The sequence below is a fragment of the Halonatronum saccharophilum DSM 13868 genome (assembly GCF_000517025.1).
Lineage (GTDB): Bacteria > Bacillota > Halanaerobiia > Halobacteroidales > Halobacteroidaceae > Halonatronum > Halonatronum saccharophilum.
Genome location: NZ_KI912094.1, coordinates 614,141 through 671,811 on the forward strand (window position 1 = coordinate 614,141; position 57,671 = coordinate 671,811).

Genomic DNA, 57,671 nt, shown 5'->3' on the forward strand with positions numbered 1-57,671 from the left:
TCCCTAAGCCCTTCCCCTTATCTAAGGAGAAGCTGATCTTGGCACGAAGAGTCTTGTTCTTTAGACTCTGAGGGGGGAACTACTTTCCCCCTCTCTTCAGAGGAGGAGAGGCTGGTTTTGCACGGAGTGGTCGATAGACCCGAAGGGGGGGTAGGGGGGTGAGGTGTGAGTTCTTGACCTTACTCATTACTAGTGGCACGAAAGTGCCACTATATTACTATATACTTTCGCTTTAAATCTAGTATAATAAAGATATAAAGATGATTTAAGGGAGGAATTGACCTTGTTAATTATAACTAATGATCAGATTGCTGGTAAGGAGATTAAAGAAACATTGGGTTTGGTTAGAGGGAATACAATCAGGGCCAAACATATTGGAAATGATATAATGGCAGGATTAAAGAATTTAGTCGGAGGGGAAGTTAAAGCTTATACGAAAATGATTACCGATGCAAGAGAAGAAGCAATAAAAAGAATGGAAAGAGAAGCAGTAGACCTAGGAGCAGATGCAATCATCAATGTTAGATTTACCACCTCTCAAGTTATGCAAGGAGCAGCCGAAATTCTAGCCTACGGAACAGCAGTGAAATTAGGTTAAGAATATAGTGTCAGTGTCTGTGTCTGTGTCTGTGCCAGTTCAGACCTAAGTTTTTGACTTTACTGACACAGATTACTGACACTGACACTATTAATAAAGCTTTGCTTTATTAATACTATCCTTCAATCTGTATGAATACATCAAGTCTGTCATCTCTAAGTTCACCAGCCACATTCCACCCTGTGATTCTATAGATCCCTGGTGGAACCTGCTGACCATCATCATCACTTTGATCCCAAATCTCTCTAAAGACCTGAGACTGAGCTGGTTCTAAAGTAACAACTCTTGTGACTTGAGAAAACACCCTAGCTGCTGACCAGATCCATAGGCGCTCGCCTTCTCTAAAGGCTCTAAAATCAACCCTTTGACCTGTAGCATAACTTAATTGAATATCTGTATTGCTGATATTAGTCTTGACTATATTCAACCTAATTCTCTCACCTTGACTATAGACATCCTTGTCAGTAAAAAAGACTATTAACAGCCCATCTACTACTCGATAATCGAAGTTTTGTACCCTAACCTCTACCCGATCAGGAATACCTGGTATATCTGGAAGGTCAGTCGGTATGAGCAGAGTTTGACCCACCTCTATCAGATTTGGATCCTCTATCCTATTAAGCTGAACTATCAAATCTACACTAACACCAAAACGCTGGGCAATCTCAAAGAGAGTATCACCCGGTCTTACCCTATATAACATTAAAAAAACCTCCTTCCTTAATTCCATTATAGTAACTCTTATACCTATAATATTCTTAAGAAAGGATTATAGGTACATTTTTATTTTTTACTGTCAGTGTCAGTACCAGTAAAGTCACAACTTAATTAAATAGCCTCTACTCTCAGTACTCTACCCCACTTTGGTGGAATATCCTTCACATTTACTCCTTGCTTAGTAGATTGGAATTTGTCAGAAGGATTCAATAAATCCTTCAATATATAACCTTCTTCTAACTCTACATCCAGTTCCAGATCAACCTTCTCTTCAGAAGCATTGACTACTACCAACACCTTCTCTCCATCAAGCTCTCTTAAGAAAGCAAACTGTTGATGATCAACAAATACCTCTTTGTAACTACCTCGTTTTAAGGCATTAGAACCTTCTCTTACTCTAGCCAACTTTCCAATAACCTTCTTTAAATCTTGGCTAATCTCTTTGTCTTTCATCTCTTCAATATCCAACATAGGTCGTACAGGACTATCATCTCCCCGCTTCTTCTTACCTTCTATTCCCCACTCACTACCATAATAAATAGATGGAGCGCCTGGAATGGTAAATAAGAGGATATGTAAAGGGTATAGATGTGCAGAATCCTTTAACCTACTTGCTATTCTGTGTACATCATGGTTATCCACAAAAGAATACAAGAATAGATTCTTATATATTCCCTCCTCACCAAATTGACGATTTAAAGAATATGCAATCTCATAATAATTCTTATCATTATGGCTTGAATATAGCCCCTTGTAACATTCATAATTGGTTACTGAATCCATCAAATCTTCTCCTGCCCACTTTCTATAATCACCATGGATAATCTCTCCTAATATCCAGAAATCATCTCTAAGGTTGTTGCAATATGATTTTAAATCTCTTACAAAATCAAGGTCTAAACAATCTGCTGCATCTAAACGTAACCCATCAATATTAAATTTATTCACCCACTCCTTCACAGCAGAAAAGATGTACTCTTTTACTTCTGGATTCTTTAAATTTAGATTAACCAGACTATAATGTCCTTCCCAAGCATTATAAGTAAAGGGATCTCCATAGGGACTTTCATATTTAAAATTAATATCTTCAAACCAATCACGATAAGGTGATTCTTTCCCTTTCTCTAATAGATCCTTAAATGCCCAAAAATCTCTCCCCACATGATTAAATACTCCATCTAATACTACCTTAATATCATTACCATGAAGAAAATCTACTAATTTAGCAAAGCTTTCATTATCCCCTAACCTATGATCTACATTATAGTAATCCTTAGTATCATAGCCATGACTGGTAGATTCAAAGATTGGTCCTAGATATATAGCACTTACACCCATCTCCTTTAAGTTATCTACCCATCCGTAAAGTTTATCCATTCGATAATTTACTGGTGAAGAAAAATCATTCTCCTTTGGTGCACCACATAACCCTAAAGGATAAATATGATAAAATACAGATTCATAAACCCAATTACTCATAATAAAAACCTCCTATTTGATTTAATATTTTTCTATACCGTAAGATATAGAGCTAATAAAAAAATTATGAATAGATACCATGCATAAACTGATGTGCCACCCGACGAACTAACTCTTGATTTAGATCTACTTCTCCCTCTAAAGATAACCTTATATATGTATTGATTGTTCCTAATAAAGTTGCTGCATAGGAGCGATGTCGACCCTTCATATTACCATAATCTTTACTTGCTTTGATAAATAAAGATTCAATTATCTTATACTGTTCTTTAATAAACCCATCTACAGCTTTACTTGCTTCACTCATAGGTGGAGCAAAGAATAGGGATAACTTCATCCTATAAAACCTACTATTCTCCTTAGCAAATTGAAAGTAGGATTCTACCAAGTTATTGATAGTCAAAGGTAGATCATGATTGTAGAGAGCACTCTTTTTTATAATTTTATTAAAAAGACCAAATTTCTCTTGAAGCAGTGAATCCAACAAACCTCTTTTGCTACCAAAATAATGATAAAGAGTAGGCTTGGTTATCCCAGCACCTTCAACTATCTCCTGCACACCAACCCCATCATATCCTCGCATAGCAAATAGATCTAAAGCAACTTCGAGAATCTTAGAACGATTATTCATTTATTATTCCACCACCTTTTTATCTTATTCTTAGGAGCAGTATACCACTCGGTATATAAGGTGTCAAGCTTCTGTCTGGAAATTTATTGTGAAAGTTAATAGGCAATTAAATATAAGTTCAATCAAGAATTAAGATCCTAAATTAAAAATCTCAAAAATCTTTTTACCACTAATAAACACCAATAGTCACGAATAAAAGATTTAAAAATCAAAGTCATATCATTAAGTTTTAATACAAAGATATCTAGACTCTATTTAAATTTGTTATTTTTTATATAATTATTGATTAGATTAATTATTTTAATTAATTTTGAACTATATTAGTGTTAATTCGTGTTCATTAGTGGTTTCAAAAAGATCTTGAACTTCAGGATTTTTAATTTTTAAAAGTTCATCTATGTTACTATTTAAGCAACAAGCCACACATATCAAACTAAAAAATCATAATCTATTAATAAAAAGGAGGTATGCAAATGAGCATATACAGACCAATCTGTGCTCGAAGGTTAGCCAATATCTTAGGAGGTAGAGAGGATTATTTTCAGACCAGCACAGGAAGAATATACTACAATGAGGCAGGTGAAGGTGAACCACTACTCTTAATCCATGGAATAAATGCAGGGGCTTCCAACCTTGAATGGGCCAACAACTTTAAAACTCTCAGTCAACACTTTAAAGTCTATGCTATAGACTTACCCGGTTTTGCCCGCTCTGATAAGGAAGAAACTATCTATAGACCAGAAATTCATATACAAGCAATTACCGAGTTTATTCGTAATAAAATTAAAAGTCCAGTTAAGATTTTAAGTAGTGGATTATCAGCAGCATACTCTTCCTTCATAGCTGCTAATAATCTTGGGCTTATTGAATCGTTGGCCCTAGTTACTCCATCTGGACTGACCCCTGATCCTATATGTTCAACTAGTTTTAGCGTATATAATCTCTTTACAAATCCAATCCAAGGTGATGGACTTTATAATACCTTTACATCAAGGGTAAGCATCAGATACTTCTTAGAAGAGTTTATCTACCAAAAGACTGAGCTAGTAACTACTAGACTTGTCAATTATACCTTTATCTCAGCCCACCAATGTCCAAATGCCAAGTATGCTCCCGTCTCTTTTGTAGCTGGATTTAGCGAATTAGATATTAGACCCTTCTTTTCTGAGCTCGAAATACCTATTTTAGTTCTATGGGGAAGAGAAGCTAAATTAAATCCAGTTGAAAATTTAGATCAATTTAGAAATCTAAACCCTGAAATTGAATATAAAATCTTTGAAAATAGCGGACTTATTCCCCAAAGAGAGCGGGCAGTAGACTTTAATAGAATAATTATTGACTTCTTTTCTTAATAAAAATAAAGATGGTCTTCTCAAGACCTTGAAAAGACCATCTTTATTTTTATTTATTTTACAATAGTTCTTTTCTTAATTGAGCTCCAGACTTAGGTGATAAATAAGCTAAAGGTATATCAAATACCGTTGTAGCACCAGTTTGTCCTTCATTATTCAAACGGTAAACAGCTCTAGCATAAGCTATAAGTACGCTAGAAGTAAATTCTGGATTACTATCTAACTTTAAACCAAACTCGATAATCTGATTATTCTCTCCATCATTTCCTGTCTTACCACTACGGATAACAAATCCACCATGTGGCATAGCGGAATGATCTGCCTTTAACTCCTCTTCTGTAATGAAATTTACAGTTGTATCATACTCATCAAAGTAGTTAGGCATCTCTTTAATCTCTTTAGCAATCTCATCCTTATCTGCTCCTTCCTGGGCTACTACATAACATTCACGAAGGTGTTTTTCTCTAGTAGTTAACTCTGGTCCTTCACCACTTCTAACTCTATCAATTGCTTCTTCAATAGGGATAGTATATTGAACACCATTCTTTACACCATCTATCCTTCTAATAGCATCAGAGTGACCCTGGCTAACTCCACGACCCCAGAAAGTATAATCCTTTCCTTCAGGAAGTACAGCACCAGCTAGCATTCTATTCATAGAGAATAAACCTGGATCCCATCCAATAGAGATAGCACTAGTATTTCCGTTATCCTTAGCTGCTTTATTTATTTCCTCATAATACTCAGGAATCTTAGCATGAGTATCGAAGCTATCTACAGTATTAAATAACTTAGCAAACTTTGGTCCTTGTACTGGAAGGTCTGTAGCAGAACCTCCACATAATAGCATTACATCTATCTTTCCTACATAATCTGCTGCATCATCAACATGTACAACTTCAACCTTATCATCACCAACATCTACACTATCTGCAGGTCTTCTAGTAAATACACCTACAAGCTCCATATCTTCATTTTGATTAATGGCAGCTTGAGCTCCCCTGCCTAGATTACCATAACCAACAATTCCTACTTTAATCTTCTCCATATCTTTTCCCTCCATTTACTTAAAATATTGATATTATGTATCATAAACGTGATTATATTATAACATATCTTTTCCCATGATGAAAGCTGTTTTTTTATAGTGAAATCCAACGAATGGTTTATGGTGGACTTGCCATAAAGGGTTCGGTTTTTGAACCCGAAGGGTTATAAACCATAAGAAGTACTCTTGAACTTTTCTTTTTGCTTTTAAAAGCTAAACTATATTAGCTAAAAAAGATAATCTCTCTTATAAGAGAGATTATCTTTAACAAACTATTCTCCAGCAGGTGGAGTGAAAGTTCTTTGGGCCAACTCATTGTCTAACATATAGATACCAGTTCCATTTTCACCAATACGCTCTACCTTCTTTAAAAGAGCATCCATAGAAGCCTCTTCTTCAACCTGCTCATCTACAAACCATTGTAATAAGCTAATAGCTGGATAGTTACTCTCCTCTCTAGCAATGTCCATCAACTTATAGATTCTCTTAGTAATAAATTTTTCATGATCTAAAGCAAAGCTAATAGCATCTACTATAGAATCAAAATCATTTTCTGGATCACCTAAACCTTTAAGTACAACCCTCTCACCCATTTCATCAATAAAGTTAAAAAACTTTTGCCCATGAAAACGCTCTTCTTCAGCCTGAACCTCAAAGAAATGAGCAAACCCTTCTAAATCCTCAGCCTTAAAGTAAGCTGCCAATGCTAAATAGTAATGAGCCGACTCATACTCAAACTTAACCTGTTCATTTAACTCTTCTAATAATCTTTCTCCTAACATAAATAATCCCCCTTTTAAATTATGTATTGCGTATTAATAATTATTCTCTATAAAGATGTATTATCCTTCAAACTATCTAATTTTGTAATAAAGATCAAGCAACTACCTTTAAATGTGATAAGGTTCACCCTTAATTATCTTAAAAGCACGATAAACCTGCTCTAAAAGAATCAGCCTAGCCATTTGATGGGTAAATGTCATATGAGAGAAGGATAGAATATAATCTGATCTATCCCTCACACTCTTATGTAAACCTAGTGCCCCACCAATAATAAACTCAATACTGCTATATCCTTGAACCTGTAAGTTGGAGATGGATTTAGCCAAACCCTCAGAACTCATATGCTTACCCTGTGGATCTAAGGCAATAGTATAAGACCTTGCATCTAATCTCTCTAAGATACGTTGGCCCTCCTCCTTCTTAATTCCCTCCACCTCTGCTGAGCTTAAACTTCCACCTATTTTTTCATCCTTGACCTCAATAACCTCTAAATCAACATGCCTTTGTAATCTCTTTGTAAATTCATTTATCCCTTGCATAATATAACTTTCTTTGATCTTTCCTACACTTATTACTCTAACCTTCATTATAACCCCTCCATTACCACTATTCAATATTAGTTGGTCTCTCTTCTAATTCTATGACCTGATTATCTACTTCCCCCTCTCGATAAAAGATAACATCTATCTCTTCTCCAATTCCTTTATCATTTAGTATTTCTGTTAAATCATCCATTCTCTCTATACTTATCCCATCTATTTCTACAATAATATCTCCTCGGGCCAACCCTCCCTTAGCGGCAGGACTTCCCTCAACTACCCTAACCAGATAAACTCCTCTTTCTCTAGCAAGATTATACTCTCTAGCCAGATCAGGTGTTATATCTCCTCCATATATACCTAACCAAGGTCTTATGACCTTACCTTCCTCTATCAACTCTTGAGCTATCTCCCTGGCAGTATTAATAGGAATTGCAAAACCAATACCCTGTGCTTCTCTGATTATAGCTGTATTAATCCCAATAACCTTCCCACTACTATCTAAGAGTGCACCTCCACTATTGCCTGGATTTATTGCTGCATCTGTCTGGATCATATCGGTTAGTTCTACACCCTCTTGTAAAGGTAATCTCCTATCCAAAGCACTAACCACACCAGTTGTTACTGTATTAGAAAAACCATAAGGATTCCCTATCGCTATTGCTAGTTGGCCCACCTTCAACTCTTGAGAGTCTCCTAATTCTAGTGAATGCATTAAATCATCTGGTATATCGGCTTTGATTATAGCCAAATCAGTCACTGGATCTCTACCTACAACTTCACCTGGATAAGACTTTTGAGCTGCAGGTAAGATAACTGTAATCTGATCAGCCCCCTCTACCACATGATTGTTGGTAATAATATAACCCTCTTCATTGAAGATAACACCAGAACCTTCCCCCTCTACCTCTTTATGATTGCGGCGAGCAAAGAAGTCATAGATTACTCTTTCCTTAACTGTCTTAATCTTTACTACTCCAGGGCCAACCTCCTCAACCACATCACTAACCTCTAGTCTTCCTTCAGCCCCTGTATTACCTACCCCTTCTAAGGTCCCAGTTCCATCCTCAACAGCACCACCACTATATTTAGGATCTGTTGGTTGAGAGATATAATTGTTAGTAATAAAATAAGCAACCCCAACACCAACTAAAGCAAATATAACTCCCGTTATTAAATAAGATCTTACTGTACCTCTTCTCTTATAACCGTCATCCTTAGAAAATATATCCACATCTTCACCTCTTAGCTTATTAGATTATTAACCCACCTCATATACCGAAGAGATTTTATCTTGATAAGCAAAATCCATCATTATATCCTTATCAAGTTCAATCCCAGCATCAATAAGCATATTCTTTATTGTCAAAAATGCCAACTCCGGTACATTATTATCTTTGCTAAGATGGGCCAATAATATACGACTAACTGAATTTTTTGCTAGCTCTACCACCATTGCTCCAGCATCATCATTTGAGAGATGCCCCTTTTCACTCATTACTCTTTTCTTTAATGACCAAGGATAAGGACCAATCTTTAACATTTCCAGATCATGATTAGACTCTAAGATTACCAAATCCGAATCACTTATAGTAGTTCGCACTTTTTCACTAATCTCACCCATATCAGTTGCTATAGATACTCTCTTCCCCCCAGATATTACCTTGTATCCAACTGGATCATTAGCATCATGGGAAATACTAAAAGGCTTAATATCACAATCACCAATAGAAAAACCGGATTTATTGATTATACACCTATTCTTTTTAGCAATCTTACCTAACTTATCTTCACAACCTTCCCAGGTGCCTTCAGTTGCATATAAAGGGATATCACACCTTCTAGATAAGACCCCTGCCCCCTTAATATGGTCACTATGCTCATGGGTAATCATTATCCCATCAAGATCATCTATACTTAAGTTGGCCCTCTTTAGCCTCTTGGCAATCTCCTTACCACTTAATCCAGCATCAACTAAGATATTTTTCTCCTTACTTCCTATATAAATAGAATTCCCCGAACTACCACTAGCTAAAGAACAAACCTTTAAAGTAATCTTAATCATTCCCTTCAAATTAATCTATAACTTATATCTATTTTTTATGGTTCATTAATTTAACAACTAAATCTTAGCCTCAAATAATTATTTAACTTTAAAAAGAGGATTTTTCACCTAAAAGATTGAATTTATTAATATAATAGCAATGATAAATATCATTTTTTATCAAAGATAATTATATTTTATTAATCCATAGGAGGTGAAATATGAAATTTAGTGATTTTAAAAATAAAGTATCGACTATTATCAATGTTGACCTAAGCAGTTATAAAGAACAAAGAGTTGAAAGAAGAATCAACAATCTAATTGCTAAAAATAATTTAAAGAACTATGAGGGGTGTCTAAAGAGATTAAAAGAAAGTAAAGAGTTTCAACGTGAATTCTTAGAGCATATGACAATTAACACTTCAGAGTTTTTCCGTAATCCAATGAACTATAAGCATTTACAAGAGGTTCTCTTCCCTAAACTATTTGCCAAAAAACAAAAGGTAAAGATATGGAGTGCTGCTTCATCAAATGGCTGTGAAGCTTATACTCTATCTATTATACTAAAAGAGCTTGGTATTAGTCCAAGCCGATATCAATTAAAAGCTACAGATATTGACCCCAGCATTTTAGAAGAAGCTAGAGAAGGTACCTATAGCAATAATGCCTTAAAAAGAGTTCCAAAAGATATCCTCTCTAAGTATTTTACTAAAAAAGATAACTACTATCAACTGGATAAAAAAATTATGGCTCCTGTTGAGTTTAGTAAACTAAACCTATTAAAAGATTCCTATGATAAAAATATCGATTTAATCTTATGTAGAAATGTCTTTATTTACTTTACAAAAGAAACCAAAGAACAATTAACTACAAAATTGAGTAATTCCTTAGCTAAAGATGGTATTTTATTCTTAGGAAATACTGAATATCTTCTCCAGCCAGAAAAATTTAATTTAAAGAAGATCTATAACTCTTTTTATCAAAAAATATAGAGTTTCATATTATAACATTCAAAGAGGGAGGCTAAGCCTCCCTCTTTGAATGTTATTCTACTTTAAATTTAGAAATCATATTTTCTAATGCTTCAGCTTTACTGTCAAGATCATTAGAGATACTAGAGATTGATTTTGATACCTTCTCTAAATTATCAACTACTGCAACTACCTCTCCAGCACTTTCAGCCAACTCATGAGTTGCCGCACTGGTCTGTTCCATCTGAACAGCAGTCTCCGTAGTTGCTTCTTTTATGCCTTCAAAGGCCTTCCCAGCTCTATTAATAACCTCTTCGCCATTTTCAACCTCTTTTGTTCCTCTATTAATAGCTTCTACAGCCTTATCTGACTCTTGCTGAGTCTCTTTGATTAGATCATGAATCTTATCAGCAGCCTCCGCTGATTGGCTCGCCAAATCTCTAATCTCGTCTGCAACTACAGCAAATCCTTTCCCAGCTTCTCCAGCTCTAGCAGCCTCAATAGCGGCATTTAAAGCAAGGAGATTAGTCTGTTCAGAAATAGCAGTAATTAACTGTACAATCTCTCCTATCCGTAAGGACTTTTTATCTAAATTACCTATTACATCAACAGAATTTTCTACCGTACTTTTTATCTGTTCCATTTGTTTCATTACTAAATCAATAGCCTTATTTCCTTGAGTTACTATATTTTTCGTTTCTTCAGCCATCACAGTTACATGTTCACTACTTGCAGATACCTCTTGAGTAGAAGCAGAGATTCTATTTACTTTATCTAAAGTAGAATCTACATCACCAGTGAACTCTGTTAAGGATTTAGTCAAAGTAGTACTAGAATCATTAAGACTGCTTATAATCCCTTTAATATGAGCAATCATATCAGATTGGCCTGTAGCCATCTTATTAAAACTATCTGCTAAAACTCCCAACTCATCTTTTCTATTACTATTTAACTTAACTGTATAATCGCCATCAGCCATATCCTTTACAGCATTAGTAATCTTCTTAATTGGTGTAGATATATTTTTAGCAAAAAATACTGCTATAATTGAAACTATAATAACAGCAAAAATACCAAAGGTACCTATTATATTTCGAATTTCCCTAGCAGGAGAAATTATCATATTTTCATCTGCTTCTGCTATTATGATCCAATCCCTACTACGAATTTGATTATAGGCTGCTACATAAGGATCACCTTCCAGATCATAATTCACATAACCAGTTTTAGTAATGACATCTCCCCAAGCACTAGCATCATCAGAGTCATCATCTTCACGCTTAATCCTCTCAGCTTCTTTAATTTCCTTAAAGAAACTTTCTTCAGATAGATCCTCATTTAACCTAGTACTATCTGTATGAGCAATAACTACTCCTTTACTATCTAATACGTAGATATCACCCCTTAAATCAAGTTGATCAAAAACATGATTATGAGTTCTATTAATTAGATCATTAATATCTGACTGATTCCATAATAAAAACATAGTATCATCTACCTGATCCATCCTACGATTTGATGTCGACTCTCTAACTATATCATATATTCCTGCTGCTACCTGTCTAGATACAATACTCATCTGACCAGTAGATAAATCCATAATTGAATCTTTTGATCTACTATAAGAGAATGTACCTACAGAAACAGTCACCACAATTGTTATACTTATAAATAAAAGAAGCAGTTTATTAAAAATACTCGACTCACTTGCCTTACCTTTAACTTTCTTTTTGTTAATTTTACTCACCTAAATTTGCACCCCCATAATTATTTTTAATTTAAACAAATACCCCCCCTAAAAATGCAATTTGGAATTTAAATAATAGATCGACTACTATAAGAGATGTGATGATGTAGAGATAAATTAATGTTTTTGAAAATCCCTCTTCTTATATCTTAAATGATAATTTTATTCTTATATTATTATTAAAAGGATTTAACTTGATATATAATGTATATTTCTCTAATTGAGTTGGAATTCCTTCAAGTCTATTTAATTAATTTGATTAAATAATAAGAAATTACTATTTATCAGATAAGTGATAAGTTAAACTAATTAAACCAATTGATAGATCTTCATCTCTGACAATTATATTTTTCGGTAAATTCAAATGAGCCGGGGCAAAATTCCAAATTGCTTTAACTCCAGCATCAATTAAATCTTCAGCTATACCCTGAGCTACATTAGCCGGTACTGCTATTATTGCTATTCTAATACTCTTTTCTTTGATAAGCTCACTCATTCTACCTATGTCATATATCTTCGCTTCACCTAATTTTTTACCTATCTTGTTATTATCTATATCAAATAAGTATTTAATATGTAACCCCAACCTTCTAAATCCTTTATAGTCTACTAATGCACGCCCTAGATTTCCTGCACCTATTAAAGCAATCTCCCAACTTTGATTGACACCTAATATCCTCTCTAAGTTCTTCATAAGAAGTTCTACCTCATAACCAACACCTCTCTTACCAAATTCACCATAATAAGAGAGATCTTTTCTAACTTGAGTTGATGGAATTCCAAGTTCATACCCCAGTTTTTTTGAGGATATTACCTCAATTCCATTCTCCCTTAAATTCTGCAAAGTTCTGTAATATAATGGTAGCCTTTCTATAGTTGTTGATGGTATTTGAATATTTTTCATAAGATCACACCCTTTTCTTTAATAATCATATTCTTAATTTAAGTATAAAATTCTTATAGAGATACTTGACTATCTCCTAACTTTATTATAATCTTAAAATTAATAATAATCAAATGAGGAGGATAAATTTTGAATTCACCTTATATTAATCCAATCGCTTTTGAAATTGGTAGTATATCTGTTTACTGGTATGGTGTTATTATAGCTACATCAGTATTTATAGGTCTATTCTTTGCTACTAAAGAAGCTAAGAGGAGAAACTTCAATGAAGATACCGTCTTAGATCTAGTACTTTGGGCCCTTCCTTTTGCTATAATAGGGGCTCGTATTTATTATGTCATATTTGAGTGGGAATATTATATCTCTAACCCAAGTAGAATATTTGCAACTAGAACTGGCGGTTTAGCTATCCACGGTGGTCTTATCGGAGCAGTTATTGTAGCTCTTATCTTTGCTAAAAAAAGAAAGGTTAACTTTTGGGATTTAGCTGATATTACAGCTCCTGGAATCGTCTTAGGACAAGCTATTGGTAGATGGGGAAACTTTATGAATCAAGAGGCACATGGGGGTTCAGTCAGTAGAACTTTCTTAGAGAGTTTAATGCTCCCTCAATGGATTATAGAACAGATGAATATAGTTGGCACCTATTATCATCCTACCTTCCTATATGAATCTCTATGGAATTTTAGTATCTTTTTATTTCTTTATCTTTATTGGAAGAAAAGAGACTTCTTAAAGAGAGGTGAAGTATTCTTAACCTATATAGTTCTATACTCAGTCGGAAGGTTCTTTATTGAAGGACTAAGAACTGATAGTCTTATGATGTGGGGACTAAGAACTGCACAAGTCATTAGCATTTTTCTTATTATCGGAGCAATTTCTTTAAGTTACTTCAAACGAAAATTATAGAGGATAGCAAAACCCCAGATCAGCTTGCTGATCTGGGGTTTTGCTTATCCCTTACCTTATGACAAGACCGGCAACGAGCTTCATAGCTCTCTTTTTTCTCTTCTACTTCCCAGTTAGAACCCTCTCCACTTCCCACGACAACAATTGGGTCATTTATACTTGCTGGCTCCCCATTTATTAGTCTTTGATTTCTAGTGGCAGGATTAGAACATTTAACGCAAACTGCATGGAGTTTTGTAACATACTCTGACCTAGCCATCAACTCAGGCATAGGTACAAAACCTCTACCAGCAAAATCAGTCTCTAATCCAGCTATTATAACTCTATACCCCTCATTAGCCAAATCATCTGCTAACTCTACCAAATTCTCTGAAAAAAATTGGCCCTCATCTATAGCTATTACATCAACTTCATTCCTCTCACTTTTCTTATTTATTAAAAACCTTATATCTTCTACTGAATCGACTATATCAGCCTCCACTGTAATTCCATTATGAGTTGCTATTTCAGTATCGCTATATCTATTATCTATACTAGGTTTGAAGACCAAAACCCCTTGTTTAGCAATTACAGCTCTCTCTACCCTTCTAATCAACTCACTACTCTTTCCTGAAAACATTACACCTGTAATTACCTCAATCCAACCTCTATCTACACAACCATAATAACCATGCATTAATATCTTCCTCCTTATGTTATAAATATAGAACCTAGAATCAGGAATATGGAATTAATAAGTTTAAAATCTAAAATAATTGCTAATTTAAATTTTAAAGACCCTGTCCAGAATCCTGGCATAAAATTAATATATATCAAATAAAAAAGAGCTACTCCTTTGAGCAACTCACTTATGATATAAACTATATAATTATATTAATTATTATTCCTCTTTATAAAACACCAATGGTGGCCAGACCCGGACTCGAACCGGGGACACGAGGATTTTCAATCCTCTGCTCTACCAACTGAGCTATCTCGCCTTGGTAAACCAGTTGATGATTGATAGTGGATAGTTAAAACCTTAAAGACTAAGTTCTTAAAAGCCTTTGACTTTAACTGTCAATTATCAATTTTCAACTTTAAACTTATATATGGTACCCTTTCAAGGATTTAAAATTCAAAATCCTTTCATGGTCTAGTAACTATATGATTTCTTTGTAACATAATAATTTAATGTTACTATTTAGCTCTAATGAGACTATATGGTACCCCCAAGGGGATTCGAACCCCTGCCGCTGAGATGAAAACCCAGTATCCTAGGCCACTAGACGATGGGGGCCTAGTATTTAGTTGAAAGTTTACAATTGATAGTGGTATAGTTAAAGACCTTAAATTCTAAGGTTTTGACTTTAACTGTCAATTATTAATTATCAATTATCAACTGTTTTTAAATGGTGAGCCATGGAGGATTCGAACCTCCGACACCCTGATTAAAAGTCAGGTGCTCTACCGACTGAGCTAATGGCCCTTGCCACTCACAGTTATAAATAATATAACATATTTAAGTAATTGTCAACGACTTTTTTAAAAAAAGTTTTTTTATTTTTTCTCTTTCTACATTTAGGAAAATAAAGTTAAAAATCACCTGATAAATTCAAACTAATTAGAGAGTTCAATTACCAAATACAGATAAAAAAAGTGTATGGAAGATATCTTCCATACACTTAAGTTTCAATATATTACCCCTTAACAGCTCCAGATAATCCGTGTACAAAGTACTTCTGAAGTGATAAGAATAAGATCATCATTGGAATACCTGCTAAAACTGCCCCTGCAGAGAATAACGTCCAGTCATTAGCAAACTGATTGGAGACCATATTAAATAGACCTACTGCTAGAGTTCTCTGGCTTGGTGAAGTCAAAATAATATTAGCCAAGATAAAGTCATTGAACGGGTTAACAAATTGGAACATAGCCACAACAGCAAGCATTGGCTTAGCTAATGGTAGCATTATAGACCAAAAGATCCTAAAACTACTTGCTCCATCTATTAATGCCGACTCACTCAAACTATTTGGGATTGTATCAAAGTACCCTTTAAGTAACCAAGTTGAGAAGGGTACAGCTCCTCCCACGTAAACGAGTAATAGACCAGTATGAGTATTCAATAGACCAAGCATATTCAAGACAACATATATAGCCACTAAGGCCATTAAAGCAGGAAACATCTGAATAACCAAGAAGGTTATCATCCCATACTTACGCCCCCAGAACTTAAACTTAGAGAAGGCATATGCACAACCGGCAGTTAGAACTACAGAGAATATAGCATTTAAAGAAGCTATTTTCAATGTATTCCAGTACCATCTCAAATAAGGGTACTCATCATGGGTTAATAATTCTCTAAAATTATCAAGGCTTGCCCCTTCTGGGATTATCCTTGAACTAAATAAACTGTTATTAGGGTTAAGTGCAGATCCTACAATCCAAACAGTTGGATATAAAACAGCTATTACCCCAATAAGAATAATTGTATAACAAAAGGCTAAATAAAGTCTCTCTTGCGTCTTCTTTCCTAATTTCATTATTGCACCAACTCCTCTTCTTTAAAGGACTTCGTTCTCACAAATTGCCAGATGCTAAATCCACCAACCATGAAGAAGATAAGTATAGATACAGCAGCAGCATAATCAAATCTCATTACCTCTAAGGTCAACTTATATACCCAAGAGATCAAAATATCGGTATCTCCTGCATTACCTGCAGCTCCAAACCTAGCAGGTCCACCATTATTTAGAAGATAAATGATACCAAAGTTATTAAACTGCATAGCAAATTGCATAATCAATAATGGCGCTAACTGCTTTAATACTAAAGGCAAGGTAATAGACTTAAACTTCTGCAGACCTGTAGCACCATCTACAGTTGCTGCCTCATATAGCTCACCTGGTATACTTTGTAACAGTCCTAAACATACTGCCATAGTAAAGGGAAAGGATAACCATAAGTTAACTCCTAAGGCAGAGACCCTTGCCCACATAGCTTCATTAAGCCACGGTATAGCTTCAAAACCTATACTTGTTAACATCCTATTAATATGTCCAAATCTTACATTCAATAGACCACGCCAGATCAACATAGAAATAAACCCTGGGATAGCCCAAGAGATCATCATAACAGTTCTAAAGATATGCCTGAATTTAATCTTAGGATTATTTAAGACAATAGCCAAAAACAGCCCAGTGGCATAACTCATGAATGTTGATAGAACAGCCCAAACAACTGTCCAGGAGAATACCCTAACAAAGGTAGCTCTCCAGCTAGCTAAATGTATTAAGTCAGTAAAATTTCTAAAACCAACCCAACTAATTATATTACCAGGTGGAAGGTTATTTATATTATAATTGGTAAAAGCAATCAATACAGTAAATATAATGGGAAAAATAACCGAAACAAGCATCATCAACATTCCTGGCCCTATATATAGATAAGCACTAAAGTTATCTGTAAGGTTCTTAATTGAACCTTTAAGAGATGGTACCTCTTCACCCAAATCTATCTTCTGACCATTCTTATAAGCATCCCAAACATTAAATAAATGAATTCCTATAATAACTAATAATAAGAATGCAGCAACAATACCTTCAATCATTAAAAATAGAGAGTGATCCTCTATTGGCGTCGTACCCAAAGTAACTAAACCTTTTAAAGAACTAGCAAATTTATCTACAGTAGTAAACAATAAAGATAATGTATAAAGTATAAAGATAGAGCCCTTTATATACTGCTTATTAAAAAGCTGCCCTAAACCCATAAATACAGCAGATAAGGCTGCACTGATATATCTTTGTTTATTACCATTATAATCAACGGTAATTTGACTCTCTGCTTTCATAATTTACCCCCTTGATAGTTAATTAAGTCATTTTGAAGCCTTACGCCAAAAATGACGTAAGGCTATTTTTTATTCTAAATATTATCTAGTCATTTGGAAGATACCTTCTTCAATCTGCTGTTCAACCATTGGCCATACCTGAGCAGATGGAGCTCTACCATCCATAACAAATCCAAGTCCATTATTTGCAGGCTCCCAAATCGCCATTATCTCAGAGATATTAGGCATTGGAGTACCTCTTTCTGCTTGAATTAAGAATGACTGAAGAATTGGATCATTTTCTAAAGCCTCAGTAACAGCTACATGTGGCACAACAAGTCTATTAGATTCATAATGGTCTAATGACATCTCAGCATTTGTTACAAACTTGATAAAGTCAGCAGCAGCTTGCTTATGATCAGAGAAATTACTTACATAATAACCCTTAGCCGATATCAATCCTGTTGGGTATTCACCATTAGGTAACTTAGGTAATGAAGCCGTCCCTATATTAATTCCAGCGTCTAAAGCATCACTTAAAGCCCAAGGACCATCAAGCATAACAGCTAAATCTCCCTGTTGGAATAATCCACCAACTATCTCTCCATCAGTTCCTTGTGGAAGTAAACCTCTATCTCTAAAAGATTTGATATATTCTGCAGCTTCAATAGTGCCTGGCTCTGCAAACCCAAGGTCATTAGGATTTAAGCTTCCGTCTGGATTCTCTCCAAAGATATAACCTCCAAACCCACCTACAAATGGGAAACTACGGAAGAATTCAGGATCATACATAAATCCATACTGATCTCCATCAGTTAATTCTTCAGCAATATCCAATAACTCATCAAAAGTATCAGGAATCTCTGATATTAAATCCTTATTATAAATTAAAGCAACAGCATCATAACCATATGGAAGACCATACAACTCTCCATCAACAGTTAATGCTCCTAAAGGAGCTTCTAAAAAGTTGTCATAAGCATAATTAATATCAATGAAGTTTTCGATTGGATCTACTAGTCCTTGACCAGCAGTACGACCTAATGCATCATGTGGCCACCCTACAACATCAGGACCGTGACCAGCTGGACCATCTAACGCTAATCTCTCTGGTTGATCAAGCTCTGGAACACCTTCTACTTCAACACTAATCCCAGTCTTTTCTTCATAAATTTCAGCCGCTCTTCTCATCCATCTTAATTCTGGACCAGAACTTACCCAAACCGTCAATTCTTCAGGTTGAGCATAAGCTGCTGGCGCAACTAAACTAAACACAAAAGTTAAAGCTAGTGTAAATACAATAAACTTTTTCATCATCTTATTCCCCCTAATTTTTTATTAATTATTTTTCTTTTAAATATTTAAAAGAAATTGATACACAATTTAAATTTATTTACATATACATATATTTAAATCCAATAAATTAAATAACCCACTAAGATATAAAGACAGGAAGTAACTCCAGCAAAGAGTTTTTGCCTTAAATCTAGGTAGAACTTTAACTTATTGGACTTATAAACTTATTATATAGTTCTTCTTAAATTATTTATAATTTATATGTAATTTTATCAATCACAACTTAGGTTGGGTTTATTAATTGTATTATATATTAAATATCCCAGCAAACAATTGTAAAATTTACAAAAGTTGCCGGGGTGCTTGTATTCTTATCAATACAATCTAGCCCTTTTATTTTAAAAACCACTAATAATATTATAAAATAAAACCAAAAGCATTGTCAAGCAATATTTACCATTGAAAATATTTTTTTGCCTCTCTTAAGTATAGTATTTTTAAAAGTTATTTATCTTACTTTATATTATCAAAATCTCTTATATTAATTATTTCTATATCTATTTCTTTATCCCTTTATTTTTTTATTTAATTTTTTTATTTTTGCTTTATTTATGAATTATAAATACTTATTTCGATAAAAATGATACTTAATTAAAATGATTATTAATTCAAAACTCTTTCCCTCATATATATTGTTTTTGTTTCTAATTTATTCCAAATTGAAGTTGTATTAACAAAAAAGATTTAGTTCAGCAAACAGCCAACTAAATCTTTTTTATCTTTATTTTTTGGGATTTTTGTTATTTTAAAGTTTATAGTAAGAATGCCGGACCAACTCCAAATGTGCCTTCCCTCTTCTACCTCCTCTATCTATAAAGGAGAATTCTCCTGCTATATCTATACCCTTCCCCTCTAAAACCATACATAAACTTCTCATATCCTTTGCAGATATATCTAAATAATTCAATAAAATCACCCTATCTCCATTATGCAAATTATTATATTTACTTTCTACCCTTCTATCCCTTAAATTAATCACACTAAACTTTTTATTCAATTTTCTTGCTACTAAATAAGATAATAAGTAGTCATCATCATCTAAAGCCACTACTGTTTCAAAAGAAGATAAGTCTATATTCTTTTGGATATAGACTACCATCAACTCACTAAACTCTTCAACTTCTACAGTAGTTGCTTTTAAATTATTTTTATTAATAGAGTTTAGTCCTCTCAATAACCTCCTGTCTCTATATCTGCTGATAGTGTCCTCCACACCCCAATAACCAAGTTCATACAACTCTTTCTTTTGTTCTTGAGATAATGAAAAATCAGTAGCTTTAATATCCCCAGTAGAAATAGAAATGATATGAGAGTTTGATAACTCAATTTGCCTTTTCTCATTTACTGCTATTACCATCTCAATTAAAGCAGTTAAATAATTAAGAAATCCATTTATATTCTCCTGCTCTTCATCTTCATTTTTAGCCAAGATAAAACCTAATGTTGGTCTTCTAGATCTATCAAAAACTTTAAGTGGTAGATTATTTGTTACACCACCATCTACATAATACCTTCCTTTATATATATATGGAACATAAAAGATAGGAATTCCCATTGACATTCTTACTGCCTTTGCTACAGAAAATCTAGGAGTGTCCTCTTTAGAAAAGACTTGATCTTTTTTACAAGTTACCTCTGAACTAATAATCTTAACCTCTCTTTCTAGATCTTTAAACTCTTTAACCCCCTTAGCTTGTAATTTTTCTTCTATCCACCTTAAAAATTGATCACCTTTATATATACCATAGTCTCTAATTAACCTAATAATGGAAAATGAGTCTTTAAATTCACTAAAATCCTGTTCATACATTATTTCCTTTAACTCATCTAAGCTATATCCAGCACCATAAAGAGAAGCTACAATAGCTCCTGCTGAGCTGCCTGCTAAAGCTACAATCTCAAAACCATAGTCTTCCAAAGCCTCTATTCCTCCTACATGGCTTATTCCTCTTACTCCCCCTCCATTTAAAGATAGATTTATCCTTATTTTCCTTCTTCGCAATAAAATCCACCCCGCCTTTTTATATTAAAGCTTTATTACTATACATATGTAAATAAATAGCCCAATATTTATTTGAATTAATTTAGTGAATTTATCCACTTAACCCTAATATAATAAAGCGCAGAAAACTCATAAAGTGGTGCTAAGCGCGAATACAGAGAGTATAGAGAATATAAAGATGGTGACTGTAAATGCAAACCAAAACCTAAAAAAAGAAATTGAAGCTTCTATAGGATTAGATTATAAAGGAGAAGTATCTGTTGAATTTCCTATATCCTTTGATCTGTTTATTATCTTCTTTATAATCTCTCAACTAAAATAAAAGAGCAGTATAGAATCCTTTAAAGGATTCTATACTGCTCTTTTATTAATAATCAAATTCTAGTTGTAATTTAAAGTTGAAATCATCATTTCTTTGGTCATAAGATATATATGATTTAAAGTCAACTGGCTTAACTCCTAATAACTCAAAATTAAATTCACTACCTAGCCCATAAGCAAAGGAATCATAATCGGAACTCTGATAATCCAAAAAAGGATAAACGCTAACATTAGATAACTTCATTATAGATAAAAATTCTATAGTTCTTATAATATTGTGAGTATACAAAAATTCTAAAGAAACTTGTTCTTCAAAGAAACTGTCTATATCACTACCACGATATATTTCAGGAGATAGAATTTTACCATCTGTGCTATTAAAAACAACCTTAGGTCTTAAACTCCAAATACTACTTATCTTCCATCTAGCTTCTCCTTCAATCAATGAACCTAAATATCCTCCATCATAATCAACTAAAAAATTACTTTTTCCCCTTAGATAACTACTATTTAAAGGCGTTAAATCCAACTGAGTAGTAATGTATGATAAATTCTTATCACCTAAAGATGCAATTCCCCCTTCTAACGTATAATTATCTTGATAGTACTTAATTCCTGATTTAAAATCTAAGCCATCTCTATCTTCAACTTTTATTCTGGTAATAAAATCTAGGTTATCACTAACTTTCTTCCACCTTAAATGTCCTTCTATTCTTTCCTCGCCAACAGTTAAAACACTAGTTTCTAAATGACCATAATCTAATATAAATCCATACTGACCTTTATTTATCATACTTTTATATAACGTATCGTAAAACAAAAACTGATCTTGACCATAATAGAATATAGGTCTAAATTGTCTCTCTTCAATTATTAATCGATTATACTTTAAATCCATCAATTTATTACTATGATCTAAGTTAGGTCTAACTTTATGTTCCCTTAATGATATGTTCTCATCTCTTAACATATTTTTTATAATAGGAAGCATCTCTTTTGCTTCCTTATAACCGATATCAATTAACTCATTAGCTAATTTAAAATCCATAAAAGAATATTTACCAACATTGGTTTCTATTACTATATCAGCATATTTATTTAATATCTCTTCTCCATTCTCTTTTTGCATTAAAGATAAAAAGCGTGCAGCTGCTCTTCCTGGACTATCATACTCTTGATAAGGTAACTCGTCATAAGATGTAGTTGCTATAACAAAATCTGCTCCTAAAACCTTAGCAGCTTTAGCAGGGCTTATCTCTACAATTCCTGGATCAACTAAAAATCTATCACCTGTTTGGTGAGGAGGAAAGTAGAAAGGAATTGCATAAGAACTTTGAATAACTTCCGAAATTCTTCCTTGTGTATGTAAAAACTTCTTTCCTTCACTTAAATCATAGCTCAAAAGAGCTGTAGGAATCTTGAATTCTTCTAATCTATTATTTGGAGATATCTCCTCAATGAAAGTATTTACCTTAGATGTCGTTACTAAAGACTCCCTTGAAGGTAGATTAATATCAAACATACCTTCAAAAGGTACCTTGGAAACTATATCCTCCATATCAGATGTTGATAACCCACTTCCATACATTGTGCCAACAATCGATCCCATACTGGTCCCAACTATAAGATCGATAGGAATACCTTCTTCTTCTAATGCTTTAATTATACCTATATTTACAAAAGCCCTAGCTCCACCTCCACTTAAAGCTAAAGCAACTCTTGGAGAAGGAATCTCTTCAAATAAATAATTACTCTCTACTATATATATTTCTCCTCCTTCTTCTATCCTAAGTTCTTTAGGAAAATGATCTTTATTGACTTCAACTTCTTTAGCTAATATTGGAGTTACATTTACTAAATAAAATATCAAACTAAAGATAATAATAGCTGTTTTCTTCATAAAAGTCCTCCTTTTTCATAAAATCAATCTAACTTCAAAGAAGGTTATCAATTTAAATTGATAACCTTCTTTGAAGTTAAAACAAGTAAACTATCTAATTATCATTTAATAATCCGTCCAAATAAAGTTTATTTAATTCTGTTCTAATCTTATCAGCTGGGAATTCATCACTGAATATTACCCAGTGCATAACGGTTATGTTTACCCCACCAATAAGTGCTACAGCTGTAGTTTCAACATCCATATCTTTAAAGATACCAGAAGATATTCCTTCAGCTATTACACCCTCTATAATAGATGTATGACCTTTTCTTATTCTCTTTATATGGTCTTCAAACTTATTTCTATAACCCCAGATATGTCTGATCAAAAATTTACCATACTCATAATGATTACTATAAAAGTTAAGTTTTACATCTATAATCTTCTTTAGCTTTTCTAAAGGATTATCAAGTTCACTTATCTCACTTACTATTATCTCACTAAGTCTTTCAATACCATATTCAATTATAGCTGTAGCTAGCTCCTCTTTATTCTTAAAATAACGATAAATAGTTCCTTTCCCAACTCCCGCAGTAGTTGCAACCTCTTGCATTGTAGTCTGATTAGCACCTTTTTTAGAGAAAGCATCAATGGCTGCTAGAAGTATCTGTTCTTTTTTGGGTTGCATTTGTACATCTCCTTAACTTTAGAAATCTAATTGCAAACGTGCATAAAGACTATCTGCCCCAGATCCAATAAGACTACTAAGGCCTTCATCTTTTAGTTCAACTAAGCGTCCACCTAATTGAAGCTCTACTGAATCTGTTAAAGAGTGATTGTATTGTGGATTTATTGAATAGGACTCACTCTCTAAGTCATATAAAGCTGTAAACTCTATCTCGTGGAAAGTCATAACTGGCTTTTCTAAGTGAAGGTTTAAAGCTTTTATATCATTATCAAAATCAGATCTCTCTTGATTATAAAAGAACTGACCTACAAGATAAAGGTCATTATCAAAGTTATAATCTGCTCCTAGGGCAATTGTGAAGTTATCATCACAATAGTCTTCTCCATAAATATTATACACTATTTCACTCCAAATTCCAATATCATTAATATCCCCAATTAGATCAAAACCTATTTTAGTAACTTCAGGATACTCTAATTCTGTAGGATTTCCATGCTCGTCTATTTCTGATACACTTGGTATCTTATCAAAACCATTATAAAGGCTCAAAGATAGATCATAACCATTAAAACCACGTTTAGTAGCTTTAACCCCAACTTGCATATCTTTAATTCGATCACTTACTTTATTTACTTCAATTCCTTCAATTGGACTATCTAAACCTTTAAAAGTTGGAGAAATAACACCAGTTAACTCTGCTCCTCCCATTGTATAATAAGTTCCCTTAACCGCTCTTACACCTAACTTATCATCTAAAGGTGTTGAAGAAGATGAATTTTGTGGGTTAAAGTAATTAGTTGGATTTACCTTAAAAGCACTACCCCAGTTAACTACTTGTTTACCAAGCTTCCAATCCATATTCATAGTATAGTACTCCAAATAAGCTTCATTTATCCTAAAGCGATGATTATAGTTACCATCTGTTACAAACTCTAAATCTACGTACATATCTCCATCAAAACCAAACTCTTCTTCTACTATTAAGTTGAATTTATTTTGGGAATCTACAATCTCTTCATCTATGTCCACCTCAATATATTGCTCTAGTGAACCTGATAACTCAGTTGCAGAAACTGTAATCGACAAAGAAAGAATTAATACCAAAGTTAAAGTAAGTAAATTAAACTTTTTCATCAAAAATCTCCTCCTTTTTTTGTGATAGAGGGTATATACCCTCTATCATATCTATAATATTAAATTTAATTAAGGGCCAACAACTTACCTTCTTAAATATCTAACAGTAAATACCCTATCATCTATCGGCTGATCATAGACTATATCCTCTAAAAACAATATAGTCTTTGTATCTCTTTGTACATCCTTCATAGTCAACTTTTCAGCAGTCCAATACCCATCAACCTGTACAATCTGCTCACTTGTAAGCACTTTGTGTAAATCTCCTCTTGAATCATAAAATTCAATCTCTACAGGGAACCAATTACTTTTTTGCACCCACATATAACCATACTTATAATCAATATCCTCATCTGTAGGAATGATTCTTAAAAGATATTTATCACCTAGATCTTCTAATATCTCTGCATCATAGTCCTCATCATAACTTCCTCCACCTAAGATAGATAGGTCATTATAACTAAAATCAGTTCCTACAAAGCTTCCATTTCTTTGGCTTCCAGATATTCTTCTAACGTTACCTAAAGCAGGCATATATAGATACATATCATCATCTTCACTATCATGTGGATCATGGGATAAGAAAGCAGTCCCCTCTACACTTGCAGGGGCTAAAAATCTAATCATAGAGCTGTCCATCTCTTCTCCATCTTGACGATATACCTCTAGCTCTCTCTCTCTAGTTCTTCCTCCACTATGAAGTTCCATTCTCAAATTAATTTGAGAAGTATTGGCACTGATTGAATCTTGAATATTGTCTAAGACATCATTACCTGTAAGTTCCTCTGCTGCTGCAAGACTTCCTAAAGTTAAGACCAATAACATTGTCATAAATAAACTAGCAATCTTCATCTTCATTATTATCACCCTTTCTTATTTTTAAATTTTATTAATTTGCTAAACTTTTATCCTTCTTATTTAATACCTTTTCTTTAAATAGTATTGTAGCTGGTAAAAAGATCATTGCTCCAAAGAAGGATGCTATCATTGTAATTGAAGTTAAAAGACCAAAACTTCTCAGTGGTGGTATAGAAGAGAATAATAAGACTAAGAATCCTGCTATTACAGCTATCGCATTAAAGTAATTAGCCCTACCTATATTAAAGATTGCTTTCTTTAATGCCTCTTCCATAGATAATCCATCTTCTCTCTCTTCTAAATATCTAGTATAGAAATGAATACTATAATCTACTCCAATACCAACTGCTACACTTGCTATCATACTTGTTGCTACATTTAAAGTGACATCTGTCCAACCCATAAGACCAAAGTTCAAAATAACTGTTAGTGCTACAGGTAAACTACATGCCAAACCTTTAATTGGAGATTTCAATAATATGCTAGTTACTAAGAAGGCAAAGAATACAGAAGCGATCAAACTCCTAATCTGGCTTGTGATTACCATTCCTGTTAACTCATGATTTAGGACTGGTACACCAGTTAGAATAACATCATAGTCTTCAAAGTATTCATCTATTAACTCCTCTGCATAAGCTACAACTTCGGCAACCTTTTGACTACTATCAGCCTCGGCAACCATAACAGATACTTTTGCCTCTTGATGATCAAAGTCAATTACATCCTCTAGTATGTTGCTCTCTCCTGAAGAAAGTAATAATAAATATTGTGCAATTCCAAACTCTGGTAAAACATTAAACTCTTCTAAGCCTTCATTTAATGCTTGATTTGCTTCCTTTAAAAGATCAACTACAGAGAGTGAATTGCTCAACATCTCATTTTTTTCTAAATCTTCTTGTAAATTTTCAACCTTCCTTAAGAATTCAACCTCTTCTATCCCATCAACTACACCTGTATCGATAACTATATCTAAAGTACTTGCTCCACCAAATTTATCATTAACTAAATCATCTGCCATTACCATCTCACTACCATCTTCAAAGAAGGCAATATAATTAGTCTCTGGTTCAATCTTAGGTACAACTATTAGAGATAATATAACAATAACTATAGAGAATACTAAAATTCCTTTATAGTGACTTTGCACAAAATTATTTATTCCTTCAAGAAACTTATCTATTAATGGTCTTCCTTCGACAGCCTTTAAGTGCTTTGTTTCCTTCATCAATAACAACATAGCTGGCATAAAGGTAATAGATATTAGTAGTGCAGAGAATACTCCAAAGGCTGCAAATGCCCCTACCTCCTGTAAAATAGTCAAATCAGAGAATACCAATGATGAAAAACCTATCATTGTTGTTATTCCAGCCATAATTATTGGAATACCAACCATCTTAATACTAGATGAAACAGCTGCTTTTTTGTCTAAGCCTTCATTTAAATCTTCATAAAAACGAAGTAAGAAATGAATTGAATAAGCACTACCTACACTGACTAATAAAACTGGTAAAGCTGTACTCACTAGAGATAAAGTATTACCTGTTATTGATATTAATCCCATAGTCCAAATTACACTAAAGATTACTATCATTAAAGGCATAAATACTCCACGCTTACTCTTAAAGCATCCATATAATATTGCCAAGACAACAAATACTACAAAAGGAAATAACCTACCTATATCTCTTCTCATATTGTCAGTCATCCGCTTACTCAAAACAGGACTTCCAGTTAAGTATGTCGCCTCTTCTAAATTTAATCCATCAACTATTTCTTCTATCTGAACTACAATTTTCTCTTGGTCAGCATCAGTTTCTAATTGTACTACTACTGTAGCTGCTTTAAAGTCATCAGATACTAAGGTGTCTATATATCTATCCTTATCTAATATTTCTTCCCTTAAAAGGTTTATCTCTGATTGGCTTTGAGGTAGTTCATCGATAAATTCACCTACCTCAATGGTGAAATCCATCCCTCTAATTTCATCAATATTAGTAATACTTCTAACCTTATTTACACCTTGTAAATCTTCAAATTGATTTGTCAAATAATCAATTCTTTCTAGTGTCTCTATGTTAAGTACGTGTTCCTCGTGTTCAAGTATCAAGACTACAAACTCCGAACCTCCATAAGCATCTCCAACATCCTCAAAGGTATTTATAGTAGGATGATCCTCAGGAAACATATCCTTAATATCAGTATTAATCTCTACTTGTGATGCATAGTAAGCAAAAAAGATTGTTACTAAAATCGTTATTCCAACAACTAACTTCGGGTACTTAGTGACAATATTGTTAATAAATTTCATATTTAAATTCATAATCAACACCTCCTCAATATATAGAACTGACCAGTCGGTTCTATATATAAATATAGCATTGTCTCTTCTCTTTGTCAAGAGATTAAGGTAATTTATTTATTTAATAATTAAAAAAACTAGATAAGGTAAGCTTTAGCTTACCTTATCTAGCTTTAAAACCTAAATTATGTCTTACTTTTTAAAATAATCTACCCCTGCTTTAAATATTTGCTGATCTTTCTTTCCAACTATATTCTTTGCTATATTAGTACCAATACGCTCAGAGTGTCCCATCTTACCTAGAATACGGCCATCAGGACTTGTAATACCTTCAATTGCCCAAACTGATCCGTTAGGATTAAACTCTATATTGGAGCTTGGATTACCCTCAAAGTCTACATACTGAGTTGCCACTTGGCCCTTGGCAAATAGGTCTTTTACTACCTCTTTACTTGCTACAAAGCGACCTTCTCCATGAGATAAAGGTATGGAATGAGTATCTCCTACCTCTATGTTAGCTAACCAAGGTGATTTATTTGATACTACCCTTGTATTTGCTACACAGGATATATGACGACCTATTGTATTATAGGTTAGAGTTGGTGATTTTTCTGATAGATCTCTGATCTCTCCATATGGCACTAGACCTAGCTTGATTAAAGCTTGAAAACCATTACAAATACCTATCATCAAACCATCTCTATTATTTAGAAAATCCATTACTGCTTCTTTAATTTTTGGGTTTCTAAAGACTGTAGCTATAAATTTACCTGAACCCTCTGGCTCATCTCCTGCACTAAAGCCTCCTGCTAAGGCAATAATCTGAGATGAATTAATAGAATCTACCATTTTATTAATAGACTCCTCAATCTGCTTAGGAGTTAAATTCTTAAAGATTAAGGTCTCCACCTTGGCCCCTGCCAATTCAAATTGCTTAGCTGTATCATACTCACAATTGGTTCCTGGGAAGACTGGTATTAAAACCTTAGGTTTTTCTACCTTAGTCTTAGGTGTAGGGCTATTCTCCTCTTCATATCTCTTAAACTCAATTTTTTCTTTTTCTTCCCCAGTTTTTGTCTTATAGACCTTTTCTAGAGGCTGCTCCCAAGTTCTTAGAGCTTCATCAATAGAGATCTCAATTCCATTGACCTTAATTGCTTCTTCGTTAATTGTTTCTCCTAAAAGCTTATACTCTACGTCAGCAAATAACCTGTCTAAATCTTCTCCTTCTTTTACCTCTAAAAGCAGTCCACCATAATCTGGACCAAAGATCTTATCCTCTTCTACTTGACCTGATAACTCTACTCCTACCTTATTGCCAAAAGACATTTTAGTTAAAGCCTCAGCTAAACCACCTAATCTGATAGCACTAGCTGAAATAACTTTTTTGTCTTTAATTAAAGCAGTTACTTTGTCGTAAGCCGCTTTTAATTTATCAAAATCAGGAAGCTCATTCTCATCTCTATCTACACCTAGATAGACCACCTTGCTTCCAACCTCTTTAAACTCTGGTGAGATTACATTATTAACATCTACTACATCTACTGCAAAGGAGACTAAAGTAGGAGGAACATCAATCTCATTAAAGGTTCCTGACATACTATCCTTACCACCTATAGCAGGTAATCCAAATCTCTTTTGACCATAATAAGCCCCTAATAGGGCACTAAAAGGTTTACCCCACCTAGCAGCATCTCCTCTCAACCTCTCAAAGTACTCCTGGAAGGTGAATCTAATCTTCTTATAATCTCCACCAACAGCTACTACTTTGGATATAGATTCAATCACTGCATAAAGAGCTCCATGGAAAGGGCTCCAAGTTGATAGTTTAGAGTTATAACCATGGCTCATTATCGTACCTGTACTAGTATCCCCCTCTAAAATTGGTATTTTAGCTACCATAGCCTGAGTTGGAGTAGATTGATACTTTCCTCCAAAGGGCATTAGAACTGTTCCCGCACCTATTGTACTATCGAACTTCTCTACTAGACCCTTTTGGCTACAGACATTGATATCAGCTAAATTATCTAACCATCTTCTCTTTAGATCACTGCCTTCTTCTAGTCTCTGTTTAACTCCTACTTTGAAATAGTTATCTTCTTCCTTTGGTTTCTTAACTAGAACCTTAGTAACCTGAGTAGCACCATTAGTATCTAAGAAATCACGGCTAATATCAACAATATTATTGCCCTGCCACTTCATAACCAATCTTCTATCCCCTTTTACTTGGGCCACTACAGTTGCTTCTAAGTTTTCCTCACTAGATAATCTCTTAAACTCCTCAACATTCTTCGCATCTATAACTACTGCCATCCTCTCTTGAGACTCAGAGATTGCAAGCTCAGTTCCATCTAACCCTTCATACTTCTTAGGAACTACGTCTAAATTTATCTCTAAAGCATCAGCAAGTTCACCGATTGCTACCGATACTCCACCTGCACCAAAGTCATTACATACCTTTATCATCTTACTTACCTTAGGATTTCTAAATAACCTTTGAATCTTTCTCTCTGTTGGTGGATTCCCCTTCTGTACCTCTGCACCACACTCTTCAATTGATTCTTCGGTATGGGCCTTAGATGATCCAGTTGCTCCACCACACCCATCACGACCTGTCCTTCCACCTACTAGAACTATAATATCTCCAGGCTTAGCATCTCCTCTAACAACACTCTCTCTAGGTGCTGCTGCAACTACTGCACCAATCTCCATATGTTTAGCTAAGTATCTTTCATCATAAATTTCCTCTACTATTCCAGTTGCTAGTCCTATCTGATTACCATAAGAACTATAACCATGGGAGGCTTCTTGGGCAATCTTTCTCTGGGGTAGCTTACCTGGGATAGTCTCTTCAATAGGAGTTCTTGGGTCTCCACTTCCTGTAATTCTCATAGCTTGGTAGACATAGGAACGTCCAGATAGAGGGTCACGGATTGCCCCACCTAAGCAAGTTGCTGCTCCACCAAAGGGCTCAATCTCTGTAGGGTGGTTATGGGTCTCATTCTTGAACATTACTAACCACTCTTCTTCTTCTCCATCTACATCTACAGGAACAACGATACTAGCAGCATTTACTTCATTGGAAACTTCCAAATCATCTAATTTACCTTCTGACCTTAGCTCCTTCATCCCCATTAGGGCGATATCCATTAAACAGATATCCTTATCTTTATCCTTGTAAAGCTTCTTTCTTCCCTCAAGATATTCTGCATAAGCTTGAGCTATAGGCTTAGTATATTTACTATCTTCTATCTTAACATCCTCTATTCTAGTTAAAAATGTAGTATGGCGACAGTGATCAGACCAGTAGGTATCTAATACTCTAATCTCTGTAATAGTAGGGTCTCGCTTCTCTTCATTCTTAAAGTAATTTTGGGTATGTAGGAGATCCTCTTTATTCATAGCCAGTCCCAACTCCTTTAATAAAGCTTCAATACCCTGCTCATCCTTGTCGATAAAACCTTCTATTACCTCAACTTCAGTTGGTATATCACATTTCATCTCTAAAGTCTTTGGCTTCTCTAAGCTAGCTTCTCTAGAATCAACAGGATTTATATAGTACTCCTTAACCTTCTCTAATTCTTTTTTGCTAATATCTCCTCTTAGAACAATTAATCTAGCTACCCTTACATTAGGTTTCTCTTCTTTGTTCAATATCTGAATACATTGCTCAGCCGAATCCGCTCTTTGATCATATTGGCCCGGTAAGTACTCTACACCAAAAGCAATTTCATCATCAGATAACTCTAATTTCTCTTCATATAACTTATCTACCGTTGGCTCAGAAAATATTGTAGAGAGTGCTTTCTGATAGGCATCCTCAGATATTCCCCCTACATCATATCTATTAATTATCCTTACACCTTCTAAGCATTCTAAATCTAAACTCTCCTTAAAATCGATTAATAGTTGCTTGGCCCCGACATTATATCCTTCCTGCTTCTCAACATAGACCCTTCTTATCTTTGACATAACTTCGCCTCCTTGAGTTATTTATATAATTTCCATTTATTATTGAAGATTAATCGTCATTAAGTTTAACTTTCAATTCTCATCTCTATTATATTATGTTATAATTAAGTAGTAAAATTAATAATTCTTATATTACTTATAAGGAGAGGTTATAAATGAATATTAATTATGAACTATATAAGACTTTTTATTATGTTGCTCAAAATCTTAGTTTCTCCCAAGCAGCTAAGGATCTATTCATTTCTCAATCCGCTGTCAGCCAAAGTATTAAATCCTTAGAGAAAGAGTTGAACACTTCTTTATTTATTAGAAATACAAAAAAAGTGAGCCTGACCAAAGAGGGCCAACTTCTGTTTAAGCATATTGAGCCTGCTTTTAACTTAATTAAAAGTGGTGAAAGAAGTATCCAAGAGATCAACTCCTTTGAAAATGGGGAGATACATATCGGGGCCAACGATACAATCTCAAAAGATTTCCTACTCCCTTATCTGCAAAAATTTCATCAACTTTATCCTCAGATTCATATCCAGATTACCAATAGAACCTCCAATACCTGTGTGGAGTTATTAAAACAAGGTAGAGTTGATTTGATAATAACTAACCTTCCAAACCAGAATATTACCGACTTTATGGTGGTTGAAGATATCTTTGAATTTAAAGATGTCTTTATTGGAGGAAATAAGTTTAATGAACTTAAAAATAAAGAGATTAGAATAAAAGATTTAGCAGGGTACCCTGTATTGATGCTAGAGAAGAAAACCACTACTAGAAGATTCTTCGATAATTTAACCAAAAAATTTGGGGTAGAGATAGTTCCTGAAGTAGAACTTGGTAGTATCGATCTACTTATTGAAATGGCAAGGATAGGCTTAGGAATCTCCTTTGTCCCTGACTATTGTCTAAAGGAGAGTTATAAGAATATATTTAAGATTGATATAAAAAAAGAACTTCCCAAAAGAAAATTGGCAGTTGTAACCAATAAGAATATTCCCTTATCCATTGCTAGTAATAAGTTTATAAAACTATTGACTCAATAACTCTATGATATTAGATATTGTGTTATTAAAAAATATTTTTTACTCCTAATTAGCATTAATATAATTCCTTAAATGGCCATAATAAATTCATTGACAATAAAATTTCATACATATATAATGGACAATAGTGGACATTTTTTTATGATACTAAAATACAGGAGTGATTTATGTGAAATTTTATACTATAAAAGAAATAGCAGAAATTTGCAAAGTAAGTCAAAAAACAGTACGAAGACAAATATCTGCGGATTTCCTTAAAGCGAAAAAGATAGGAAACCAATGGAGAATAAAAGAAGAAGATTTTAAAAATTGGGTTGATAAAGACTTTAATGAAATGGAAAAAAAAGAAATTAATAATTGGATTAATAATAACATAAATTCTAAATCAAATATATCTAATGATGAAAAAAAACAAAATGATATCGATGAAGTAAATTGGGTAGATATCTCTGATGAATGGGAGAGAAACGAGTTAGATAACGGATTTAATTATATAGATCTATTCTCTGGCGCCGGTGGTCTTTCCCTAGGGTTTAAACAAGCTGGTTTTAAAGGGTTAGCTGGTGTTGAAATTATGGATAAAGCAGCTGATACATATAGAACTTATTTTGATCATCCAGTTATCGAAGGCGATATAAGAGAAGAAGAGTCTAAACAAAAACTTTATGATTTAGTAAAAAATAAAGAAATTGATGTTATATGTGGTGGATTTCCTTGTAAGGGATTTAGCTTAAGTGGATATAGAATAATTACAGATTCAAGAAATAATCTATATAAAGAAATGCTTGAAGTTGTTTCTAGATTAAAACCTAAATTTATAATGATGGAAAATGTAGTAGGTTTACGTTCAATGCTTGATGGAAAAGTAGAAGAAAAAATTATAAATGATTTTGAAAAGATTGGTTATAAAATTAATGTTACAGTATTAAATTCTGCTGATTATTATGTTCCACAAGTTAGAAGAAGAGTAATCTTTATAGGAAATAGATTGAATAAAACTAATTATCATCCTAATCCTTTAATAGAAAAAGAAAATCATAGAACAATAAAAGATGCTATTGAAGATTTAATAGACCATCCTAAAGATAAGGAATTTAACCATGTTCCCACTAGACATTCAAAAGATATGAAAGAAAGGCTTGCTGCTGTTGAAGAGGGTAATAGTTTATATGGAAACTATTCAGATGCCTGGAAGAAAAGTCCTTGGCTTGAACCTTCTTGTACTGTAAAAGAAAATCATGGAGGAGTAAATATACATCCTAAATTACCACGTGTAATCACAGCAAGAGAGATGGCTAGATTACAATCATTCCCTGATGATTTCATATTCAAAGGTGCAAAAAAATGGCAATTGAAACAGCTTGGTAATGCTGTTCCACCTCTTTTAGCTAAAGCTATTGCTATTGCTATAGAGAAATCATTAAAATCATAAAAAGTAAAAGCTGGCTTAAATTTAAGCCAGCTTTTACTTTTTAATCACACATTTATATGTAATTTTTATAATTTAGCCAAATAATATCTAAACTCTATCGGATCATACCAAAAACAACCTTCACATCCAGTTGGAGAACCATCATGTCTTACTCCACCTTTAATATAAGATATAGGATACCCTAGCTCTTTGGCATCAAACCTCTTTCCACTTCTTTTACACTCCTTACAATATTGTCTTTTGGCATCATTAGCAGCTTTACTTAATGGCTGAAAATCATTAATCCTTTGCGTTGATGAATTCATAACTCTAGGATCATTCTTTCTACCATTTTTGTGATCGACCTCTACTTCTGATATTCCTAATATTGCACATCTTCTTTTTCTTATTTCTCTTTGAATTTGACGGTTAATATATTGACTACCTGAACCATCTTCTCTAAGACCATCCAACTTTAATCTATCGATACTATTACCTGATGTAATACTCTTATCTTTTTTTATTATATATGTCTTAGCCAAAGAAGTACTTCTTCTACACCAACTACCACCATTCCCTAATGTTAATGGCTCATATACACCTATAAATTCAGAAACATCAACCCAGCGTGAAACTCCATTTTCATCTGGTTGTGCTAATTCTAAGAATAATTCTTTTTTAGTTTTACTAATTAGTATCAACTCCTAACCTATTTAAATATTTCTTAATTATATAACTACAACAAAAAATAGGTTTTACCTTCAAACTATTGAAAAGACATATTATTTGTTGTAAAATTGAATTAAAAGTATGATTTAGGAGGTTGTTATTTATGATTTGTCCTTGTTGTGGAGTAATAGACTATAGTATTCCTTCACCTAATTATACAAGAAAAGGAACTAAAAGAATACTAGGAGTTTGTAAAAATTGTAACAAAGAAATATATTGTATACCAACAAAAAAAAATTATGAAAAAAGCCAGCAACATACTGTAAATAAAGGAGAACTTAGAGAAGAAATGTTAAGTAATATTTATATTGAAAATATGAGAGGAGCAATTGCAAAAAATATGCCTAAAGCTCATGATATTGATAGAGTAGCTTTAGATGAATATGGTAAGCCAATTTATTTTTTTGAAATAAAAGAAAGATCAAATACATTAAATGCATATAAAGAAATCAAATTCCCTTATGCTAAAATAAAATCAGCGAAAAAATTGATAAAACATTATAATATACCTGTTTTTGTTGTACTAAAATTTTCTGATTGCTGGACAAGATTTGAAGTAAAGTTAAATAAAAAATATAAACAAGGAAAAATTCCTTTTGCTCCTAATTATAGACCTAACCAGAGAAATAAACAAAGGCAGATCCCTGCCTTAATTGATATTTATGATCTTACAGTATTAAATTTTAAAGAAAAATGTAAAGATAGTTAAGTAGTTAAACTTTTAAACTTAACCCTTCTAACTCTTCTTCGGTGTATATCTTTAATCCATTATCAACTAATAACTGTGCGGTAAACCCATTGCCTTCTACCAACTTTCCACTAAAGTTCCCATTATAAACTTGACCATAACCACAGGAAGGACTTCTTGCCTTTAAGATTGCTACCTTAGCACCAACCACCTTAGCTATCTCTAGTGTTTTTTGGGCTCCAAGGATAAACTTGTCAGTAAAGTCATCACCTTCTTTGGTTAATACCTTCTCTTCTCCTTCTTGATTAACAATTTCACAAGGCATTCTAGGTATCTCTAATCCACCTAAAACTTCTGGGCATACAGAAATTGCTCTCCCCTCTTCTACCAATTTAGTTACTATCCCATTATTACTTCCCTCTCCATTATACCTACACCTAACCCCTGCCAAACAAGCACTTACTATGTACATTTAATTTCACTCCTTGTTAATAGCTATATTAATCTACTTCTCTCCCCATAGAACTCTCCCAGACTCTAAACCACTGCTGTCTTGTGAGCTTAATCTTTACTGCTTCAACAGCAACCTTTATCCTTTCTAGCTTACCACTACCTACAATTGGAATCATATTGGCTGGATGATTTAGGATCCAGGCATAGATAATGTAGTCTATAGATGGAGCCCCTACTTCCTCTCTTATCTCTTCAAAAGTCCTTCTTACCCTAGAGACCTTATCTTCATTAGAATTAAAGATACTCCCTCCTGCTAATGGCGACCAGACCATTGGTGGTATTCCTTTCTGTTTGCACTTCTCTATACTACCATTATCAAAGTTTTCAAAATTAAGAGGAGATACCTCTATCTGATTAGTTACTAAAGGAGTATCCAATCTAGAGCTTAACATATCAAATTGAGATGGCTTAAAGTTAGAGACACCATAGTTTAAAACTTTCCCTTCTTTCTTTAATTGATTAAAGGCGTCACTTACTTCATCAGGGTTCATAAAAGGATCTGGCCTATGAATCAATAATAGATCTATATAATCTGTCTCTAAGTTCTTAAGTGATCTCTCTACTGACTCTATTATGTGTTTCTTACTAGTGTCATAATGCTTAACCTTATGCTCTGGTCTATTAGATGAAATTAATTTTATCCCGCACTTTGTTACTAACTGAATCCTTTCTCTTAAACTAGGCTTTAAAGCCAAGGCTTTACCAAATAACTCTTCACAGGTATATGCACCATAAATATCTGCATGATCAAAGCTCGTTACTCCCAATTCTATACACCCTTCAATTAATTCCAATATTTCTTGGGAAGTCATCTCCCAGCTTGATAGCCTCATTAGTCCATGAACTACCCTTGATAATTCTAAATTTTCTCCTACCTTTACTTTCTCAATCATATCTATAACCTCCTATTTTTATGGATAAATTAATAAATGAGATTTTGAACTTACTCATTACTGCTTACTATCTTCTACTTCTCTACTCACCTCTATTATCCCTACTATTACAAGGAAAATAATTGATTGATGAAAAAAATTTCACCTTTTAGAAATAATACTGAAGTCTGATATTTTTGATAGAGGGCTGTAAAAGTTTATTTTATAACTGTATCAACTCTTTTATAATATTTTCAAAGGATTATTTTCTTTAATAGCTAACTATTTAATAGTAATGTCAACTAATTCTTGATAAAAAATCTAAAATGATTTATTATAATAATATTAAACTTAGGGAGTGATGTTAATGGAATTACTTTACACAGGAAAAACTAAAGATGTCTATTCTTTAGAGGATGGGAACTATTTATTAAAGTTTAAAGATGATGTGACTGGTGAAGATGGTGTCTTCGACCCTGGGGCCAACAGTGTTGGACTAACAATTGAAGGAGCAGGTAGAGCTGGATTAAGATTGACAAGATTATTCTTTGAAAGACTAAAAAATGAAGGTGTTCCTACCCACTATATTGATTCTAATATTGAAGAATCGACAATGACTGTAATGCCTGCAACGGTATTTGGAAAAGGACTTGAAGTAATCTGCCGATATAGAGCAGTAGGAAGCTTCTATAGACGCTATGGTATGTATGCCAAAGAGGGCCAAGCTTTAGACGCCTTTGTAGAAATCACTCTTAAAGATGATGATCGCAAAGATCCACCAATAACAGAGGATGCTTTAGAGATGCTAGGTATATTAACTAGTGATGAGTACAAGAAAATAAAGGACCTGACTAAGAAGATAGCAAGTGTAGTAAAAGATGAACTTAGTAAAAAGGATATTGAGCTATATGATATCAAATTTGAATTTGGTAGAAGAAAAGACTCTGGAGAGATCATCTTAATAGATGAAATATCTGGAGGAAATATGAGAGCTTATAAAGATGGTGAGTATATCGAACCCCTACTTTTAGAAAAACTGATGTTAGAGGAGTAATATCGATGAAAGATCATCACATAATTAAACATAAACAAAAGAGATCACTTGAACTATAATAATTTAAAGGTAGTTTATTATTTTTGAAACCAAGGTTATTCATTAAATGAAAATAAATCTTGTCATACTATAACATATTTATCTAAAAAAGTAAGTGGCTCCAATCATATTGTTATGATTGGAGCCACTTACTTTTTTAATTATGTATTTCTTTTACCCTACCAACTATACCATCTTCAAGACGAACCTTAATCCCATGAGGATGGGTAGAAGAGTTAGTCAAAATATCTTTAACTATACCTTCTGTTAGCTTCCCCGAACGTTGGTCTTGCTTCTTTACAACTGAAACCTTTAAACCTGGCTTGATATCCTTACGATTCTTTCCATTCATTTGATTACCTCCCTATTACATTTAAGTATATCTAATACCTATTATTATATCAAGACAATTAAATATTGTAGAATTTAAGGCTAAAGTTAACTTAGTAATTTAAAATTTTATTTTCTTCATTTCTAAACTCGCTTGATATCATTAATTATTTTTAACTAAAATAAATTAAAAGGTCTCTCCAATCCTTTTTTATTATTCTTTTAGGAAATAAATTATTAGCATTACATACTGTCAACTTATAATAATCACCTATATTATAAGTTTTTAAAACAAATTCACTAAATTTAAATTTATCATTTAACCATATCTTATTATTATCTTTTACAGTAAACGAATTAAGAGGAATAGATAATCCCTTTCCAACAGCTTTTATATAACTTTCCTTTGAAGTCCATAGCTTATAAAAATACCCTAGCCTATCTTTTTTATCTTTTAAAATTAAATTTCTATACTCTTCTTTAGAAAAAAATTCTTTGGCTATATTTAAATCAATATTTTCTATTTTTTCTATATCTATCCCAATTTGCTTATTACTTATTGCACATACTATCCAGCTACCTGAATGAGATATATTAAAATGAAAATTAGGATTGTTTTTTAAAAATGGTTTTCCATAATCATTTCTTTTGAAAAATATATCTTCATTTTTAATTTTTAATTCATTAGATATTATATCCCTTATTAAAACTTCTCCTATTACAGTACGATAAGCATCTTCTTTTTTTAAAAATTTTATAGCTTTATTCTTTTTATCTAAAGATACTAACGATAACACCTTACTAAATTCTAAATGATTCAAATCATTTTCTAGCTTTACAGCAAATAATCCCTTCATAAATTAAACCACCTAATCCTCTACTTTGTTTGTAGCAAAAATAATACTATTTAAAACTTTGAAAATTTCTGAAGCCTCTTTATATAAAATTTATCTATAATATTAATTCGGTATTTTATTACTTTTTCCTCCCTATCACATTTAAGTATATCTAATACCTATTATTATATCAAAATAAATAAATATTATAGAGTTTATAAGATAGGATTATCTACTAATTTATGCTATAATGGAATAATCAAATAATAAAAATTCAACTTAAAAGGAGATAAATTATGATTACAGTTAGTAATGTTGGTGTTCAGTTTGGTTCAAGCAGGTTATTTAGTGATGTTAATCTCAAGTTTACCCCAGGTAATTGTTATGGAATTATTGGGGCCAACGGTGCAGGTAAATCTACTTTTTTAAAGGTATTATCTGGAGAAATTGATACTACTAAAGGAGAAGTCATTATTCCTCCTAAAAAGAGGATTTCAGTCTTGAAACAGGATCATTATCAATATGATGAATGTGAGGTATTAGAGACTGTTATAATGGGAAATCAAAGGTTATATGAGGTTATGAAAGAGAAGGATGAAATATATGCAAAAGATACTTTTAGTGATCAAGATGGAATAAGAGCTTCTGAGCTAGAAGGAGAATTTGCAGAATTAAATGGATGGAATGCCCAGCCAGAAGCCGCTCAGATGCTTAAAGGTCTTGGTATTGGAACGGATCTACACAATTTGCAGATGAAAGACTTAGATGGTGGAGATAAGGTAAAAGTATTACTTGCTCAAGCTTTATTTGGTGAACCAGATATACTATTATTAGATGAGCCGACTAATAACTTAGATATTGCATCAGTTAATTGGCTTGAAAACTTTCTGTTTAATTTTCCTAATATAGTTATTGTCGTCTCCCATGATAGACATTTTTTAAATACTGTCTGCACACATATTGTTGATATCGACTTTAAGAAGATTAAGTTATATGTAGGAAATTATGATTTTTGGTATGAATCAAGTCAATTAATTCAGCAATTAACTAAAAAAGAAAATCAGAAGAAAGAAGCACAAATTAAAGAGTTAGAAAATTTCATAGCACGTTTCTCGGCAAATAAATCAAAGTCTAAACAGGCAACATCTCGTAAGAAGCTATTAGATAAGATATCTATAGAAGATATGCCTGCCTCTTCAAGAAAGTACCCTTTTGTAGGCTTTAAAGCTGATAGAGAGATCGGAAACGAGGTACTTTATGTTGAAGGTCTTTCTAAGACCATTGACGGTGAGAAGGTTCTTGATAATATTAGCTTTAGGGTGAATAAGGATGATAAGATAGTCTTTTTAGGTGATGATGAGATTGCTATTACTACCCTGTTTAAGATATTAGCAGGAGAGATAGAACCGGATAGTGGGAGTGTTAAATGGGGTATTACCACCTCACAATCATATTTTCCTAAGGATAATTCTGAGTACTTTAATGACTGTAATTTAAGCTTGGTAAATTGGTTAGGGCAGTTTTCGGATGATAAGACAGAGAATTTCTTGAGAAGTTTCTTAGGTAGAATGTTATTTAGCGGTGAGGAAGCTTTAAAGCCAGTAAATGTTCTCTCTGGAGGAGAGAAGGTTCGTTGTATGCTTTCTAAGATGATGCTTTCTGGGGCCAACGTCTTACTACTTGATCAGCCTACCAACCATCTAGACCTTGAATCGATTACAGCCTTAAATAATGGGCTCATCGACTTTAAGGGAAATATCCTATTTACATCCCATGACCATCAATTTATCCAAACTATAGCCAATAGGGTTATAGAGGTTAAAGGTGATGGTTTGGTCGATAAGTTGATGACCTTTGATGAGTATCTTGAGCTTGATAATTAACCCTTAAACCTCCTTTCCATCCTTCTCCTTAAATAAGAAGGATGGAGAGGAGGTTTGCTAAAATTCATTCTCTTTTAAAAATTTATCAAAATCATCTTCTGCTTTATCATTCAACCTGTTTTGATTATATTTTTCATATTCTTGATTTGCAAGTTCATTTGCAACTTTATTCGATATTCTTCCAGCGTTGGTTAGTATATCTCTTCCATTAAATTCTAAAAAAGCATTTAACTTTTCTATCCAATCTTTCATATACATTGGGTTATTTCTCTCCGCTTGGTCCTCAGCATAATCGAGATACATAGTCACTATTCTATTTAAAGCCTTCAACTCTTCTTCAGTTAAATAGTTTTTAGCAACTTTTGCATCACTTTTTCTAATTTTGCTACCTTTCCAAGTTGTAAGCCCCATATTATCTTTTTCAGCATCAGCCCTTTTTGCTATTAACTCAGCAGCAGTATGGCCATTTATAGCAAAATGTAATTTATTCTGCAACGTAGCGAAAAATTTTCTTGAAATATCTGATTTAGGGTCATAATCTACTGATAAAGCATATATATCAGTAATCTTTTTATAAAATCTCTTCTCAGATGCCCTTATATCCCTAATACGTTCTAGTAATTCATCAAAATAATCTTCACCAAAATTTCTCATTTCCTTCAACCGCTCATCATCCATTGTAAAGCCTTTAATTAAATACTCATTAAGCCTCTCGGTTGCCCATCGTCTAAATTGTGTACCTCTATGAGAACGAACCCTATAGCCTATTGCAATTATCATTTCAAGATTATAGTGCAGTATATTTCTCTTGACTTCTCTCCCGCCTTCATTTTGAACTTGTAAGTAATCCTTACAAGTTGTTTCTTTTTCTAATTCTCCACCACTATATATATTCTTTATATGCAAGGTAATATTTTGAGGAGTTGTTTGATACAACTCTGCTATTGCTTTCTGTGTCATCCATACTGTTTGATTTTCTAATTTTACATCTATCTTGGTTTTCCCATCTTCGGTTTGATATATTAACATATCTGTATTACTTTTCACACTCAACACCTCTTCAAATATTTTAATTTCATTCCTATTATATATTTTATCTATAACAGGCTCAATACCTTTATAATTTCTTTCTTCACTCAAATTTATTTCTCCTCTACGAACAACAATAATATAAGCAATCCCTTCAATTAAACGGAAAGAAATAATACTTGTTCTATAATAAATTCAGAAAAGTCTTCATGTACTATAACATAAAAAACCTTATTCCCTTTTCTTGATTAATTAGTTGGTTGTGTAAGTATGTATAAAGATAAAAATTATTGTTTTTCAAACTAAAAAAGCAGGGGCTTTGGCCCCTGCTTTTTTAGTTATTATATTCTTAATGTTTAAAATGTCTTCTTCCTGTAAAGACCATAGCAATTCCATGCTTGTTAGCAGCTTCAATAACCTGCCCGTCTCTGATAGAACCACCTGGTTGGATGATAGCTTTGATTCCCTTCTTAGCTGCTTCTTCAATAGCATCTGGGAAAGGGAAGAAAGCATCTGATGCTACTACTCCACCCTCTTGGCGGCCATCAGCTTTCATTCCAGCAATGATCATAGAATCGACTCTACTCATCTGTCCTGCACCAACACCAACTACCATCTGGTCCTTGGCCATTACAATAGCATTGGACTTAACATGTTTAACTACCTTCCAGCTAAATAATAAGTCCTTTATTTGAGCTTCTGTTGGTTTAACCTCAGTTACTACTTCCAATTCATCTTCAGTAGTTTGGACTACATCTCTATCTTGAACTAAGATTCCACCAGTTACCTTCTTCATATCGTAACCTGGCTTCTCTCTATTGATAAATAAATCTCCCGTCTCTAAGATTCTGACATTCTTCCATCTAGCTTTAAGTACCTCTAAAGCATCCTCTGTATAAGAAGGAGCAATTACAACCTCAACAAACTTATCTTCCCCTGCAATCCCTTTAGCAACATCTTCTGTTACCTCTCTATTAAGAGCAACAATACTACCAAAGGCCGATAATGGGTCTCCAGCGTGAGCATTAGTATATGCTTCTAATAGATTATCAGCAGTTGCCATTCCACAAGGGTTAGCATGCTTAATTACTGCTACTGCAGGCTTGTCAGTGAACTCCTTAACCAACTCCAAAGCACCATTGGTATCATTGATATTGTTAAAGGATAGCTCTTTACCATGGTGTTGTTTAGCAGTTGTAATTGATGGCTCATCTAAATCTTTTTCTTTGTAGAATGCCGCTTTTTGGTGTGGGTTCTCTCCATATCTTAAATCAGAGATCTTCTCATACCTATCTAGCATAACCTCTGGTAATCCCTCATCATCCTTTAACTGCTTAGCTAAATAATCTTGGATTAAGTGATCATACTGAGCAGTATGGTGGAAGGCCTTATAAGATAGCTCCATCTTCTTTTTAACCGATAAAGAAACATCATTAGCTTCTAGCTCTTCTAAGATTGAGCTATAGTCACTTGGGTCAACTACCACTCCTACATCATTGAAGTTCTTAGCAGCTGAACGGATCATCGTTGGCCCGCCGATATCAATATTCTCAATTGCTTCTTCTAAAGTAACGCCTTCTTTAGCTATAGTTTCGGCAAAAGGATACAGGTTACAAACTACCAAAGCAATTGGCTTAATACCTGCCTCTTTAATCTGATTCATGTGATCCTCATTCTCTCTTACTGCAAGGATACCTCCATGTACTGCTGGGTGTAAGGTCTTAACCCTCCCATCCATCATCTCTGGAAAATCAGTCACCTCACTAATTCCAACTACAGGCAATCCTGCTTCCTTTAACTTTCTAGCAGTTCCTCCTGTTGAGATAAGAGTTACTCCTAACTTATGTAAACCTTTAGCAAAATCAACAATACCCTCTTTATTAGAAACACTCAACAAAGCTTGACGAATCCTGTTCATTATCAATCACACTCCTTTTTATATTAGTCGTCAGCTGTCAGCTATCAGCCTTCAGCTCGAATTGTCTGTAGTCTGTAGTCTTTGAATTCGCACAGACTACCCACTACTCATTACCCCTTATCTCTTGACTTTAACTGTCAATTCTCAATTCTCAACTCTCAACTACTCTTGACCTTAAATTTTTATAATTCTTAATTCTTAATTCTTAATTCTTAACTCTTAACTGCTTTTACAATCACTTTCCCGTCTTTAACTTCTAACCTATCTTGAGCATAGAGTTTAACCGCTTGTGGATAGATTCTATGCTCTTCTTTTAATATCCGCTTAGCTAAGGTCTCCTCTGTATCCCCTTCTTGGACTGGAACAGCAGCTTGGATAATTATTGGCCCTGTATCCATCCCTTCATCAGCAAAGTGAACTGTACAACCTGCTACCTTAACCCCGTAATCTAAGGCTTGCTTTTGGGCATGAAGGCCTGGAAAAGAAGGTAATAAAGAAGGATGTATATTCATAACTCTATTCTTATAGTGTCTGACAAAGTAAGGGGTTAATATTCTCATAAAGCCAGCCATTACAATAAGGTCTACCTCATATTCCTCTAAAGCATCGATCATTGCTTGCTCAAACTTTTCTTTGCTATCATAAATCTTAGGATTTATATATTTACTAGCGATACCTTGGTTATTGGCCCGCTCTAAGGCTTTGGCCCCTTCCTTATCACTTATTACTAGCTCAACCTTAGCTTCTAACTCTCCACTCTCTATACTATCGATAATAGATTGTAGGTTACTTCCTCTTCCTGAAGCGAGTACTCCTATCTTTAACATTCTCTCACACCCTTTTACTTAAATTGGACTAACTTATCTCCCTCTTGAACATCTCCGATTAGGTAAGCCTCTTCCCCAGATTTTTTTAGAGATTCCATTACTCCATCCACATCCTCAGCTTTGACTACCAAGGTCATACCAATCCCCATATTGAAGGTGCGGTGCATCTCTTTCTCCTCAACTTCACCAATATTTTGCATCACTTTAAAGACATCAGGAACCTCCCAGCTACTCTTGTCCACAACTACCTTAGTTCCTTCTGGCAGAACACGAGGGATATTCTCAATAATTCCTCCACCAGTAATATGGGCAATCCCTTTAACATCATACTCTTCTAAAACCTTTAATACAGGTTTAACATATACCTTAGTTGGTTTAATTAACTCTTCTCCCAAGTTAGAGGCTAATCCTTCCACCTTATCCTCTAATTTATATCCTCCTACCTCAAAGAAGATCTTACGGGCCAACGAATAACCATTACTATGAATTCCACTTGAAGCTAATCCAATAACCTTATCACCTGGCTTAATATCTTGGCCAGTAATAACCTTATCCTTATCGACAATCCCTACTACAAAACCTGCCAAGTCATACTCACCTGCATCATAGAAATCAGGCATCTCAGCCGTCTCTCCCCCGATTAAAGCTGAATCTGCTTGCTTACACCCTAAGGTAATACCTTTAACTATATCAGCCGCCTTATTAGGATCTAACTTTCCAGTTGCTAAATAATCTAAGAAGAACAAAGGCTTGGCCCCCTGGGCCAAAATATCATTAACACACATAGCTACCAGATCAATACCTACACTGTCGTGCTTATCCATCATAAAGGCAATCTTAAGCTTAGTACCAACACCATCAGTTCCCGATACTAAAACTGGCTCCTTATACCCCTTTAAGTCAGGAGCAAATAATCCACCAAAGCCTCCTAACCCTGTTAAAACCTCTGGGCCAAAGGTAGATTTAACATCCTTACTTATCTTATCAACAGTCTCTTCTCCTGCCTTAATATCAACACCTGCATCTTTATAAGATAATCCCATCTCATTCACCATCCTTTTATAATTATCTAATTAATTGTCAAGTTTTCTTTAATGTTTTTCCAATGGCTATTAGCTAGTAACTAGTAGCTATTTATTCAAAATCAAACTTACTAGTCCCTGTTTCAATTGGATAATTACCATTAAAGCAGGCTGTACAGAATCCATAACCATTTGCCTTAATAGAGTCTAATAATCCTTCTTGACTTAAATAGGTTAAAGAATCTGCACCTATATGTTCACATACCCCCTCTAAACTCTTCTGTACAGCAATCAACTCTTGTCTTCTAGATGTATCTAAACCATAAAAACAAGGATCGGTTACTGGAGGTGATGAGATAGCCATATGAACCTCTTTGGCCCCAGCTTCTCTTACAGTTCTAATAATCTGCTTACTAGTAGTTCCTCTAACTATAGAATCATCAACTAGGATTACCCTTTTACCCTTTATAATATCCTTAATAGGATTTAACTTGATCTTAACCTTCAAATCTCTAATCTTTTGAGTAGGTTGAATAAAGGTTCTACCCACATACCTATTTCTTAAGATTCCTTTCTCATAAGAGATTCCCGACTCTTCAGCAAAACCTAAAGCAGCTGCAATTCCTGAACTTGGTACAGGAACTACCAAATCAGCTTCAACCTCCATCTCCCGGGCCAACTGCCTTCCCATCTCCTTACGGGCCAAATGCACATTTTGACCACCAATAATGCTATCTGGACGAGCAAAATAAACAAACTCAAAGATACAGAAATTATAAGGTTTTCTCTCACTATAGTATAAACTTTTAACCCCATTCTCATCTATAATTATCATCTCACCTGGTTCGATATCCCTAATAAGTTCTGCACCGATTATGTCAAAAGCACAAGTCTCTGAAGCAACTATATAGCTATTACCCAACTTGCCTAAAGATAAAGGTCTAAAACCATAAGGATCCCTAGCTGCTACCATTGCCTTTTCAGTTAAAGCAACTATACTAAAGGCTCCTTTTATCTGCTGCAAGCTATGAGTAAAGGCCTCAATTATATTATCCTTAAAAGAACGAGCAACTAAATGAGCAATTACTTCAGTATCTAAAGTAGAATGAAAGATTGAGCCTTGACGCTCTAAATTCAACCTCATCTCCTTACTGTTAACAAGATTACCATTATGGGCCAAAGCTAGATCACCTTTAATGGAGTTAGTCAATAACGGCTGAGCATTAGAAAGTAATGTTGATCCAGTTGTAGAATAACGAACATGACCAATTGCCATATTTCCTTTTAAATCCTTTAACTTATCTTCATCAAAGACATTAGTTACTAACCCCATACCTTTATATAAATTAAATCCACCTTTATGATTAGTACAAATACCAGCACTCTCTTGACCTCGATGCTGTAAAGCATGAAGACCTAAATAGGTCAAATTTGATGCATCATACTTAGAGTTATTGCTATAAATCCCAAAGACTCCACACTCTTCTTCCATCTTATCAACTTCATTTATAACTTCTAAGGAAGTATCCTTCTTCATCCCTTCATCCCCTTACCTTTATATTTTAGAAATATTCTCTATTACTAATTGATAATTAAGAGTAACTTGGTAATTAAATTGAAAAGATTAAAACGCTTTTAGTCTTTAATCTTTTAACTATCAATTTTCAATTATCAACTATCAACTTAGTTAGTCAATCTTCTTAGTATCTCCTCATAGGCTTCCACTACACCTCCCATACCTCTACGGAATCTGTCCTTATCAAGCTTCTTTTTACTTTGACTATCCCAAAAGCGACAGTTATCAGGAGATATCTCATCTCCTAAATAAATCTTACCATCACTACCTCTACCAAACTCTAACTTAAAGTCAATTAAATCTATCCCTTTATCCTTTAAGTAATCTACTAATATATCATTAATCTTAAAGGTGATCTCTTTAATTTGGTCTAATTCTTCTTTTGTTGCTAACTCTTGAGAATATATATGATACTCATTAATCATTGGGTCTCCTAAGTCATCTACCTTATAATAAAACTCTAAAACTGGTTTAGACAGTTTAGTCCCTTCCTCTAAGCCTAAACGCTTAGCCAAGCTTCCAGCAGCAATATTTCTCATTACCACCTCTACTAGGATAATATCTAAGTTCTTAGTTAATACCTCTCTATCATTTAAAACTTCTATCAAGTGGGTCTTAATCCCTTTATCTTCTAAGAGCTTAAAGAATATATTTGATATTTTATTATTCAAAACACCCTTACCAGATATTTGGCTCTTCTTCTCACCATTAAAAGCCGTTGCATCATCCTTATACTCAACAATCACCTTATCTTCATCATCAGTAGAATAAATTCTCTTCGCCTTACCCTCATAAAGCAACTCCTGCTTCTGCATTTAAAATCCCCCATTAGCTTATTTCTGAAATCTACATTATATAAAAATAACCAAATTATTTTACTAGTAAAATTGACATAAAATCAAGAGATTAAGAGCTTTTTTCACCACGAATGAACACGAATATACACTAATTAAAAAACTAAAAATTAATTGTTTTCAAGTACTTTTTTATTGAAAAATATAAATAATTATATTAAAAATATTTTAGAATTTGATTTTTATTAGTGCTCATTCGTATCTATTCGTGGTTTCAACTAGTTCTTGACCTTAATCATAAAGGCTACGCTTTATCCTAATATAATCACTCTTTTTATAACTTTCTAATTCCTTGCACTACTATATACCAAGTTCACTCTTCCAGTACTCTACAACCTTCTCTGTCTTCTTAGATGCGATTCCGATATATTTATCTGGGTTGACCAATATCTCTCTTTGTCTTGGATCAAACTTTTCCCAGTAAGGTTTCAAATCTTTACTTTCTTTTATTAAATCCCTTAAGTTCTTATCACTCTTCTCTGCTTCTAAGGTAAGTATTCTTACTGCTTCATGGGCATCTGGATGTCCATAGGATGCTAGAAGAATATATAAAGGCTCTGCTACTATCATCTCTTTATTGGTATCAAAATTCTTCTCCATATTATCATAGTCTACTACTAACTTCTGACAGACTCTAATCAAACGATTTACTGAAGATAGTAAACCTACTATTAATTCAGGAATAAATCTACTAGAAGCTGAATTTGTCAAATCTCTTTGGTGTTCAGATAATTGATCTTGATACAAGGTAATCATTCTAGGCATAAAAGCCTTCCACATACTCTTAACATTCTCATAATTAATTGGATTTCTCTTATGAGGCATAGTCGAAGAACCAACTTGATCCTTAGCAAAGTACTCTCCAACCTCTCCAATCTCTGAACGCTGTAAGTGGCGCATATCATCACTAAAGCTTGCTATTATTCCAAAACAAGAGATTAAATTGTGAACAAAATCAGTTAAATATTCAGGCTCAACGATCTGAGTTGAATGGGTACTAGCTTTTAAATCTAACTCTGCCAAGACATCAGCCTCGAAGGCTTCTGGATCTTCAAAGAATAGATGACTTGCATTATAAGCTCCCACTGCACCTGCTATCTTACCTCGAAGGTCTGTCCCACTTTCTTTAACATCTTTAATCTTATTTCCTAGGCGGCTAACATACTCTGCTACAGCAAATCCAAAGGTTATCGGTACAGCATGCTGCCCATGTGTTCTACCAACCTGTACGGTATCCTTCTCCCTAAGTGCTATCTCCATTAAAATCTCTTCTAACTTCTTTAATTTAGGAAGGATTAATTCTTCAGTTGCTACTTTATACCTTAAAGCATTTGCTGTATCCACTATATCAAAGGAGGTAGTTGTAAAGTGGATATAAGGCTTAGCCTCTTTACTAACTCGCTTTTGAATACAATTAACCAAAGCTCTGATATTATGTCTTGTCTTACTCTCCTCTTGATAAACCTCTTCAGGAGTCAAAGCTGAAACTGCTTCTTCTACCTCTTCAACTACAGCTTGAGAACAGATCCCGCCCTTAGCTAAAGCTTTAACTAGGGCCAACTCTACTTGTGCTTGGTATTTGACTTTGGCCCCTTCTGAAAGGTACTTAGAATACTGATTAAACTCTTCTTCTCTCAACGAATAACGGTGATCTAACGGACTTATATTATCAAAGATATTACGACTTATCATCAAATCTCCTCCTATTAATATGATTTAAGACAGGAGTCTGGAGTATGGAGTCAAGAACCAGTGGATATGGTTTTTATGGGTTTCACGGAGAGTCTTGACCTTTAAGACTCGTAGGAGTTCAAAACCACAAAGTTCTTGACTTTGACCTATAATCTTACTGATTGCTGATTCCGTGTTCCAGATTCCTAAATCTCTTGTCCTGACCTTGTCGACTCTTGTCCGAACTTAGTCAGCGTAAATGCCTTTAATCTTTATCTCTTAAACCTCAAAAACCCAAAGACTTGACGCAGATTAACATAGATAAAATCTGATTAAATCTGATTTAAACCTTTTTAATCTTTTTATTTTATTTTTATATCAGACCTTAATCCGCTCTTATCAGATCTAATCAGCGTATATGCCTTTTATCTTTAATCTTTTTAAAATCAATTACTATCAATTTAGAACTATATATATTATTATTTCTGATAATCTTTCAAGTAATCAGCGTACCCCTGCTTCTCTACATTAGCAGCTACACCTTCAACCATCTCTCTTAAATCTTCTTTATACTCCTTATACTTCTCTCTTAGCTTCTTATCCTTTGTACCTAGAATCTGTATAGCCAGTAATCCAGCATTTTTGGCACCATTGATTGCTACTGTAGCTACTGGAACTCCTCCTGGCATCTGTACTATTGAGTATAAAGAGTCAACTCCACTTAACTTAGAGGTCTTAATTGGCACTCCAATTATAGGTAAAGATGTAATAGACGCTACCATACCTGGTAGATGAGCTGCCCCACCAGCCCCTGCAATAATAACCTCTAAGCCTCTTTCTTCAGCCTCTTTAGCATAGTCATACAAACGATCAGGAGTCCTATGTGCTGAAACTACAGTTAGTTCATATTCTACTTCAAATTCATCCAATATCTTAGCTGCTTCTTGCATCACCGGCAAGTCCGAATCACTTCCCATAATAATTCCAACCTCTATCGCCATTAAAAACACCCCTATTTTATAATTTTTAATTCTTATTTCTTAATTATTAACTCTTAATTCTTATTAACTCACTTGCTTTCAAAGCCTCTTTAGCTGCACCTTCAATATTATTAGCAACAGTTGTTAAATGACCCATCTTTCTTTGAGCTTTGCTCACCTTCTTGCCATAAATATGTACCTTAGTATTCTTCAAGGATAAAGTTTCTATTATCCCCTCTACCTTAGCTTCTCCTGTAGCCCCAGCTTCTCCAAGTAAATTTCTCATTACCGTTGGTTTAACTAAACTAGTAGAACCTAAAGGCAAAGAAGTAATGGCTCTAATATGATTCTCAAACTGTGATGTTATAGATCCTTCAATGCTATAATGTCCAGAATTATGAGGGCGAGGTGCTATCTCATTAACTAGGACTCTATCATTATCACTAACAAACATCTCTATACAGAAGATTCCTACCCCAGCAAAGATATCTATCACCCTATGGGCCAACTCCATAGCTCTCTTCTCAACCTGAGCTGATATCTGAGCAGGTACCTTAGTCTCTATTAAGATATTATCTTTATGTAAATTCTCTCCCACTGGATAGACCTCTATCTCACCATCAAGACCTCTAACAACAATAACAGATATCTCCTTTTTAAAAGGAACAAAGGCTTCAGCCATTAAAGGTACTTTACCTTCACCTAACTGCTTATAAGCCTTCTCTATCTCCTCTTCATCCTTAATCAAATAATTTCCCTTACCATCATATCCACCTGTACAACTCTTTAACATTAAAGGATAGGAAAACTTTTCTGCCCCTGCTCTAATATCATCTAAATTGGAAATTTGAATAAACTCCGGCACCGGAATTTGATTTTTCTTTAAAACTTTCTTCTGATCATATTTATTCTGTATAATCTCTAAAGACTCTGGACTTGGATAAATCTGATAGCCTTCCTCTTTAAGATCTTTTAATATTGAAACCCCAATATGTTCAAACTCATAAGTTAACAAATCTGATCTTCTTGCCAACTCCCTTATCCCCTCTTCATCGTCAAAGGGAGCAATTATATGTTCATCAGCTATACTACTAGCAGGACAATGGGGAGTTGGATCTAAGATAATAACATAAAAGCCCATTTTCTTAGCCTCTAGGATCATCATCTTCCCCAGTTGACCCCCACCAATTATCCCAATCCGCTGTTTTAACAACTCAGCTTTTTCCAAAGCTATCCCTCCTTTTATTAGCTAGTTGAAAATTGAGAATTGATAATTGATAGTTAGAAGCCCAAAGTTCAAAAACTTTAACAAAAATCAAAATCTGATTAAAACTTTTTAATTTATTCTTTTATCAGATCTAATCACCATCTACCAATTTGACTTTGATCTTAATCTCTAAGTTAGTATTAGTTTTTTGACCTTAACTATCAATTATCAACTATCATCTATCAATTCCTATTAACGGCTTTCCCGCCTATGTCATTACGGTAATGAGCTCCTTCAAAATCTATCTTCTCTACATTTTCATAGGCTTTATCGATTGCATCCTGATATCCATCACCTAAGGCTGTCACTGCCAAAACTCTTCCTCCTGCTGTTACTAGCTTATCTCCTTTTAAAGCAGTTCCGGCTTGGAAAACAACAATATCTTCTTCCTTACTAGCTTCTGCAACTCCACTAATTTCTTTGCCCTTCTCATAATTTATAGGATAGCCTCCAGAAGCCATAACTACACATAAAGCTGTCTTCTTAGACCATTGAATATTCACTTTTGCTAACCTTTCATCAATTACTGCTTCAAATATCTCTACTAGATCAGTTTCCAATAATGGAAGGACAACCTGAGTTTCAGGGTCTCCAAATCTCACATTATACTCTAAAACTTTTATCTCATCACCATCAATCATTAATCCGCTATAAAGGATGCCCTTAAATTTGACTCCTTCTTCCTTTAGCGCCTTAATAGTAGGCTCTAAAACTTCCTTCTTGATTCTCTCCATCATCTTATCATCTACTACTGGTGCTGGTGCATAAGCTCCCATCCCCCCAGTATTTGGCCCTTTATCACCATCATAGGCTGCCTTGTGATCTTGAGATGGAATCATCGGTACTATAGTCTTACCATCAGTAAAGGCCAAAACTGTAGCCTCTTCACCTTTTAAAAACTCTTCTACAACAATTTGATTACCCGCTTGGCCAAACCTTTCATCAACCATTATCTCTTCTACTGCTTGGATAGCTTCTTCTACATCTTGAGCTACGATTACTCCTTTACCTGCTGCTAATCCTTCAGCCTTAACAACAATTGGAGCACCCTCTTTTTTTATATAATCTATAGCCTTCTTAGCATCACTAAAGCTTTCATACTTTGCTGTAGGAATACCATACTTTTTCATTAAGTCTTTAGAGAATACTTTACTACCCTCTAACTTGGCTCCATCCTTTGTTGGCCCGAAGATTCTTAGCCCTTCTTTCTCAAAAGTATCAACTACCCCATCTACAAGAGGTGCCTCTGGGCCAACAACCGTTAAATCTACCTCTCTACCTTTAGCAAAAGAAATTAAACCTTCAATATCACTATCACTTATTTCTATATTCTCTGCTAAATCTGCTGTTCCAGCATTTCCAGAAGCCACAAAAATCTCTTCTACCTTATCACTCTGTTTTAATTTCCAAACTAATCCGTGTTCACGTCCTCCACTACCAATTACCAACACTCTCATTAAACCACACCCTTCTTTAATAATTTAATTTTCATTATGTAAATTTAATTATCTTTATTATATACTAAATTAGAAATTAAACACCTATCTGCAAATAAAAAATACCCAGGCAGAGAAATCCTACTTTACTAAGAGCAGAACCTCCCCGCCTGGGCTTTTATCCCTTCGGTGTAATATCTATTATCTGTATCGCTTGGACCAGCCAAACATACCAGTTGATAATTTATAATTGATAGTTGATAGTTAAAAGGATTAAAACCTTTACTAGACTATCAACTATCAATTTTCAACTCTCAATTGATGATTGCGGAACCCTAGATACACTTCCCTCATAGTCAGACAGTTACGGCTATCTGGTAGAAACTTATGGGCCAATTCCCACATTTATATGAGGTCATATTCGATTATTATAGTACTATAATAACAAATTAATTACCTATAGTCAACAAAAATAACGAACATTCAAACCTATTATACGAATAAAATTCAGGATAAAATTATATATCCAATTTACCCCTTGTTCTATAAATATTTTATTAAGAAAATATTTATATTGCTTTAATAACAAAAACTCTTAGCAAAATTACACTAAGAGTTTGAAGCTGATCCTATCTCTTCTACTAAATCCATTATCAACTCACCTTTAATCTTAATTGATTCCTCACTACTATCCTCAATAGCACTCTCTAAATCATAAATAGCATTGCGCAATTCATCAAACCTATCCTCTTCTTCTCCTTCAAATTCACCCTCTAATTTAGATAATAGATCCTTAATCTCATTTAAATCTTCATCTATCTCTTCCACTTTTTCTCCTTGGACACTTAGATAAATGATTCTTCTAGTATAAAGAGTAATTTTCTTTAAATCCCCTTGTACTTCTTCATCGTACTTATGATATAGCTCGGTTACTTTTAAATTTAATTCATTCAGCCTGATCATTATTGACAGAATTTCTTTATCCTCAAAGACCTCACTTAAATTATTTAAGCGATCTTCAATAGCGTCGACCTTTTCCTTATCCACCTCTTCATGACTTTCATACTTATTCCAATTATAGTGAATATCCTCTAAGCACTCTTGGACTTCTTCCCATATATTTTTTTCGAATTCTACTAACCGCTTCTCCTTCTCTTCTAAAACATTTCCTTCATTATCACCTTCACCATTATCTCCATCTTCTTCTACAAAATCAACCTTTTCTTCTACTTCAACCTCATCAAAAAAGGCTTCTCTTCTATTATAAATTTGCTCTACCCCTTCTAAACACCGCTCTATACTCATAGAAAAACCTTCTAAATATATATAAGGGTCATCCTCTTCCATCTCCACATTCTCACCATTACAAGCACCTAGAATAAATATCACTATAAGCATTAATATAATAACTTTTACTTTACTTCTTATTTTCACATCATCAGCCCCTAATTAACTAGACTTTACTATATTATTAGCTTAAGCAAAGAAAAGTATTCATAATAGTTTAAGTGGTGAGTAAGGTCAAAACATCAAAAGCACTTATTAAATCCAGCTAGCAAAGAGGGTTCTGATTTTTAAGATTTTACTGATTACTGGTTACAAATTCCTGATTACTATAATCTATCACTTAATAACAGCTTCTATCCCTTGATCTACAAAGATAGACTGTACCTCTTCCATCTTCTCTCTAGAAGGAGGCTCTAAGCCTTCGAGTTCATACTTCATCCCTAAATCCTTCCACTTATGAACTCCTAACTGGTGATATGGCAATAGCTCTACCTTCTTCAAATACTTTAGCGGGGCCAACAAATTGCTAAGTTTCTTAACATCCTCTATATCATCACTTATCCCTGGAACTATCACATACCTAACCCAAAAGTCTTGTTTTTCTTCTTCAAGTAGCTTTAATATATCCAAGATTTTTTCATTACTAACACCTGTAAGCTCTTGATGCTTCAAATCATCTATCTGCTTAATATCTAATAAAACCAAATCTATCTTTTCTAATACCTTTTTAAAATCATCTCTATCAAGATAACCAGAAGTATCTACGGCAGTATGAATCCCCTCTTCCTTACATCTAGTCAATAATTTATCTATAAATTCTAACTGTAAAGTAGGCTCGCCTCCAGATATAGTTACTCCCCCACCTGATTTGTCTATATAAACCTTGCACCTTAATATTTTTTCCATTAACTCCTCTACTTCTATCTGCTCTCCATCTACCATACACCAAGTATCTGGATTATGGCAATATTTACAACGCAAGGGGCAACCTTGGGTAAAGATAACATATCTAATTCCCGGGCCATCTTGAGTTCCTAAACTTTCAACTGAATGAATCCAACCTTTTCCCATATTCATCCCCCCCTTTTAAAAATAGAAAATTAGGCGATGATAAACACCCCCTAATCTCCTTTATTATAATTTCTTATTTAGACAAAAATTATTAAATACCTCTATAAAATTTCACTTTTATATAGATAGGCTATCTCTTAAATTCGATAGTTTCCATTTCTACGAGTTTTTAAAGAGCAAAAAACCCTTCTTACTATTTCTTTTTTTAACTCGATACTGCTTTTGCTGGCCTCAGGGTTTATAACAACCATAAACCCTTCGTGGGCGGAGTTACTATTTCTTTCTTTAAACTTGATACTTCTTGCGTCGCCCTACATATCCTTATGGAAAGTACGAGCTATTACCTCTTGTTGCTGCTCTGGTGTTAATCTAATAAAGTTAACTGCATATCCAGATACTCTAATTGTTAACTGTGGATACTTCTCTGGATGGTCTACTGCATCTAATAAAGTCTCTCTCTCTAAAACATTTACATTCAAGTGATGGGCATCTTTATCAAAATAACCATCTAAGATAGCAACTAAATTACTAACTTGAGAGTTCTCATCTCCACCTAAGGCCTTTGGAACTATTGAGAATGTATTAGAAATACCATCTTGACAATAATCATATGGAATCTTAGCAACAGAGTTTAAGGATGCTACAGCACCAGAAGTGTCACGACCATGCATTGGGTTGGCCCCAGGAGCAAATGGAACGCCAGCTTCTCTACCATCAGGTGTAGCACCAGTCTTCTTACCATAAACAACGTTAGAAGTAATTGTTAAAACAGACATTGAATGTTTAGCATCCCTATATAGATCATGCTTTTCTAACTTATTCATAAACTTCTTAACAACATCTACTGCCAATCTATCAACTCTATCATCATCATTACCGTATTTAGGGAAGTCTCCTTCAATTTCAAAATCTATAATTAAACCTTCTTCATTTCTGATAGGCTTAACTTTAGCATATTTAATAGCACTTAGAGAGTCAGCAATTATAGATAACCCTGCTACACCAAAGCCCATAATTCTTCCTACCTCAGTATCATGTAATGCCATCTGTACAGCTTCATAAGCATACTTATCATGCATATAGTGGATAATATTTAAAGCATCTACATACTTCTCAGTTAACCAATCTAAAAACCTATCAAAGCTAGCCATTACCTTATCAAAATCTAATATATCATCTCCATAAGGTGTGAATTCAGGGCCAACTTGAACTCCACTCTTCTCGTCACGACCACCATTTAAAGCATAAAGTAAAGTCTTTGGTAAATTACATCTAGCTCCAAAGTACTGGATT

49 protein-coding genes, 3 tRNA genes and 1 riboswitch (1 of these 53 cut by a window edge) are annotated in these 57,671 nt (G+C 33.9%); of the genes, 10 read left to right on the forward strand and 42 right to left on the reverse strand.

What is annotated here, in order from left to right:
* Positions 1-283 precede the first annotated feature (283 nt).
* A complete protein-coding gene (locus tag HALSAC_RS0106590; RefSeq protein ID WP_027339603.1) occupies positions 284-598 on the forward strand; it encodes a YbjQ family protein in 315 nt (104 codons plus the stop codon).
* A gap of 115 nt (positions 599-713) precedes the next feature.
* Here HALSAC_RS0106590 and HALSAC_RS15215 read toward each other — a convergent pair whose 3' ends face one another.
* The 3 genes from HALSAC_RS15215 to HALSAC_RS0106605 all read right to left on the reverse strand — a co-directional run bounded on the left by HALSAC_RS15215 (position 714) and on the right by HALSAC_RS0106605 (position 3,425).
* Positions 714-1,301, reverse strand: coding sequence for a BsuPI-related putative proteinase inhibitor (locus tag HALSAC_RS15215; RefSeq protein WP_035571355.1), 588 nt, complete (start codon positions 1,299-1,301; stop codon positions 714-716).
* Between the two features lie 125 nt (positions 1,302-1,426).
* On the reverse strand, positions 1,427-2,794 hold the full coding sequence (locus HALSAC_RS0106600; RefSeq protein ID WP_027339604.1) for an alpha-amylase family glycosyl hydrolase: 1,368 nt from the start codon (positions 2,792-2,794) through the stop codon (positions 1,427-1,429).
* 64 nt (positions 2,795-2,858) lie between these two features.
* Complete coding sequence (locus tag HALSAC_RS0106605; RefSeq protein ID WP_027339605.1) at positions 2,859-3,425, reverse strand: TetR/AcrR family transcriptional regulator; 567 nt, start codon at positions 3,423-3,425, stop codon at positions 2,859-2,861.
* 473 nt (positions 3,426-3,898) lie between these two features.
* On the opposite strand from HALSAC_RS0106605, the gene HALSAC_RS0106610 reads away from it, so the two are divergent.
* Positions 3,899-4,777 (forward strand): alpha/beta fold hydrolase, encoded by an 879-nt coding sequence (locus HALSAC_RS0106610; protein ID WP_027339606.1) that lies wholly within the window; start codon positions 3,899-3,901, stop codon positions 4,775-4,777.
* 58 nt (positions 4,778-4,835) lie between these two features.
* Here the strand turns inward: HALSAC_RS0106610 and HALSAC_RS0106615 are convergent, their stop codons facing one another.
* The 5 genes from HALSAC_RS0106615 to HALSAC_RS0106635 all read right to left on the reverse strand — a co-directional run bounded on the left by HALSAC_RS0106615 (position 4,836) and on the right by HALSAC_RS0106635 (position 9,212).
* Positions 4,836-5,825 (reverse strand): diaminopimelate dehydrogenase, encoded by a 990-nt coding sequence (locus tag HALSAC_RS0106615; RefSeq protein ID WP_027339607.1) that lies wholly within the window; start codon positions 5,823-5,825, stop codon positions 4,836-4,838.
* 272 nt (positions 5,826-6,097) lie between these two features.
* On the reverse strand, positions 6,098-6,607 hold the full coding sequence (locus HALSAC_RS0106620) for a ferritin (RefSeq protein WP_027339608.1): 510 nt from the start codon (positions 6,605-6,607) through the stop codon (positions 6,098-6,100).
* Between the two features lie 108 nt (positions 6,608-6,715).
* Positions 6,716-7,195, reverse strand: coding sequence for a 23S rRNA (pseudouridine(1915)-N(3))-methyltransferase RlmH (rlmH, locus tag HALSAC_RS0106625; RefSeq protein ID WP_027339609.1), 480 nt, complete (start codon positions 7,193-7,195; stop codon positions 6,716-6,718).
* Between the two features lie 19 nt (positions 7,196-7,214).
* Positions 7,215-8,381: a S1C family serine protease gene (locus HALSAC_RS0106630; protein WP_027339610.1), complete on the reverse strand. Its 1,167-nt coding sequence runs from the start codon at positions 8,379-8,381 to the stop codon at positions 7,215-7,217.
* 27 nt (positions 8,382-8,408) lie between these two features.
* Positions 8,409-9,212 carry an MBL fold metallo-hydrolase gene (locus tag HALSAC_RS0106635; RefSeq protein WP_035571357.1) on the reverse strand — a complete coding sequence of 268 codons (804 nt, stop codon included), beginning with the start codon at positions 9,210-9,212 and terminating at the stop codon, positions 8,409-8,411.
* A gap of 200 nt (positions 9,213-9,412) precedes the next feature.
* Here HALSAC_RS0106635 and HALSAC_RS0106640 point away from each other — a divergent pair, with 200 nt between their 5' ends.
* The gene (locus HALSAC_RS0106640; RefSeq protein ID WP_027339612.1) at positions 9,413-10,183 is read left to right on the forward strand and encodes a CheR family methyltransferase; all 771 of its coding nucleotides are present in this window, start codon (positions 9,413-9,415) and stop codon (positions 10,181-10,183) included.
* Between the two features lie 52 nt (positions 10,184-10,235).
* Here the strand turns inward: HALSAC_RS0106640 and HALSAC_RS0106645 are convergent, their stop codons facing one another.
* Positions 10,236-11,909, reverse strand: a complete 1,674-nt coding sequence (locus HALSAC_RS0106645) for a methyl-accepting chemotaxis protein (protein ID WP_027339613.1) — start codon at positions 11,907-11,909, stop codon at positions 10,236-10,238.
* Positions 11,910-12,186: 277 nt separating this feature from the next.
* A complete protein-coding gene (locus tag HALSAC_RS0106650; protein WP_027339614.1) occupies positions 12,187-12,813 on the reverse strand; it encodes a redox-sensing transcriptional repressor Rex in 627 nt (208 codons plus the stop codon).
* A 129-nt stretch (positions 12,814-12,942) separates the two neighbouring features.
* Between HALSAC_RS0106650 and lgt the strand changes: the two genes are divergently transcribed.
* Positions 12,943-13,722, forward strand: a complete 780-nt coding sequence (gene lgt / locus HALSAC_RS0106655; protein ID WP_027339615.1) for a prolipoprotein diacylglyceryl transferase — start codon at positions 12,943-12,945, stop codon at positions 13,720-13,722.
* Between the two features lie 19 nt (positions 13,723-13,741).
* On the opposite strand, the gene HALSAC_RS0106660 is transcribed toward lgt, so the two are convergent.
* The 8 genes from HALSAC_RS0106660 to HALSAC_RS0106695 form a co-directional block, all read right to left on the reverse strand.
* Positions 13,742-14,398, reverse strand: coding sequence for a thymidine kinase (locus tag HALSAC_RS0106660; protein WP_027339616.1), 657 nt, complete (start codon positions 14,396-14,398; stop codon positions 13,742-13,744).
* Positions 14,399-14,626: 228 nt separating this feature from the next.
* Positions 14,627-14,702 (reverse strand) — tRNA-Phe (locus HALSAC_RS0106665).
* Between the two features lie 223 nt (positions 14,703-14,925).
* Positions 14,926-15,001: transfer RNA gene (locus HALSAC_RS0106670), tRNA-Glu, on the reverse strand.
* A gap of 113 nt (positions 15,002-15,114) precedes the next feature.
* Positions 15,115-15,190, reverse strand: a tRNA-Lys gene (locus HALSAC_RS0106675).
* A gap of 211 nt (positions 15,191-15,401) precedes the next feature.
* Positions 15,402-16,247, reverse strand: coding sequence for a sugar ABC transporter permease (locus HALSAC_RS0106680; protein WP_035571360.1), 846 nt, complete (start codon positions 16,245-16,247; stop codon positions 15,402-15,404).
* Entirely contained in the window at positions 16,247-17,557 is a 1,311-nt protein-coding gene (locus tag HALSAC_RS0106685) for a carbohydrate ABC transporter permease (RefSeq protein WP_027339618.1), read from the reverse strand. The genes HALSAC_RS0106680 and HALSAC_RS0106685 overlap by 1 nt, the downstream gene beginning before the upstream one ends.
* An 81-nt stretch (positions 17,558-17,638) precedes the next feature.
* Complete coding sequence (locus tag HALSAC_RS0106690; RefSeq protein WP_027339619.1) at positions 17,639-18,853, reverse strand: extracellular solute-binding protein; 1,215 nt, start codon at positions 18,851-18,853, stop codon at positions 17,639-17,641.
* A 784-nt stretch (positions 18,854-19,637) separates the two neighbouring features.
* Positions 19,638-20,894: a patatin-like phospholipase family protein gene (locus HALSAC_RS0106695; protein ID WP_027339620.1), complete on the reverse strand. Its 1,257-nt coding sequence runs from the start codon at positions 20,892-20,894 to the stop codon at positions 19,638-19,640.
* Between the two features lie 139 nt (positions 20,895-21,033).
* On the opposite strand from HALSAC_RS0106695, the gene HALSAC_RS17375 reads away from it, so the two are divergent.
* Complete coding sequence (locus HALSAC_RS17375; RefSeq protein ID WP_211231315.1) at positions 21,034-21,216, forward strand: hypothetical protein; 183 nt, start codon at positions 21,034-21,036, stop codon at positions 21,214-21,216.
* 45 nt (positions 21,217-21,261) lie between these two features.
* Here HALSAC_RS17375 and HALSAC_RS0106705 read toward each other — a convergent pair whose 3' ends face one another.
* The 6 genes from HALSAC_RS0106705 to HALSAC_RS0106730 all read right to left on the reverse strand — a co-directional run bounded on the left by HALSAC_RS0106705 (position 21,262) and on the right by HALSAC_RS0106730 (position 32,048).
* Entirely contained in the window at positions 21,262-23,115 is a 1,854-nt protein-coding gene (locus HALSAC_RS0106705; RefSeq protein ID WP_027339621.1) for a patatin-like phospholipase family protein, read from the reverse strand.
* Positions 23,116-23,209: 94 nt separating this feature from the next.
* On the reverse strand, positions 23,210-23,785 hold the full coding sequence (locus HALSAC_RS0106710; RefSeq protein WP_027339622.1) for a TetR/AcrR family transcriptional regulator: 576 nt from the start codon (positions 23,783-23,785) through the stop codon (positions 23,210-23,212).
* Positions 23,786-23,803: 18 nt separating this feature from the next.
* The gene (locus HALSAC_RS0106715) at positions 23,804-24,919 is read right to left on the reverse strand and encodes a DUF1302 family protein (protein ID WP_027339623.1); all 1,116 of its coding nucleotides are present in this window, start codon (positions 24,917-24,919) and stop codon (positions 23,804-23,806) included.
* Between the two features lie 84 nt (positions 24,920-25,003).
* Positions 25,004-25,777, reverse strand: a complete 774-nt coding sequence (locus HALSAC_RS0106720) for an outer membrane lipoprotein-sorting protein (RefSeq protein ID WP_027339624.1) — start codon at positions 25,775-25,777, stop codon at positions 25,004-25,006.
* A gap of 31 nt (positions 25,778-25,808) precedes the next feature.
* A complete protein-coding gene (locus tag HALSAC_RS0106725; RefSeq protein WP_245579435.1) occupies positions 25,809-28,097 on the reverse strand; it encodes an efflux RND transporter permease subunit in 2,289 nt (762 codons plus the stop codon).
* Positions 28,098-28,268: 171 nt separating this feature from the next.
* The gene (locus HALSAC_RS0106730) at positions 28,269-32,048 is read right to left on the reverse strand and encodes a phosphoribosylformylglycinamidine synthase (protein WP_027339626.1); all 3,780 of its coding nucleotides are present in this window, start codon (positions 32,046-32,048) and stop codon (positions 28,269-28,271) included.
* Between the two features lie 155 nt (positions 32,049-32,203).
* On the opposite strand from HALSAC_RS0106730, the gene HALSAC_RS0106735 reads away from it, so the two are divergent.
* Entirely contained in the window at positions 32,204-33,085 is an 882-nt protein-coding gene (locus HALSAC_RS0106735) for a LysR family transcriptional regulator (RefSeq protein WP_027339627.1), read from the forward strand.
* A gap of 169 nt (positions 33,086-33,254) precedes the next feature.
* Complete coding sequence (locus tag HALSAC_RS15220; RefSeq protein WP_035571363.1) at positions 33,255-34,517, forward strand: DNA cytosine methyltransferase; 1,263 nt, start codon at positions 33,255-33,257, stop codon at positions 34,515-34,517.
* Between the two features lie 65 nt (positions 34,518-34,582).
* Here the strand turns inward: HALSAC_RS15220 and HALSAC_RS15225 are convergent, their stop codons facing one another.
* The gene (locus HALSAC_RS15225) at positions 34,583-35,197 is read right to left on the reverse strand and encodes a hypothetical protein (RefSeq protein ID WP_211231316.1); all 615 of its coding nucleotides are present in this window, start codon (positions 35,195-35,197) and stop codon (positions 34,583-34,585) included.
* Positions 35,198-35,328: 131 nt separating this feature from the next.
* Between HALSAC_RS15225 and HALSAC_RS0106755 the strand changes: the two genes are divergently transcribed.
* Entirely contained in the window at positions 35,329-35,934 is a 606-nt protein-coding gene (locus HALSAC_RS0106755; RefSeq protein ID WP_027339628.1) for a hypothetical protein, read from the forward strand.
* Positions 35,935-35,938: 4 nt separating this feature from the next.
* On the opposite strand, the gene HALSAC_RS0106760 is transcribed toward HALSAC_RS0106755, so the two are convergent.
* Together HALSAC_RS0106760 and HALSAC_RS0106765 are read right to left on the reverse strand one after the other, a co-directional pair.
* On the reverse strand, positions 35,939-36,385 hold the full coding sequence (locus tag HALSAC_RS0106760; RefSeq protein ID WP_027339629.1) for a 2-thiouracil desulfurase family protein: 447 nt from the start codon (positions 36,383-36,385) through the stop codon (positions 35,939-35,941).
* Between the two features lie 28 nt (positions 36,386-36,413).
* Positions 36,414-37,316 carry an aldo/keto reductase gene (locus tag HALSAC_RS0106765; RefSeq protein ID WP_027339630.1) on the reverse strand — a complete coding sequence of 301 codons (903 nt, stop codon included), beginning with the start codon at positions 37,314-37,316 and terminating at the stop codon, positions 36,414-36,416.
* 349 nt (positions 37,317-37,665) lie between these two features.
* Here HALSAC_RS0106765 and HALSAC_RS0106770 point away from each other — a divergent pair, with 349 nt between their 5' ends.
* The gene (locus tag HALSAC_RS0106770) at positions 37,666-38,352 is read left to right on the forward strand and encodes a phosphoribosylaminoimidazolesuccinocarboxamide synthase (protein ID WP_027339631.1); all 687 of its coding nucleotides are present in this window, start codon (positions 37,666-37,668) and stop codon (positions 38,350-38,352) included.
* A 196-nt stretch (positions 38,353-38,548) separates the two neighbouring features.
* Here HALSAC_RS0106770 and HALSAC_RS0106775 read toward each other — a convergent pair whose 3' ends face one another.
* Together HALSAC_RS0106775 and HALSAC_RS0106780 are read right to left on the reverse strand one after the other, a co-directional pair.
* Positions 38,549-38,743 (reverse strand): YwbE family protein, encoded by a 195-nt coding sequence (locus tag HALSAC_RS0106775; RefSeq protein ID WP_027339632.1) that lies wholly within the window; start codon positions 38,741-38,743, stop codon positions 38,549-38,551.
* Between the two features lie 151 nt (positions 38,744-38,894).
* Positions 38,895-39,578 (reverse strand): 4'-phosphopantetheinyl transferase family protein, encoded by a 684-nt coding sequence (locus HALSAC_RS0106780; RefSeq protein WP_027339633.1) that lies wholly within the window; start codon positions 39,576-39,578, stop codon positions 38,895-38,897.
* Positions 39,579-39,853: 275 nt separating this feature from the next.
* Here HALSAC_RS0106780 and HALSAC_RS0106785 point away from each other — a divergent pair, with 275 nt between their 5' ends.
* Positions 39,854-41,440 carry an ABC-F family ATP-binding cassette domain-containing protein gene (locus HALSAC_RS0106785; protein ID WP_027339634.1) on the forward strand — a complete coding sequence of 529 codons (1,587 nt, stop codon included), beginning with the start codon at positions 39,854-39,856 and terminating at the stop codon, positions 41,438-41,440.
* Positions 41,441-41,497: 57 nt separating this feature from the next.
* Here the strand turns inward: HALSAC_RS0106785 and HALSAC_RS0106790 are convergent, their stop codons facing one another.
* The 13 genes from HALSAC_RS0106790 to pflB all read right to left on the reverse strand — a co-directional run.
* Positions 41,498-42,469, reverse strand: coding sequence for a virulence RhuM family protein (locus HALSAC_RS0106790; protein ID WP_169730088.1), 972 nt, complete (start codon positions 42,467-42,469; stop codon positions 41,498-41,500).
* A gap of 349 nt (positions 42,470-42,818) precedes the next feature.
* A complete protein-coding gene (gene purH, locus HALSAC_RS0106795) occupies positions 42,819-44,387 on the reverse strand; it encodes a bifunctional phosphoribosylaminoimidazolecarboxamide formyltransferase/IMP cyclohydrolase (RefSeq protein ID WP_027339636.1) in 1,569 nt (522 codons plus the stop codon).
* A gap of 212 nt (positions 44,388-44,599) precedes the next feature.
* Entirely contained in the window at positions 44,600-45,214 is a 615-nt protein-coding gene (gene purN / locus HALSAC_RS0106800) for a phosphoribosylglycinamide formyltransferase (RefSeq protein ID WP_027339637.1), read from the reverse strand.
* Between the two features lie 14 nt (positions 45,215-45,228).
* Positions 45,229-46,257, reverse strand: coding sequence for a phosphoribosylformylglycinamidine cyclo-ligase (gene purM, locus HALSAC_RS0106805; protein WP_027339638.1), 1,029 nt, complete (start codon positions 46,255-46,257; stop codon positions 45,229-45,231).
* A gap of 91 nt (positions 46,258-46,348) precedes the next feature.
* Positions 46,349-47,773 (reverse strand): amidophosphoribosyltransferase, encoded by a 1,425-nt coding sequence (gene purF, locus HALSAC_RS15230; protein ID WP_035571365.1) that lies wholly within the window; start codon positions 47,771-47,773, stop codon positions 46,349-46,351.
* Positions 47,774-47,919: 146 nt separating this feature from the next.
* A complete protein-coding gene (gene purC, locus HALSAC_RS0106815) occupies positions 47,920-48,627 on the reverse strand; it encodes a phosphoribosylaminoimidazolesuccinocarboxamide synthase (RefSeq protein WP_027339639.1) in 708 nt (235 codons plus the stop codon).
* A 339-nt stretch (positions 48,628-48,966) separates the two neighbouring features.
* Positions 48,967-50,358, reverse strand: a complete 1,392-nt coding sequence (gene purB, locus HALSAC_RS0106820; RefSeq protein ID WP_027339640.1) for an adenylosuccinate lyase — start codon at positions 50,356-50,358, stop codon at positions 48,967-48,969.
* A 458-nt stretch (positions 50,359-50,816) separates the two neighbouring features.
* Positions 50,817-51,338 carry a 5-(carboxyamino)imidazole ribonucleotide mutase gene (purE, locus tag HALSAC_RS0106825; RefSeq protein WP_027339641.1) on the reverse strand — a complete coding sequence of 174 codons (522 nt, stop codon included), beginning with the start codon at positions 51,336-51,338 and terminating at the stop codon, positions 50,817-50,819.
* 46 nt (positions 51,339-51,384) lie between these two features.
* A complete protein-coding gene (locus HALSAC_RS0106830) occupies positions 51,385-52,545 on the reverse strand; it encodes a 5-(carboxyamino)imidazole ribonucleotide synthase (RefSeq protein WP_027339642.1) in 1,161 nt (386 codons plus the stop codon).
* 221 nt (positions 52,546-52,766) lie between these two features.
* Positions 52,767-54,041 (reverse strand): phosphoribosylamine--glycine ligase, encoded by a 1,275-nt coding sequence (gene purD, locus HALSAC_RS0106835; protein ID WP_027339643.1) that lies wholly within the window; start codon positions 54,039-54,041, stop codon positions 52,767-52,769.
* A 312-nt stretch (positions 54,042-54,353) separates the two neighbouring features.
* Positions 54,354-54,453: riboswitch (purine riboswitch) on the reverse strand.
* Between the two features lie 176 nt (positions 54,454-54,629).
* Positions 54,630-55,454 (reverse strand): hypothetical protein, encoded by an 825-nt coding sequence (locus tag HALSAC_RS0106840; protein WP_027339644.1) that lies wholly within the window; start codon positions 55,452-55,454, stop codon positions 54,630-54,632.
* A gap of 189 nt (positions 55,455-55,643) precedes the next feature.
* Entirely contained in the window at positions 55,644-56,378 is a 735-nt protein-coding gene (gene pflA / locus HALSAC_RS0106845; RefSeq protein WP_027339645.1) for a pyruvate formate-lyase-activating protein, read from the reverse strand.
* Positions 56,379-56,689: 311 nt separating this feature from the next.
* On the reverse strand, positions 56,690-57,671 hold the final stretch of the coding sequence (gene pflB, locus HALSAC_RS0106850; RefSeq protein ID WP_027339646.1) for a formate C-acetyltransferase. It continues 1,235 nt past the right edge of the window; only the last 982 of its 2,217 coding nucleotides appear in the window; its start codon lies beyond the right edge, outside the window — the gene reads right to left on this strand; the stop codon is at positions 56,690-56,692.

What these genes read in the sequence shown, in the direction of transcription:
- HALSAC_RS15215 (WP_035571355.1), bottom strand. Translation starts at nt 1,301, where the DNA reads ATGTTATATAGGGTAAGACCGGGTGATACTCTCTTTGAGATTGCCCAG.
- HALSAC_RS0106600 (WP_027339604.1), bottom strand. Translation starts at nt 2,794, where the DNA reads ATGAGTAATTGGGTTTATGAATCTGTATTTTATCATATTTATCCTTTA.
- HALSAC_RS0106605 (WP_027339605.1), bottom strand. Translation starts at nt 3,425, where the DNA reads ATGAATAATCGTTCTAAGATTCTCGAAGTTGCTTTAGATCTATTTGCT.
- HALSAC_RS0106610 (WP_027339606.1), top strand. Translation starts at nt 3,899, where the DNA reads ATGAGCATATACAGACCAATCTGTGCTCGAAGGTTAGCCAATATCTTA.
- HALSAC_RS0106615 (WP_027339607.1), bottom strand. Translation starts at nt 5,825, where the DNA reads ATGGAGAAGATTAAAGTAGGAATTGTTGGTTATGGTAATCTAGGCAGG.
- HALSAC_RS0106620 (WP_027339608.1), bottom strand. Translation starts at nt 6,607, where the DNA reads ATGTTAGGAGAAAGATTATTAGAAGAGTTAAATGAACAGGTTAAGTTT.
- rlmH (WP_027339609.1), bottom strand. Translation starts at nt 7,195, where the DNA reads ATGAAGGTTAGAGTAATAAGTGTAGGAAAGATCAAAGAAAGTTATATT.
- HALSAC_RS0106635 (WP_035571357.1), bottom strand. Translation starts at nt 9,212, where the DNA reads ATGATTAAGATTACTTTAAAGGTTTGTTCTTTAGCTAGTGGTAGTTCG.
- HALSAC_RS0106640 (WP_027339612.1), top strand. Translation starts at nt 9,413, where the DNA reads ATGAAATTTAGTGATTTTAAAAATAAAGTATCGACTATTATCAATGTT.
- HALSAC_RS0106650 (WP_027339614.1), bottom strand. Translation starts at nt 12,813, where the DNA reads ATGAAAAATATTCAAATACCATCAACAACTATAGAAAGGCTACCATTA.
- HALSAC_RS0106660 (WP_027339616.1), bottom strand. Translation starts at nt 14,398, where the DNA reads ATGCATGGTTATTATGGTTGTGTAGATAGAGGTTGGATTGAGGTAATT.
- HALSAC_RS0106680 (WP_035571360.1), bottom strand. Translation starts at nt 16,247, where the DNA reads ATGAAATTAGGAAAGAAGACGCAAGAGAGACTTTATTTAGCCTTTTGT.
- HALSAC_RS0106685 (WP_027339618.1), bottom strand. Translation starts at nt 17,557, where the DNA reads ATGAAAGCAGAGAGTCAAATTACCGTTGATTATAATGGTAATAAACAA.
- HALSAC_RS0106690 (WP_027339619.1), bottom strand. Translation starts at nt 18,853, where the DNA reads ATGATGAAAAAGTTTATTGTATTTACACTAGCTTTAACTTTTGTGTTT.
- HALSAC_RS0106705 (WP_027339621.1), bottom strand. Translation starts at nt 23,115, where the DNA reads ATGAAGAAAACAGCTATTATTATCTTTAGTTTGATATTTTATTTAGTA.
- HALSAC_RS0106710 (WP_027339622.1), bottom strand. Translation starts at nt 23,785, where the DNA reads ATGCAACCCAAAAAAGAACAGATACTTCTAGCAGCCATTGATGCTTTC.
- HALSAC_RS0106715 (WP_027339623.1), bottom strand. Translation starts at nt 24,919, where the DNA reads ATGAAAAAGTTTAATTTACTTACTTTAACTTTGGTATTAATTCTTTCT.
- HALSAC_RS0106720 (WP_027339624.1), bottom strand. Translation starts at nt 25,777, where the DNA reads ATGAAGATGAAGATTGCTAGTTTATTTATGACAATGTTATTGGTCTTA.
- HALSAC_RS0106725 (WP_245579435.1), bottom strand. Translation starts at nt 28,097, where the DNA reads ATGAATTTAAATATGAAATTTATTAACAATATTGTCACTAAGTACCCG.
- HALSAC_RS0106730 (WP_027339626.1), bottom strand. Translation starts at nt 32,048, where the DNA reads ATGTCAAAGATAAGAAGGGTCTATGTTGAGAAGCAGGAAGGATATAAT.
- HALSAC_RS0106735 (WP_027339627.1), top strand. Translation starts at nt 32,204, where the DNA reads ATGAATATTAATTATGAACTATATAAGACTTTTTATTATGTTGCTCAA.
- HALSAC_RS0106755 (WP_027339628.1), top strand. Translation starts at nt 35,329, where the DNA reads ATGATTTGTCCTTGTTGTGGAGTAATAGACTATAGTATTCCTTCACCT.
- HALSAC_RS0106760 (WP_027339629.1), bottom strand. Translation starts at nt 36,385, where the DNA reads ATGTACATAGTAAGTGCTTGTTTGGCAGGGGTTAGGTGTAGGTATAAT.
- HALSAC_RS0106770 (WP_027339631.1), top strand. Translation starts at nt 37,666, where the DNA reads ATGGAATTACTTTACACAGGAAAAACTAAAGATGTCTATTCTTTAGAG.
- HALSAC_RS0106775 (WP_027339632.1), bottom strand. Translation starts at nt 38,743, where the DNA reads ATGAATGGAAAGAATCGTAAGGATATCAAGCCAGGTTTAAAGGTTTCA.
- HALSAC_RS0106780 (WP_027339633.1), bottom strand. Translation starts at nt 39,578, where the DNA reads ATGAAGGGATTATTTGCTGTAAAGCTAGAAAATGATTTGAATCATTTA.
- HALSAC_RS0106785 (WP_027339634.1), top strand. Translation starts at nt 39,854, where the DNA reads ATGATTACAGTTAGTAATGTTGGTGTTCAGTTTGGTTCAAGCAGGTTA.
- HALSAC_RS0106790 (WP_169730088.1), bottom strand. Translation starts at nt 42,469, where the DNA reads ATGTTAATATATCAAACCGAAGATGGGAAAACCAAGATAGATGTAAAA.
- purH (WP_027339636.1), bottom strand. Translation starts at nt 44,387, where the DNA reads ATGAACAGGATTCGTCAAGCTTTGTTGAGTGTTTCTAATAAAGAGGGT.
- purN (WP_027339637.1), bottom strand. Translation starts at nt 45,214, where the DNA reads ATGTTAAAGATAGGAGTACTCGCTTCAGGAAGAGGAAGTAACCTACAA.
- purM (WP_027339638.1), bottom strand. Translation starts at nt 46,257, where the DNA reads ATGGGATTATCTTATAAAGATGCAGGTGTTGATATTAAGGCAGGAGAA.
- purF (WP_035571365.1), bottom strand. Translation starts at nt 47,773, where the DNA reads ATGAAGAAGGATACTTCCTTAGAAGTTATAAATGAAGTTGATAAGATG.
- purC (WP_027339639.1), bottom strand. Translation starts at nt 48,627, where the DNA reads ATGCAGAAGCAGGAGTTGCTTTATGAGGGTAAGGCGAAGAGAATTTAT.
- purB (WP_027339640.1), bottom strand. Translation starts at nt 50,358, where the DNA reads ATGATAAGTCGTAATATCTTTGATAATATAAGTCCGTTAGATCACCGT.
- purE (WP_027339641.1), bottom strand. Translation starts at nt 51,338, where the DNA reads ATGGCGATAGAGGTTGGAATTATTATGGGAAGTGATTCGGACTTGCCG.
- purD (WP_027339643.1), bottom strand. Translation starts at nt 54,041, where the DNA reads ATGAGAGTGTTGGTAATTGGTAGTGGAGGACGTGAACACGGATTAGTT.
- pflA (WP_027339645.1), bottom strand. Translation starts at nt 56,378, where the DNA reads ATGGGAAAAGGTTGGATTCATTCAGTTGAAAGTTTAGGAACTCAAGAT.